48 protein-coding genes and 2 pseudogenes (2 of these 50 running past the window's edge) are annotated in these 57,479 nt (G+C 72.4%); 22 read left to right on the top strand and 28 right to left on the bottom strand.

Annotation, left to right across the window (positions count from 1 at the left end):
• Positions 1-5,725: the 5' portion of a DNRLRE domain-containing protein gene (locus IF11_RS0105905; RefSeq protein ID WP_037727192.1), read on the bottom strand. It extends 509 nt beyond the left edge of the window; 5,725 of the gene's 6,234 nt are visible here — the first part of the coding sequence; its start codon is at positions 5,723-5,725; its stop codon lies beyond the left edge, outside the window.
• A 367-nt stretch (positions 5,726-6,092) separates the two neighbouring features.
• On the opposite strand from IF11_RS0105905, the gene IF11_RS0105900 reads away from it, so the two are divergent.
• Positions 6,093-7,244 (top strand): sensor histidine kinase, encoded by a 1,152-nt coding sequence (locus IF11_RS0105900; protein WP_037727190.1) that lies wholly within the window; start codon positions 6,093-6,095, stop codon positions 7,242-7,244.
• Here the strand turns inward: IF11_RS0105900 and IF11_RS0105895 are convergent.
• A complete protein-coding gene (locus IF11_RS0105895; RefSeq protein ID WP_030350354.1) occupies positions 7,185-7,787 on the bottom strand; it encodes a response regulator transcription factor in 603 nt (200 codons plus the stop codon). The genes IF11_RS0105900 and IF11_RS0105895 overlap by 60 nt on opposite strands.
• Positions 7,788-7,906: 119 nt before the next feature.
• Between IF11_RS0105895 and IF11_RS0105890 the strand changes: the two genes are divergently transcribed.
• The gene (locus tag IF11_RS0105890; protein WP_030350353.1) at positions 7,907-8,362 is read left to right on the top strand and encodes a hypothetical protein; all 456 of its coding nucleotides are present in this window, start codon (positions 7,907-7,909) and stop codon (positions 8,360-8,362) included.
• 30 nt (positions 8,363-8,392) lie between these two features.
• On the opposite strand, the gene IF11_RS40730 is transcribed toward IF11_RS0105890, so the two are convergent.
• A complete protein-coding gene (locus IF11_RS40730; RefSeq protein ID WP_157848409.1) occupies positions 8,393-9,175 on the bottom strand; it encodes an ATP nucleotide 3'-pyrophosphokinase in 783 nt (260 codons plus the stop codon).
• 199 nt (positions 9,176-9,374) lie between these two features.
• On the opposite strand from IF11_RS40730, the gene IF11_RS0105880 reads away from it, so the two are divergent.
• The 4 genes from IF11_RS0105880 (at position 9,375) to IF11_RS0105860 (ending at position 14,484) form a co-directional block, all read left to right on the top strand.
• Positions 9,375-10,220 carry an oxidoreductase gene (locus IF11_RS0105880; protein WP_030350351.1) on the top strand — a complete coding sequence of 282 codons (846 nt, stop codon included), beginning with the start codon at positions 9,375-9,377 and terminating at the stop codon, positions 10,218-10,220.
• Positions 10,221-10,456: 236 nt separating this feature from the next.
• Positions 10,457-11,026, top strand: coding sequence for an exo-alpha-sialidase (locus tag IF11_RS0105870; RefSeq protein ID WP_051745543.1), 570 nt, complete (start codon positions 10,457-10,459; stop codon positions 11,024-11,026).
• A 249-nt stretch (positions 11,027-11,275) separates the two neighbouring features.
• Entirely contained in the window at positions 11,276-12,079 is an 804-nt protein-coding gene (locus tag IF11_RS0105865; protein WP_051745542.1) for an HAD family hydrolase, read from the top strand.
• Positions 12,076-14,484: a glycoside hydrolase family 65 protein gene (locus IF11_RS0105860; RefSeq protein ID WP_030350348.1), complete on the top strand. Its 2,409-nt coding sequence runs from the start codon at positions 12,076-12,078 to the stop codon at positions 14,482-14,484. The genes IF11_RS0105865 and IF11_RS0105860 overlap by 4 nt, the downstream gene beginning before the upstream one ends.
• 51 nt (positions 14,485-14,535) lie before the next feature.
• Here IF11_RS0105860 and IF11_RS0105855 read toward each other — a convergent pair whose 3' ends face one another.
• Positions 14,536-15,579 carry a zinc-binding alcohol dehydrogenase family protein gene (locus tag IF11_RS0105855; RefSeq protein WP_051745541.1) on the bottom strand — a complete coding sequence of 348 codons (1,044 nt, stop codon included), beginning with the start codon at positions 15,577-15,579 and terminating at the stop codon, positions 14,536-14,538.
• 117 nt (positions 15,580-15,696) lie between these two features.
• Between IF11_RS0105855 and IF11_RS0105850 the strand changes: the two genes are divergently transcribed.
• Positions 15,697-16,566, top strand: coding sequence for a COG4705 family protein (locus IF11_RS0105850; protein ID WP_078490489.1), 870 nt, complete (start codon positions 15,697-15,699; stop codon positions 16,564-16,566).
• Here the strand turns inward: IF11_RS0105850 and IF11_RS0105845 are convergent.
• Together IF11_RS0105845 and IF11_RS38530 are read right to left on the bottom strand one after the other, a co-directional pair.
• Complete coding sequence (locus IF11_RS0105845) at positions 16,541-17,962, bottom strand: ATP-binding protein (RefSeq protein WP_051745540.1); 1,422 nt, start codon at positions 17,960-17,962, stop codon at positions 16,541-16,543. The genes IF11_RS0105850 and IF11_RS0105845 overlap by 26 nt on opposite strands.
• A gap of 19 nt (positions 17,963-17,981) precedes the next feature.
• Positions 17,982-18,740 carry a response regulator transcription factor gene (locus IF11_RS38530; protein WP_240627621.1) on the bottom strand — a complete coding sequence of 253 codons (759 nt, stop codon included), beginning with the start codon at positions 18,738-18,740 and terminating at the stop codon, positions 17,982-17,984.
• A 213-nt stretch (positions 18,741-18,953) separates the two neighbouring features.
• Here IF11_RS38530 and IF11_RS0105835 point away from each other — a divergent pair, with 213 nt between their 5' ends.
• Together IF11_RS0105835 and IF11_RS0105830 are read left to right on the top strand one after the other, a co-directional pair.
• Positions 18,954-19,652, top strand: coding sequence for a response regulator transcription factor (locus IF11_RS0105835; protein ID WP_030350343.1), 699 nt, complete (start codon positions 18,954-18,956; stop codon positions 19,650-19,652).
• 39 nt (positions 19,653-19,691) lie between these two features.
• On the top strand, positions 19,692-21,008 hold the full coding sequence (locus IF11_RS0105830; RefSeq protein ID WP_030350342.1) for a sensor histidine kinase: 1,317 nt from the start codon (positions 19,692-19,694) through the stop codon (positions 21,006-21,008).
• Between the two features lie 21 nt (positions 21,009-21,029).
• Here IF11_RS0105830 and IF11_RS36385 read toward each other — a convergent pair whose 3' ends face one another.
• Entirely contained in the window at positions 21,030-21,359 is a 330-nt protein-coding gene (locus tag IF11_RS36385) for a hypothetical protein (protein ID WP_051745538.1), read from the bottom strand.
• A 322-nt stretch (positions 21,360-21,681) separates the two neighbouring features.
• On the opposite strand from IF11_RS36385, the gene IF11_RS36380 reads away from it, so the two are divergent.
• A complete protein-coding gene (locus IF11_RS36380; RefSeq protein ID WP_240627620.1) occupies positions 21,682-22,926 on the top strand; it encodes a sensor histidine kinase in 1,245 nt (414 codons plus the stop codon).
• Positions 22,923-23,579 carry a response regulator gene (locus IF11_RS0105815; RefSeq protein WP_030350339.1) on the top strand — a complete coding sequence of 219 codons (657 nt, stop codon included), beginning with the start codon at positions 22,923-22,925 and terminating at the stop codon, positions 23,577-23,579. The genes IF11_RS36380 and IF11_RS0105815 overlap by 4 nt, the downstream gene beginning before the upstream one ends.
• A gap of 84 nt (positions 23,580-23,663) precedes the next feature.
• On the opposite strand, the gene IF11_RS0105810 is transcribed toward IF11_RS0105815, so the two are convergent.
• The 5 genes from IF11_RS0105810 to bla all read right to left on the bottom strand — a co-directional run bounded on the left by IF11_RS0105810 (position 23,664) and on the right by bla (position 29,458).
• Positions 23,664-26,306 carry an FtsX-like permease family protein gene (locus tag IF11_RS0105810; RefSeq protein ID WP_030350338.1) on the bottom strand — a complete coding sequence of 881 codons (2,643 nt, stop codon included), beginning with the start codon at positions 26,304-26,306 and terminating at the stop codon, positions 23,664-23,666.
• Positions 26,303-27,088: an ABC transporter ATP-binding protein gene (locus tag IF11_RS0105805; RefSeq protein WP_063759127.1), complete on the bottom strand. Its 786-nt coding sequence runs from the start codon at positions 27,086-27,088 to the stop codon at positions 26,303-26,305. The genes IF11_RS0105810 and IF11_RS0105805 overlap by 4 nt, the downstream gene beginning before the upstream one ends.
• Entirely contained in the window at positions 27,085-27,747 is a 663-nt protein-coding gene (locus IF11_RS0105800; protein WP_030350336.1) for an ABC transporter ATP-binding protein, read from the bottom strand. The genes IF11_RS0105805 and IF11_RS0105800 overlap by 4 nt, the downstream gene beginning before the upstream one ends.
• A complete protein-coding gene (locus IF11_RS0105795) occupies positions 27,744-28,352 on the bottom strand; it encodes a hypothetical protein (protein ID WP_030350335.1) in 609 nt (202 codons plus the stop codon). The genes IF11_RS0105800 and IF11_RS0105795 overlap by 4 nt, the downstream gene beginning before the upstream one ends.
• A 158-nt stretch (positions 28,353-28,510) precedes the next feature.
• Positions 28,511-29,458, bottom strand: a complete 948-nt coding sequence (gene bla, locus IF11_RS0105790) for a class A beta-lactamase (RefSeq protein ID WP_030350334.1) — start codon at positions 29,456-29,458, stop codon at positions 28,511-28,513.
• Positions 29,459-29,634: 176 nt separating this feature from the next.
• Between bla and IF11_RS0105785 the strand changes: the two genes are divergently transcribed.
• On the top strand, positions 29,635-30,537 hold the full coding sequence (locus IF11_RS0105785) for a LysR family transcriptional regulator (protein WP_037727106.1): 903 nt from the start codon (positions 29,635-29,637) through the stop codon (positions 30,535-30,537).
• Positions 30,534-31,436, top strand: coding sequence for a serine hydrolase (locus IF11_RS0105780; RefSeq protein ID WP_030350332.1), 903 nt, complete (start codon positions 30,534-30,536; stop codon positions 31,434-31,436). The genes IF11_RS0105785 and IF11_RS0105780 overlap by 4 nt, the downstream gene beginning before the upstream one ends.
• Before the next feature lie 50 nt (positions 31,437-31,486).
• Here IF11_RS0105780 and IF11_RS0105775 read toward each other — a convergent pair whose 3' ends face one another.
• Positions 31,487-32,245 carry a DeoR/GlpR family DNA-binding transcription regulator gene (locus tag IF11_RS0105775; protein ID WP_030350331.1) on the bottom strand — a complete coding sequence of 253 codons (759 nt, stop codon included), beginning with the start codon at positions 32,243-32,245 and terminating at the stop codon, positions 31,487-31,489.
• 89 nt (positions 32,246-32,334) lie between these two features.
• Here IF11_RS0105775 and IF11_RS0105770 point away from each other — a divergent pair, with 89 nt between their 5' ends.
• On the top strand, positions 32,335-33,585 hold the full coding sequence (locus IF11_RS0105770) for an MFS transporter (protein ID WP_030350330.1): 1,251 nt from the start codon (positions 32,335-32,337) through the stop codon (positions 33,583-33,585).
• A gap of 22 nt (positions 33,586-33,607) precedes the next feature.
• Here IF11_RS0105770 and IF11_RS0105765 read toward each other — a convergent pair whose 3' ends face one another.
• Positions 33,608-34,741: a PP2C family protein-serine/threonine phosphatase gene (locus IF11_RS0105765; protein WP_030350329.1), complete on the bottom strand. Its 1,134-nt coding sequence runs from the start codon at positions 34,739-34,741 to the stop codon at positions 33,608-33,610.
• Between the two features lie 316 nt (positions 34,742-35,057).
• Between IF11_RS0105765 and IF11_RS0105760 the strand changes: the two genes are divergently transcribed.
• Positions 35,058-35,597 carry an RICIN domain-containing protein gene (locus IF11_RS0105760; RefSeq protein ID WP_037727104.1) on the top strand — a complete coding sequence of 180 codons (540 nt, stop codon included), beginning with the start codon at positions 35,058-35,060 and terminating at the stop codon, positions 35,595-35,597.
• A gap of 141 nt (positions 35,598-35,738) precedes the next feature.
• Here the strand turns inward: IF11_RS0105760 and IF11_RS0105755 are convergent, their stop codons facing one another.
• From IF11_RS0105755 to IF11_RS0105730, 6 genes are all read right to left on the bottom strand, one after another.
• On the bottom strand, positions 35,739-36,929 hold the full coding sequence (locus tag IF11_RS0105755) for a damage-control phosphatase ARMT1 family protein (RefSeq protein ID WP_030350327.1): 1,191 nt from the start codon (positions 36,927-36,929) through the stop codon (positions 35,739-35,741).
• 102 nt (positions 36,930-37,031) lie between these two features.
• Positions 37,032-37,406: a fluoride efflux transporter CrcB gene (gene crcB, locus IF11_RS0105750; protein WP_030350326.1), complete on the bottom strand. Its 375-nt coding sequence runs from the start codon at positions 37,404-37,406 to the stop codon at positions 37,032-37,034.
• On the bottom strand, positions 37,403-37,750 hold the full coding sequence (locus IF11_RS0105745) for a DUF190 domain-containing protein (protein ID WP_030350325.1): 348 nt from the start codon (positions 37,748-37,750) through the stop codon (positions 37,403-37,405). Before IF11_RS0105745 ends, crcB begins: the two co-directional genes overlap by 4 nt.
• A gap of 19 nt (positions 37,751-37,769) precedes the next feature.
• Positions 37,770-38,255 carry a fluoride efflux transporter FluC gene (locus tag IF11_RS0105740; protein ID WP_030350324.1) on the bottom strand — a complete coding sequence of 162 codons (486 nt, stop codon included), beginning with the start codon at positions 38,253-38,255 and terminating at the stop codon, positions 37,770-37,772.
• Positions 38,256-38,476: 221 nt separating this feature from the next.
• Positions 38,477-38,932, bottom strand: coding sequence for a cyclic nucleotide-binding domain-containing protein (locus IF11_RS0105735; RefSeq protein ID WP_030350323.1), 456 nt, complete (start codon positions 38,930-38,932; stop codon positions 38,477-38,479).
• Positions 38,933-39,047: 115 nt separating this feature from the next.
• Positions 39,048-40,445 (bottom strand): MFS transporter, encoded by a 1,398-nt coding sequence (locus tag IF11_RS0105730; RefSeq protein WP_280521079.1) that lies wholly within the window; start codon positions 40,443-40,445, stop codon positions 39,048-39,050.
• A 251-nt stretch (positions 40,446-40,696) separates the two neighbouring features.
• Between IF11_RS0105730 and IF11_RS0105725 the strand changes: the two genes are divergently transcribed.
• The 4 genes from IF11_RS0105725 to IF11_RS0105710 all read left to right on the top strand — a co-directional run bounded on the left by IF11_RS0105725 (position 40,697) and on the right by IF11_RS0105710 (position 44,436).
• Positions 40,697-41,656: an aldo/keto reductase gene (locus tag IF11_RS0105725; protein WP_051745645.1), complete on the top strand. Its 960-nt coding sequence runs from the start codon at positions 40,697-40,699 to the stop codon at positions 41,654-41,656.
• Positions 41,657-41,787: 131 nt separating this feature from the next.
• Entirely contained in the window at positions 41,788-41,952 is a 165-nt protein-coding gene (locus IF11_RS41215) for a hypothetical protein (RefSeq protein WP_165840635.1), read from the top strand.
• A 10-nt stretch (positions 41,953-41,962) separates the two neighbouring features.
• Positions 41,963-43,279 carry a M14 family zinc carboxypeptidase gene (locus IF11_RS0105715; protein WP_051745535.1) on the top strand — a complete coding sequence of 439 codons (1,317 nt, stop codon included), beginning with the start codon at positions 41,963-41,965 and terminating at the stop codon, positions 43,277-43,279.
• An 89-nt stretch (positions 43,280-43,368) separates the two neighbouring features.
• Positions 43,369-44,436, top strand: coding sequence for a HesA/MoeB/ThiF family protein (locus IF11_RS0105710; protein ID WP_240627619.1), 1,068 nt, complete (start codon positions 43,369-43,371; stop codon positions 44,434-44,436).
• A gap of 27 nt (positions 44,437-44,463) precedes the next feature.
• On the opposite strand, the gene IF11_RS0105705 is transcribed toward IF11_RS0105710, so the two are convergent.
• Positions 44,464-45,183: a nucleotidyltransferase domain-containing protein gene (locus IF11_RS0105705; RefSeq protein WP_030350318.1), complete on the bottom strand. Its 720-nt coding sequence runs from the start codon at positions 45,181-45,183 to the stop codon at positions 44,464-44,466.
• Positions 45,184-45,349: 166 nt separating this feature from the next.
• On the opposite strand from IF11_RS0105705, the gene IF11_RS0105700 reads away from it, so the two are divergent.
• On the top strand, positions 45,350-48,025 hold the full coding sequence (locus tag IF11_RS0105700; protein WP_030350317.1) for an ATP-binding protein: 2,676 nt from the start codon (positions 45,350-45,352) through the stop codon (positions 48,023-48,025).
• 10 nt (positions 48,026-48,035) lie between these two features.
• Here the strand turns inward: IF11_RS0105700 and IF11_RS41900 are convergent.
• Positions 48,036-48,479: pseudogene (locus IF11_RS41900) on the bottom strand (beta-mannosidase); the annotation flags it as partial.
• Positions 48,439-48,819: pseudogene (locus IF11_RS41895) on the bottom strand (IS200/IS605 family accessory protein TnpB-related protein); the annotation flags it as partial. The pseudogenes IF11_RS41895 and IF11_RS41900, both read right to left, overlap by 41 nt.
• A gap of 144 nt (positions 48,820-48,963) precedes the next feature.
• Here IF11_RS41895 and IF11_RS0105695 point away from each other — a divergent pair.
• Positions 48,964-49,749: a pentapeptide repeat-containing protein gene (locus IF11_RS0105695; protein WP_051745643.1), complete on the top strand. Its 786-nt coding sequence runs from the start codon at positions 48,964-48,966 to the stop codon at positions 49,747-49,749.
• Between the two features lie 48 nt (positions 49,750-49,797).
• On the opposite strand, the gene IF11_RS0105690 is transcribed toward IF11_RS0105695, so the two are convergent.
• The 3 genes from IF11_RS0105690 to IF11_RS0105680 all read right to left on the bottom strand — a co-directional run bounded on the left by IF11_RS0105690 (position 49,798) and on the right by IF11_RS0105680 (position 52,932).
• Positions 49,798-51,240 carry a D-alanyl-D-alanine carboxypeptidase gene (locus tag IF11_RS0105690; protein WP_240627618.1) on the bottom strand — a complete coding sequence of 481 codons (1,443 nt, stop codon included), beginning with the start codon at positions 51,238-51,240 and terminating at the stop codon, positions 49,798-49,800.
• 103 nt (positions 51,241-51,343) lie between these two features.
• Positions 51,344-51,952, bottom strand: a complete 609-nt coding sequence (locus IF11_RS0105685; protein ID WP_030350314.1) for a dihydrofolate reductase family protein — start codon at positions 51,950-51,952, stop codon at positions 51,344-51,346.
• On the bottom strand, positions 51,949-52,932 hold the full coding sequence (locus tag IF11_RS0105680) for a helix-turn-helix transcriptional regulator (RefSeq protein WP_063759126.1): 984 nt from the start codon (positions 52,930-52,932) through the stop codon (positions 51,949-51,951). Before IF11_RS0105680 ends, IF11_RS0105685 begins: the two co-directional genes overlap by 4 nt.
• 329 nt (positions 52,933-53,261) lie before the next feature.
• On the opposite strand from IF11_RS0105680, the gene IF11_RS0105675 reads away from it, so the two are divergent.
• Positions 53,262-55,427, top strand: coding sequence for a tetratricopeptide repeat protein (locus IF11_RS0105675; protein ID WP_030350312.1), 2,166 nt, complete (start codon positions 53,262-53,264; stop codon positions 55,425-55,427).
• Here the strand turns inward: IF11_RS0105675 and IF11_RS0105670 are convergent.
• The gene (locus IF11_RS0105670) at positions 55,411-57,249 is read right to left on the bottom strand and encodes a hypothetical protein (RefSeq protein WP_063759125.1); all 1,839 of its coding nucleotides are present in this window, start codon (positions 57,247-57,249) and stop codon (positions 55,411-55,413) included. The two genes, IF11_RS0105675 and IF11_RS0105670, sit on opposite strands and share 17 nt — an antisense overlap.
• Before the next feature lie 104 nt (positions 57,250-57,353).
• Positions 57,354-57,479: the final stretch of a hypothetical protein gene (locus IF11_RS0105665; protein ID WP_030350310.1), read on the bottom strand. Its footprint extends 354 nt past the window's final position; the window shows 126 of its 480 coding nt (coding positions 355-480); its start codon lies off the right edge, out of view; its stop codon occupies positions 57,354-57,356.

The following is a 57,479-nucleotide window of genomic DNA, read 5'->3' as shown; positions in this document are numbered from 1 at the left end:
TGTAGAGCCGTACGCCCATGAGCGTCAGGCCCGTGAGGGTTTCGGCCGAACGCTGTTTGGCGCCCAGCCAGTTGTAGCGGGTGGCCGACTGGCCGGGGCGCGGGTTGCCGTACTCGTCGGCGTCCAGCGCCTCGGGCGCCTTGGCGGTGTCCAGAGGCAGACGCAGGGCCACATCTCCGTGGATGGAGCTGAGCTGGAGCACGGTGTCGCCGGTCCGGCTCGTCGTGGCGGCCAGATCGCCGCTCGCCGAGTCGACGTTACGGGTCAGCGTGCCGGCCGCCGTGTCCTCCACGATCCAGCGCGGGTTGTCGCCGTCGCCGTCGTAGTGGTTGAGCTTGGACCCGCTCTGCGTCCAGGTGCTCCCGCTGCCCGTCTCGGTCTTCCAGGACCGGAACCGCAGCGCGGCGTCCAGCTGCCAGGTCTGCCGCTTGCCGTCCGCCGTCTGCTGGTACGCGAGATCGTTGGCGTAGTAGCCGAGGGTCCCGTGCCCGGGCAGGGCGGTCGTACGGCCGAACGCGTCGTACGTGTACCCCGCGTCGACCAGCCGGTCCGCGCTGTCGTACGTATGGCTGGTGGCGGTGCCGCCGCCGGTCGGGCAGTCGGCGCCGGGGGCGCCGGTGGCGGTGGTCAGGGACTTGCGGTTGGTGCGCGCGTCGAAGGTGTACGCGCGGCGGGTGCAGACCGTGTCCGCCGTGTCCTCGACCGTCGTGAGCCGGCCGGTCGCGTCATAGCGGTAGGTCTGGTCGGACCAGCCGGAGTGCCGGGTGTTCTGGCCGTGCACGGATTCGGCCACGGTGTCCGAGTAGACGATCGTGCCGTCGCTGTCCCGGGTGTACGTACGGTCGACGGCGGACCCGGTGGTGTCCTCGGTCTGCGTGAGCGTGTAGCCGCCGGGCAGCTTCTCGGTGGCGACCGAGCCGTCCGCGTCATAGGTCGCGCGGAACGTGCCCGCCACCGAATCGGTGGTGGACGTGGCGAGACCGCGCGGCTCGGCCGTGTGGTCGTACGCGTACGTGACGGTGGACGGCGAGGTGTCGGTGACCTTCACCTGACGGCCGAGCAGATCGTACTCGGTGGTGGTCCTCCCGCCGTCGGCGTCGGTGTACGCGATCTGGCGGCCGAGCAGGTCGTACGCCTTGGTGACCGTCCCGCCGGTCGGGGAGACCGTCCTGACCGCCGTGCCGGTGGCCGGGTCGTACTCGGTGGTGGTCTCGGGCACCGCCTGGCCCACTCCTCCGGTGACCTTCACCGTGGTGGTGCGGCCCGCGTTGTCGTACGACGTGGTGGTCGTACGGGTCGAGCCGTTCGCGGTGTCGCTGACCTTGGCGGGGTTGGCCCACCAGTCGTACTCGGTGGTGGTCGTCGGCAGCTGGGCCGGATTGGTCCCGCCACCGGTGATCGCGCCACCGGCGGAGAGGGAGCACACCAGATCGGCCCACTCCGGCCGGCCCGCGCAGGCACCGGTGCCGTCGGCCGTCCAGTACGTGGTGACCCTGGTCGCGGCGTCCGTCCCCGTCGCCCCGGGCAGCAGCTCCTTGTGGATGCGGCCCTGCGCGTCGTACTCCGTGGTGGTGGTGAGGGCCAGGCCGCCCGGGTCCTTGATGGTCTTCGTGGGCAGGCCCTTGGCCCAGTCGTACACGGTCTGCGTCGTCCGTGACTCGCCCTGGACCGACGGGTGTTCGCGTACCTGCGCGCCGGTCGTGACCTTCGTGACCTGGTCCTTGACCTTGGCGGTGCCATCGGTCGGGCGGCCCGCGTCGTACTCGTTGACCGTCCAGGAACGGGCGGTCACGGACGTGCCCGCGGCCACCAGCACCGTGCTGCCGGACTTCAGATCGGCGGTCAGATCGACCCGGCGCAGCGGCCCGAACTCCTCCAGCTCGCGCGTCCCGTCCTCGTTGTGGACGGAGCGGGTCGCCAGCAGATCGGCGCGCTCGGCGCTGGTGAGCCGGTCGATCCCGAGACCGGCCTGGGTGGCCCGGTCGTCGGCGGTACGGCCGATCGCGACGGCACGGTTGGCCGCCGACAGTTCGCGGACGGTGTTGCCGAAGCGGTCGAACTCGGTGACGGAGAGATGCCCGCCGGGTGTGGCCGAGTTGACCTGCCGCCCGGAGACGCCCAGATAGTGCACCTCGGCCCGCTTGTAGTCCGCCGCGGTGAGCGCGTCCCCGGAGTGCGAGGACGGTACGGCGTCGGCGGGCAGGACCGCGGTCGCGTCGGTGGGCGCGTCCAGCTGGCCCCACGCCTTCACGTCGCCGGCGCCCATCGCGTACGGCGCCTTCGCGCCGCTCAGCGGCACGTCATAGACGACGCTGGTCGCGGCCTCGCCCTCGACCGTGTCGGCCGTACCCTGCTTCAGCCCGGGACGGGTCGCCTTGAGCAGCATGCCGTCACCGGCGGTCGCCGCGCTGCCCGCCCTGCCGTAGACGAACGTCCAGGGCAGTTCGCCGGGCGGCGTGAGCTGGGTGATCCGGCCCGCGCCGTCGTAGCGGTACTCCGTCTTCAGCGACGGGGTGATCTGCGGGTTCCACGTCTGGCGCAGCCGTCCGTCGCCGTCGTACAGATACATCTGCACGGCCTTGGACGTGGCCGAGGCCGCGCCGGGGACGGTGGACCACTGCCGGATCTCCTTCACCTGGCCGCCGATGTCACCGAACGCGGTGGCGGTGGCGGTGGTGGAGGTCGCGTAGACGAACTCCAGCGCGCGGCAGCCCTTGGTCGCCGGGTCCGCCGTGCAGGCGGCGGCGGTGGCGGCCGAGGTCGGCGCGATGATCCGCCGGGGGCGGGCCAGCTTCTTGCCGTCGACGGTGACGGTCTCGGAGACCACGGTGGTGGTCGAGTTGGCCAGCCCGTCCAGCAGGGTGCTGGAGACCTGCCAGGTGGTGGCCGACGCGTCCGGCTTGGTGAACGCGGTGACCGTGCCCTCGGTGTCGGACAGGGTGAACGAGCCGGTCATGGCGCCCTTGAGGGTCAGCTCCTCCGAGCCGGGCTCCGGGATCCAGCCGGTCTTCGCCGCGTTCGCCGTGAAGTGGATGGCGTCGCCCTCCGACAGCACCACATCGAGCGCGGTGTCGGAGACCCTGCGGATATGGCTGTAGTCGGAGTCCGTGGCCTCGGCGGCCGTGCCGGTCACCCACTCCTTGCCGAAGACCGGTGCCTGGCCCTCCTGCTTAGCGCCCTTGTCGGGGACGCGGGAGGACGCCGTACGGGACACCGACAGCTCGAAGGCGGAGGCGTCCGTGGCCGAGAGGGAGTAGTCGCCCGTCAGCAGATTCACCGAGCCGGGCCCGGCCTCGTCGGTGGCGGCGCCGTCGGCGTTGCGGTCCACGACGACGGTGAGCGGTTCGGTGCTGCCCGCGGCGGAGTTCGGCCCGGTGAAGTCGGCCTTGATCTGGACGGATCCGTCGGGATCGACCGTACCGGCCGCGTTCCACGCCAGCGCGGCGTTCCTGCCGTTGACGAGCGGGACCGGCCAGGCGGTCAGCGGCTGACCGCCGGAGGTGACATCGGCGACCGGGATCCGCTGCCACGGGTCGGCCTCGGAGCGGCGCCACGAGAACGACACGGCGCTGTACTTCGCGCCCTCGGCCTCCGCGGCCAGCGGCAGCCGGCGCGCGGTGCGCTCGCCCTCGGACGGCTGGACGAACCCGCCGGGGCCCGCGTGGAAGACGTACTCGATCGCCTCGGACTTGTTGTCCGCCTTGTCCACGGCCCGCACCTGAAGGGTGTGCGTGCCGTCCTTCGGCGGGGCGACGGAGAGGGCCTTGGCCCCCGACGCGCCACCGGTGGAGACCTTCGTCCAGGTCACCCCGTCGAGCGACCACTCCAGCCAGTTGTGGTCGGTGCCGGCCGGCGGCGTGACGCTGAAGGTGCCCGGCTGCCCCGCGCCCTTGACCCAGCTGTCCGACGGATAGTCGGTCGACGTGATCTTCGTGGGCGCCGAGGGGGCCTTCGTATCGATGGTGAACGTCTTCCAGGCCGACCAGCCCGTGTTGTAGTGCGTACCGTCGTACGGGCTGGTACGGAACTTGTAGGTCTTCCCGTCGCTCAGCACCCCCGCGGGCACGGTCACCGAAGCGGCCTGCCCGGACGGCACGTACTTCGACACCAGCACATTGCCGACCTGCGTGTCGGTGGCGCTGTCGAAGATCTGGAAGGTGCCGTTGACCTTGTCACCATTGGGGTCGACGAACGTGTCACGCAGCGTCGGTGTGACGGTGTTGACGAGATAGGCGCCCCCGTACGAGAAGTACGGCGGTCCCGCCTCCTGCTTGGTGCCGGTGCGCGGCCGGTAGTTGTACGTGACGACCAGTTTCGGCGGATTGGACGCGGCGTTGGCGGAGTTGACCCGCTTCCACTGTCCCGTCACCGTCTCGCTGGACGCGCGCAGCCCCAGGTGCGAGCGGGCCGCCTTGGCCGAGGCCCACTCCTGCGCGAGCGTGGTCACATCGGCGTTGATCCACCCGTCGGGCGCCGAGGTGCACGCCGGGTTGCCCCGGGTCTCGGTGGAGGTCGCCTTCTTCGCGGTCCACGCGGGCTGCGCGGTCCACCGTGACGCGGTCGAGGCCGCGCCGGTGGACCAGACCTCCCAGGGGTACGCCTTGCAGTCGGTGTTGCCCGAGTGGAAGTTCCACAGGCTCAGCTTCGCGTCCATGACCAGCGCGTCCTGGATGGGCGCGGTGTTCCAGGTGATGAAGGAGCGAGCCGTGCGCGGCGTGCCGTCGCCGTTCGTCGTGCCGGGGTTGCCGAGGTCCAGCTCGACATCGGTGGACCAGTCCTTGGTCTCCCCCTGCTGGACGTACGTGTCGAACACGTTGCTCAGCGACGAGGTCGACGGGTCGACCGTGACCGGATACCTCGTCTTCGGATCGGCCAGGAACTCCGCGTCCGGCGTCACCACCAGATCGAGCGACGAGCCCTTCCGTACGGCCTTCATCGCCACCGGCACCCGGCGGGTGTGCTCGCCGGAGACCGGATCGACGGTGGCGTCCCACATCACCGGCGCGGGCATCAGCGCCTGCTTCTTGTTCTTCCTGTCGGTGAACAGCACGCTTCCGTCGGCCTGCTGCTTGGCCGTCAGGCCTTTGGTGATCAGCGGCAGGGTGTACGTGTAACCGCCCGCCGCCGGGCGCCGTTTGATCTCGACGAACTGCTCGAAGCCGGTACGGGTCGCCTCGACCACCACGTCCGCGCCCGGCACGGCGTCGACGTACTCGGCGCGTGCGCCGTCCAGCCGGGGCGCGGGCAGCCCGCCCTTCCACTGGAGGGTGATCCGCTGGTCGCCCTCGCCGAGGGTCACCAGATCGGTGGCCCCGGCGGACTGCGCGGCCTGGAGGGACGCGGCGGGGGTACCGGTCTTCCCGGCCAGCCGCAGGCCGTTGGGGTGGGCCTTGGGCTCGACGCCACCGGAGCCGTCGTCCCGCAGCTCCACATCGACATCGGTCCAGGCGCCGCCGCGCTCGAACCGTACCGGACCCGCCGACAGCTCCGTGGTCAGGCTGCCGTCCTTGTTGGCCCAGGTCGTGGAGGTCTCCGAACGCTCGGAGAGCGCCTCGACCCGATGGCCGGCGAGCTTCGCCGCGACCCGGGCCGAGGGGATGTCGGCGGCTTCCCCGACCGATTCTGCGGCGGGCTTCGGGGCGGTCACCTGGCGGCCGGGGAAGGTGAGCGCCACGGCGTCACCTGTCGCGCCGACCACCAGGGCGGCCTCCGCGGCGAGCAGCATGGCGGTGCCGAGCGCGATACGCGGCAGGGCCCGTCTCCGGCGCCGCGCGGCTCTCGGGGCCGGGTCGGTCTCCTCCCGCAGAGGGGAGGGAACGGCATCAGGTCTCATCGAACGGTATCCCTTGTGAGGAAACAGGAAAGAGCGTTCGATCCGACCACTTCGGTGATCACGAAAAAAGTGAGATCTTCACGGGTTCGCGTACAACCCTCGGGGCGGGTCGGCTGTCAGGCTCATGGCGGAGAGCCCGCCCGGGGCCCTGAGACCGATCGATGACCCATCGCGGACCGATCCGGCGGGAGGGTCCCGCTGGCCGAAGGGAAGGTGGGGCCGGGTGCGGCTCCGGACATGGGTACCCCAGGGCTCCCGCGTGGCATTGATCTCGATGGTGCTGCTGGTGACGGGGTCCCTCGCGCTCCTCGCCGTCGATGTCCTCGCACAGCCCCTCAGCAGACGTTCCCTGATCACCGGTCTGATCCTGCTGATCCTGCTTCCCGCGGTCCTGCTCGGCCAGTACGCGCCGCCGCCCTACCGGCTTCCGTACCGCTGGCGCTGGGTGCTCCTCGGGCTCCAGACGCTCCTGACGTATCTGCCGGTCCTTCTCTTCGAATACAGCTGGCTCAGTCTTCTCGGCTTCCTGGCCGGCGCGGTGCTGCTGACCGTGCCGCGGCCCGCCTCGCTCGTCGTCGCGCTGGCGGTGGTGGCGAGCGGTCCGCTGCTGGTCCACAGCTCCCTGGTCAACACGACGCGCACCGGAACGAGCGTGCTCCTCTCCACCACGATCACGGGCAGCAGTGTGTACGCGGTGGTCCATCTCACCCTGCTCGCGGCCCGCCTCCAGGCGGCCCAGAAGCACACGGCCCGGCTGGCGGAACACCGCGAACGGGCCCGGATCACCCAGGACTTGCACGATCTGCTCGGATCCTCACTCGTCTCCATCGCCCTGCGCAGCGAGACCGCGCTGCGTGACACACCGGAGTCCACGGCGGCGCACCGCGCGCTGCGCGACATCGCGGCGCTGGCCCGCGGCGCGCACGACGAGGTACGGGCTGTGGCGCATGGCCATACGTCGGCCTCGCTGCAGACCGAACTCAGCCATGTGCAGCGGCTGCTGGCGGGCGCGGCCATCACCACCAGGACGACGCTGCCTCCGCAGCCGCGGCTGCCCGCCCCGGTCGGCAACTGCCTGAGCGCGCTGCTCAGGGAGGCCGTCGGGAACGTGCTCCAGCACAGCCGGGCGTCGCAGTGCGAGGTCGTGGTGGAGCAGGACTCCTCATGCGTGCGCCTGAGCGTCACCAACGACGGTGCCCCGGCGGCGACTTCGGACTCGGCGACTTCGGGCTCGGCGCAGCCCCGGGGGGGCACGGGCCTGGCCAGCCTGCGCTTCCGGGTGCTCGCCCTGGGCGGGGCGCTGGAGACGTCGCACACGGGCGAGCACTTCCGGCTCGTGGCCGAACTGCCGCTAGATCCAGCCGTGGCGCTCGGCGATGCGGATGGCGTCCACGAGGGTGCGCGCGCCTAGCTTTCCGGTGGTCGAGGCGAGCCGGTTGCGCACCGTGCCCACCCCGAGGAACAGTTCGGCCGCGATCGCCCGGCTGTCCGCCCCGTCGGCCGCCAGCCGCAGGGTCTCCGCCTCCCGAGCGGTCAACGGACTGACGGCCCCGGACGCGTCCGCGAGCGAACGCGGCTCGATCACCCGCCCGCCCACGGCGACCGTACGTACGGCCTCGGCCAGCCGCTGCGGCGTCACGGACTTCAGCAGATAGCCGGAAGCCCCGGCGTCCAGCGCCCGGCGCACATGCCCCGGCCGGTCCAGGGCCGTCAGCATGAGCATCCGGCAGCGCGGTGCGCGTACGGCCAACTCCCGGGCCAGGCCGAGTCCGTCCATCCCGGGGAGGTCGATGTCCAGGACGGCGACGTCGGGCGCGCACCGCTCCGCGACGGTCAGGGCCTCGGCCGCGTCCGCCGCCTGCCCGGCCACCTCGATGCCGAACTCGCCCGCTAGCAGGGCGACCAGACCGGCGCGGACGACATGCATGTCCTCGACCACAAGAATTTTGATCACACCAAGAATTATGTGCTCCACGCCGGGAGCATGAGCGTGATGAGCATTGGAGCAACAGTTGAACGGATCGTTTACAACGATCAGTTGACATCGACTTGTGTGTCGCTGATCCTGGTCGTATGTCCTCGACTTCCGGTCGGCCCGCCGACCCCTTCACGCCCCCGCACCCTGAGCAGGCGCGCGCGCACCGCGTCCACGCGTCCCTGTTCCGCATCGCCGAGCGGCACGCGGCCACCGACGAGCAGCGCCGCCGACAGGTCCATCCCTCCGTCATCGCGCCGCACGAGGCCATCAGGCTGGTGTCGTTCCTGCTCAGCGGTGCGGCGCAGCCCGACGACGGCGAGCCGGCGGTGGATCACGCCGACATCACCGCCGCACTGAGTCTCATCCCGCTGGCGCGCGGTGAAATGGACGAACTGGAGGCCGGGCTCCTCAAGATGGCCCGGGGCCGCGAGATGACATGGCAGGAGATCGCCTTCGGTCTCGGTCTCGGCACTCCGCAAGCGGCGAGGCAGCGGTACGAACGGCTGGCCGACCGCACCGCTGCCGACACGGACGGAGTGGGGGAGTCTTAGCCCCGCCTCAAGGGCTGAGGGCTACAGACCTCAGGGTGCGGCGAGTTGGGCCGCCCCGGCCGGTACGGGGACGGCGCCGAAGATCTCGTCCATCTGCCGCCGCAGTTCGCGGGCCCGCTCCGGGGAGGTGCCGGGCAGCCGCTGCTCCTCGTAGAGCCGATGGGTGGAGACGGCGGCGTCCCGGCTCTCCGGCGTGTGGAACTGGATCTCGAACCGGTGTTGGCTCGACGACTCGTCCCAGTTGGTGTTGATGCCCTTGTAGCCGGTCTTGCCGCCCCAGGTGTTCTTCCACCGCACCGCGGGACCCTGCCAGGCGGAGACGAACGTGGCGGCGAGGGTGACGCCGTCGGTGTACCGGTCCGTGGGCCACTGGAAGGTGTAGCGCAGGGAGTCACCGATACCGGCCAGGGCCTGGTCGATGTTCTGGCCGGGGTGGTCGACCAGACTGGTGGCCACCTTCCGCTTGAGGGAGTCGGGGGACTTCAGCCGCTGGTCGAAACCGGCCAGTTCGGCGTTGCTGAGCCGGGCGATGTTCCGCAGCCGGGGGCTGATGACCGCCTCGGTCCTGCGGGCCTTGCCCAGGAACTCCTCGACGGCGTTGTTCTCGGCCGGGCTCAGGCTCAGCCCGTCACCCCGCCAGCCCTCATCAAGCTCGGGTGCCGGAGCGGGGGCGGGTACGGGGGCGGCGAGCGGGGCGTTCTTGACCGCCGTACCGCCGGCTGTCGTGGTCACCGCGTGGGCGGCGGTGAGGTTCAGGGTGGCGGCGAGCGCCGTGCCGAGGGCCGCCGCGGCGGCCCTGCGCATCATGGTCATCGGGATGGATCCACCTGTTCGGTGCATGAGGGTGACCGGCGGTCACCGGGGCCCGGTTCAACCCCCGCGCGGGCGGACAGGTCACGGTCGCCCGCTCCGTCGGAGGCGTCCGGTTGTCGGCTGTTCCGGCGCCTCATACGCTCCACATGTCGATGACCGTCGGCCGCCGGCTCTCGGTCGCGGATAAGGAGCCACAGCCATGAGCGTCTGGATGATCACCGGTGCCTCGCGCGGATTCGGCGCGGAGATTGCCCGTACCGCCCTGGCCTCCGGGTACGACGTCGTGGCCACCGCCCGTGATCCGCGGACCGTGGAGTCCCGCTTCCCGGACGCGGGCGACGCCCTGCTCGCGCTTCCCCTGGACGTCACCGACGAGGACCAGGCCCATGCGGCGGTCGCCGCGGCGACGGAGCGGTTCGGCCGTATCGACGTGCTGGTCAACAACGCGGGCCGGGGACTGCTCGGCGCGGTCGAGGAGGTCTCGGACGCGGCGGCCAGGGCGGTGTACGAGACCAATGTGTTCGGCACGCTCAATGTGCTGCGCGCGGTACTGCCCGGGATGCGTGAGCGCCGGTCGGGACACATCGTCAACATGAGCTCGGTCGGCGGCTTCACCGCCTCGCCGGGCTGGGGCGTCTACGCCTCCACGAAGTTCGCCGTCGAGGGTCTGTCCGAGGCGCTGGCGGCCGAGGTCGCGCCGCTCGGCATCAAGGTGACCGTGGTCGAACCGGGCTTCTTCCGTACGGACTTCCTCGACGGCTCCAGCCTCCACACCGAGGCGAACGTGATCCATGACTACGCCGCCACCGCGGGCGGCACCCGGACCGGCGCGTTGGACCGCAACCACGCCCAGCCCGGCGACCCGGCCAAGGCGGCCCGCGTCATCGTCGACCTCGGCGGCAGCGAACGGGCCCCGCTGCGCATCCAGCTGGGAGCGGACAGTGTGGCCCGGGTGGAGGAGAAACTCCGCTTCGCGCACGACGAGTTGGAGACCTGGCGGAAGGTGGCCACGAGCACGGACCACGACGACGTCGCCACCGGCTGAGCCGCCCGCCACCTGCTGAGCCGCCCGCCATCGCGTCGGCCGGGCCCCCGGCCGCGCGTGGCGACCGGGAAGCGTGCTGTTCGTGCCGCTATGTTCCTCGCGGACCCCGCGCACGCACCCGCTCCGGCTACCACACCTTCCGTATCCCGGCCGCGCCCCAGGTACCGGGCGGAGCGCTGCTCGCGTTCGCCGAGGGGCGGCGCGATTCGGCCGCGGACGACGGCGACATCGATCTGGTGCTCCGGCGCTCGCTGGACGGAGGGTGCACCTGGCAACCGCTCCATGTCGTCGCCGACGCAGGCAGGGACACCGTCGGCAACCCCGCGCCGGTGATCGATCCGTCCAGCGGGGATGTGGTGCTCGTGACCTGCCGGACGATCGGTGGCGCGACCAAACGGCAGGTGGTGGCGGGCGCGGTCGCCGGATCCGTCCGCCGGGTGTACGTACAGCGCAGCACGGACGGCGGCCTGACCCTCTCCGTCCCGTTCCGGCCTCAGCCACTGATCGAGGGGCCCGTGGTGGAGGGCAGTGTGCTCCAGGTCCGTGGCCTGACGGGGTACGAACCGCTGCTGTACTCCGGTCCTTCGGACGCCATGGAGCGGCTCCGGATGCAGGTGCGGGCCAGCGGCGACGGCGGGCGGTCATGGCGACCGGTGTGGACGGTGTCGCCGGAGCGGGCCGGCTATTCGGACCTGGTGCAGACCGGCGCGGGGACGGTCGGCCTGCTGTACGAGACAGGACAGCGGACCTCTCACGACACCATCCGCTTCACCCGGCTCCCCCGGGTCTGGAGGCTCGTACCGTAGGACTCGGCCCTCACAGTGAGGCGAGCGGCTCGGCCTCGTAGGCCCGGCGCAGCAGCTCCACGAAGGACGGCGCCTCAACCATTCCGTACGGTGGGCCTGATCCGTACGGGAATCAGCGGGCCGGGGGAGAGACCAACGATTTCCGGGCCGCGCTCTTCGCCCGCCCCGCCGTGCCCGTGACCGTCAGCCGTGGTGCCATGGGTCCATGGGCCACCTCCTCGAACGGATCGGGCACGAACGGACCGGGCCATGACCGCCGCGCCGGTCCTGGCGCCGTGTCTGCGCTCCGTACGCGCCGTGGTCCTCGACACCGACGGGGTCATCACCGACTCCGCCGGAGTGCACGCCGCGGCCTGGAAGGGCGCGTTCGACGCGTGTCTGTCCGCCGCGGGCATTCGAGAGCCCTTCGACCCGGTGGACGACTACCGCCGCCATGTCGACGGCAAGTCCCGCGAGGACGGCGCGGTGGCGTTCCTGAAGGCGCGCGGACTCGACCTGCCGCTCGGCGATCCCGGCGACGGACCGGGAACGGCGACCGTCCGGGCCGTCGAGGCACGCAAGGAGCAGCTGTTCAACCGGCACCTGCGCGAGCACGGCGTCGACGTCTGGCCGGGGGCCGTACGTCTGCTCCACGCGCTGACCGCCGAGCACGTGCCGTGCGCCGCCGTCTCGGCGTCCCGGCACGCGACCGAACTGCTGACGGCGGCCGGAGTGCTCGGTCTGCTGCGGACCGTGGTGGACGGCAACGAGGCGCACCGGCTACGGCTGCCCGGCAAGCCCGACCCGGCGCTCTTCCTGGAGGCCGCACGCCGTCTCGGGTTCCCGCCCCGGGATACGGCCGTCGTGGAAGACGCGCTGCCCGGTGTCGAGGCCGGCCGGCGCGGCGGGTTCGGTCTGGTGATCGGCGTCGACCGGACGGCCGGCCCGACGAGCGCGGCCGAGCTGCGCGGGCACGGCGCCGATGTGGTGGTCGCCGACCCCGGGGAGCTGCTGATCGAGGAAGAACGCCGGGGCAGCGTGAACAGGAGAAGTGTGAACGGGAGAAGCGGGTGACCACACGCGCCTGGACCTGGACCTACGAGGGCTACGACCCCGGAGCTGAGCGGCTGCGCGAGGCGCTCTGCACGCTGGGCAACGGCTACTTCGGCACCCGCGGCGCCGCGTCGGAGACGTCCGAGGGACCGGCGCACTACCCCGGCACCTACGCGGCGGGCGTCTACAACCGACTGATCTCCACCGTGGCGGGCCGTCAGGTCGAGAACGAGGACATGGTCAATCTGCCCAACTGGCTTCCGCTGCGCTACCGCGTACGCCCCGAAGGAGCCGCACCGGGACCGTGGCTCTCCCCCGACGGCCCCCACCTCCTCACCCACCGGCAGAGCCTGGACCTGCGGCACGGCACCCTGACCCGCTGGTCGGTGTACGAGGACGACGCCGGGCGGCGGCTGCGCGTGGAGCAGTGCCGGCTGGTGCACATGGGCGAGCCGCATCTCGCGGCGCAGCGCACCTCGTTCACCGCCGAGGGCTGGGCCGGGACAGTGGAGGTGGAGTCGGGTCTCGACGGCGATGTGCGCAACGCGGGAGTGGAGCGGTACGGCGATCTCGCGAACCGGCATCTGACCCATCTGCGCACCGGCGCGGAGCGCGACGACACCGTGGTGTGGCTGCGGTGCCGCACCGTCAACTCCGACATCCGGATCGCGCTGGCCGCGCGTACCCGCGTCACCGACCGCCCTGCCCACCCGCCCCATGCCCGGCTCACCGTCGGACAGGCCGTCCAGACCCTCACGATCCCCGTCGGGCGCGACGAGACGGTGGCCGTCGACAAGACGGTCGCGCTGTACACCTCCCGTGACCCGGCGATCAGCGGCCCGCAGACCACCGCCGTCCAGGAGGTACGGCGGGCCGCCGACTTCCCCCGGCTGCTGGCCTCGCACCACCGCGCCTGGGAGCGCATCTGGCGGGAGGCGGCGCTGGACGTGCCCGGCGAGGCGGGCCGGATCCTCCGGCTGCACCTCTTCCATGTACTCCAGACGCTCTCCCCGCACACGGCCGGGCTGGACGTCGGCGTACCGGCCAGAGGGCTGCACGGCGAGGCGTACCGCGGGCATGTCTTCTGGGACGAGCTGTTCGTCCTGCCGTTCCTCAACCTGCACTTCCCGGAGGTCTCCCGCTCCCTGCTCGGCTACCGCCACCGGCGGCTGCCCGCGGCGATCCACGCGGCGCGGAGCGTGGGCCGGCGGGGCGCGATGTACCCCTGGCAGAGCGGCAGCGACGGGCGCGAGGAGACCCAGGAACTGCATCTCAACCCGCGCTCGGGCCGCTGGCTGCCCGACCACTCCCGGTTGCAGCACCATGTCGGCTCGGCGGTGGCGTACAACGTCTGGCAGTACTGCCAGGCCAGTGGCGACACGGAGTTCCTGCACACCGACGGCGCGGAGACGCTGCTCCAGATCGCGCGGTTCTGGGCGAGCAGCGCGGTCTGGGACCCGGCGCTGGAGCGATACCGCATCCGCGGTGTCGTCGGTCCCGACGAGTACCACGACGGCTACCCGGACGCCACGGTCCCGGGGCTGGACGACAACGCCTATACGAACGTCACCGCCGCGTGGGTACTGACCCGGGCCCTCGAACTCTGCCGGACCCTGCCCCTCTCGCACCGCCACCAGCTCTTCGACCGTATCCGGCTCGCGCCGTCGGAACAGGACGGCTGGGACGATATCGCCCACCGGCTCCATGTGCCGTACCACGCGGGGGTCATCAGCCAGTTCGCCGGATACGGGGACCTCGCCGAACTCGACTGGGAGGGGTACCGGAAGCGGTACGGCGACATCCGGCGGCTGGACCGGATCCTGGAGGCGGAGGGCGACACGGCCAACCGCTACCAGGCGTCCAAGCAGGCCGATGTGCTGATGCTCGGCTATCTCTTCTCGCCCCGGGAACTCGCCGGACTCTTCCGGCAGCTCGGTCACAGCCTTGACGACGACTCCTGGCGGGCCACCGTCGACTACTACCTCGCCCGCACCAGCCACGGGTCCACGCTCAGCTCCCTCGTCCACGCGTGGGTGCTGGCCCGGGTGCGCCGTGAGGACGCGTGGGCCTTCGCCGAGGAGGCGCTCGCCGGGGACGTGGCCGACGTTCAGGGCGGCACCACGGCGGAGGGCATCCATCTCGGCGCGATGGCGGGCACCCTGGACTTCGTACAGCGCGGGCTGACCGGTCTGGAGACGCGGGACAACGCGCTGTGGCTGGATCCGGCGCCGCTGCCCCAGCTGTCGAAGTTCGGGGTCGGCATCCGCTACCGCAGTCACTGGGACGTGGATCTGCGCATCCGCGCCCAGCGGGTACGGATCGCCGTACCGGACGGGACCGACGGTCCGGTACGTGTGGTGCTCGACGGGGTCGAATCCGTCATCGCCCCCGGCACCACGCGCCGGCTCGAACTGCCCGGTGTGTGAGTCGGCCGGATACCCGGGTCAGTCGGGTACGCGCGTCAGTGGGTACGCGCCTCAGTCGGGTACGAGCACCGCGGCGCCGTTCACCCGGTCGGCCGCGAGGTCGGCGAGCGCCCGGTCGGCCTGGCTCAGCGGATAGCGGCTGACGCTGACGCGGATGCCGATGCGGTCGGCCAGGGCGAGGAAGTCGTACCCGTCCTGGCGGGTGTTGGAGGTGACGCTGCGCAGATTCCGCTCCTGGAAGAGATGGCGCTCGTAGTTCAGCACGGGAATGTCGGAGAGATGGATTCCGGCGATCGAGAGCGTGCCCGACCGGTCCAGGGCCTCCAGCGCCACCGGCACCAGATCACCCACCGGCGCGAACAGGATCGCCGAGTCCAGCGGCTCCGGCGGCCGGTCCCGGTCGTCGCCCGCCGAGGAGGCGCCCAGCTCCATGGCGAGTTCACGTGCCCGCACCGACCGGGTCAGCACATGGACCGTGGCGCCCTCGGCCAGCGCCACCTGCGCGGCCAGATGGGCGGAGGCGCCGAAACCGTAGATCCCCAGACGCCCGCCGCGCGGCAGCGCGCTGCGGCGCAGCGAACGGTAGCCGATGATCCCGGCGCACAGGAGCGGCGCGAGCAGCGCGGCGTCCTGGTTCTCCGGCAGCGGGTAGGCGAACGCCTCGGGGACAATGGCCAGTTCGGCGAAGCCGCCGTCCGCGTCCCATCCCGTGTAGAGGGACCGGGGGCAGAGGTTCTCCTGTCCCGCCCGGCAGTAGCGGCAGGTCCCGCAGGTGCCGCGCAGCCACGCCCCGCCGGCCCGGTCGCCGGTACGGAACCGCGTCACGTCCTTGCCGACGGCGCTCACCCGGCCGACGATCTCATGGCCGGGGATGCTCGCCGGGCGGTGCGGGGTGAGATCGCCCTCGGTCAGATGCAGATCCGTACGGCAGACACCGCACGCCTCCACCCGCAGCAGCAGTTTGCCGGGGCCGGGGACGGGCACGCGGCGGCTGACCCGGACCAGCGGCCGTCCGGTGCTGATCGGTCCTGGGGTCTCGACGGCCCAGCCGCCGTAGGTCTCCGTGGCGGGCGCGGCGGACGCGGGAACAGCCATAACCCCAGCCTGCGTCGGGCGCCGACGCGCGGCAAGCGGGCACCGCCCCGACGTGCTCAGGAAGCGGTCGGAAAGTGGTCAGGAAGCGTTCAGGTACGGACTGCCAGCCTCCCGTGCATGACAACCAACAAGCACGCGGCGGGAGCGGCGCCGCGAAGCCGCGAGATGTGGAACAAAGTCCCCGAAGTCACCCTGTACTTCTGGGTCATCAAGATCCTCTGCACCACCGTGGGCGAGACCGCGGCCGACCTGCTCAACGCCAATCTGGGCCTGGGCCTGACCAACACCTCGTATGTGATGGGGGCGCTGCTGGCCGTCGCGCTCTTCTTCCAGTTCCGGGCGCGCGCCTATGTGCCGTCCCTGTACTGGCTGTCCGTCGTCCTGATCAGCGTCGTCGGGACGCTGGTCAGCGACAACCTCACCGACAACCTGGGCGTCCCGCTGGAGACGACCACCTGGATGTTCGCCCTGGCGCTGGCCGTGACGTTCGTCGCCTGGTACGCGAGCGAGCGGTCGCTGTCCATCCACACCATCCACACCCGGCGGAGGGAAGCCTTCTACTGGCTGGCGATCCTCTTCACCTTCGCGCTCGGCACCTCGGCGGGCGATCTCGCGGCCGAGCGCCTCGGCCTGGGCTACTGGGTGTCCGCCGTGCTGTTCGCGGTGCTGATCGCCGCGGTCGCCTTCGCCCGCTTCACACTCGACTTCCACGCCGTCTGGTCGTTCTGGATCGCGTACGTCCTCACCCGGCCGCTCGGTGCCTCGCTCGGCGACTATCTCTCCCAGGCGCGCGCGGACGGCGGGCTCGGCCTCGGGACGGTCGGTACGAGCCTGCTCTTCCTCGCCGTCATCCTCGGGCTGGTCGTCTATCTCACCCGCAGCAAGAGGGATGTGGCACCGCTCGGGAGTGACGGCGACAGCGGCGGAAGGAGCGGCTTCGGGGAGCACGCACGCGACCGGTTCAGCCTGCCGGAAGACGTACGGTAAACCGCGCTCCGGGGCCGGTTCCGGGCGTGGAGCCGGCCCCGGCCCCGGCGGTGTCCAGCGTGATGTCGCCGCCCGCGGCACGGGCCAGCCGGCGGGCGAGCGCCAGGCCCAGACCCGCGCCGTCGTGTCCGTCGCCGGGAGCGGCGCGGCGGCCCGGTTCGAAGAGCCAGGGCACGAACGACTCCGGCACCCCCGGTCCGTCGTCGACGACACTCACCTCGACCGCCCCCGGCACCGCCGCGCACTCGATCACGACGGAGCGCACGGCATAGCGCCGGGCGTTGTCCAGGAGCGGCATCAGGATGCGCTCGGCCACGGCCTCCGAGACACCGGCCGTCGCCGGGGCGCCACGGACCAGCACCGGCGGCGAGTCCGGATGATCCGTGGCCGTACGCTCCGCGAGCGCCCGCGCCAGATCGAGCGGCCGGCAGCGGCCCGGGACCTGCGAGCCCCGGGTGCGGGCCTCGGAGAGCAGGCTCTCGCAGATCTGCCGCATGGTGGCCGCGGCGCTCGCGATCGCCTCGTGCGAGACCCGCTGCTCCGCGGCGTCGCGCGGGCGCTTGACCAGCCACTCCGTCTCCGCCGTGATCCGCGCCAGCGGGGTGCGCAGCTCATGGGAGAGCTCGGCGCTCTGCTGCTGCTCATGGCGCAGGACCGCCGCGAGCCGGTCGAGCAGCTCATCGAGACTGGCCGCGAACGAGGCGAGTTCCGCCGGGCGGCCCTCGGTGCCGAAGCGCCGGGCGGTGCCCTCCTCGCTCCACAGGGCGGCCTGCGCGCTCATTTGACCCACGGGCCGCAGCGCCCGGCGTACGGCCAGCCGCGTCAGCAGATAGACCGTTCCCAGCAGCAGCACCGCGAGCACGACCGACGCCGTCAGGGCCGAGTCGGCCGTACTGCGGTACGGATCGAGGCCGACGGAGGTGACGACCGTACCCACCTGCTCGCGACCGTCGGCGTCCTTGACCGGCAGGGCGTACAGCCGGGTGTCGCTCGGGTCGCTGACCTCGGCGAACGTGTCGGCCTGCCCGGCCAGCCGGTCGGCGCGTTGTTGCAGGGCCGCCGGTACGCCGGGCGGCTTCTCGATCGCGTGCCGCCCCTGATAGATCCACACCCCGGCGTCGAGGGCCTGGTCCTCCGACGGCTCGTGGATCACGAAACGGCCGTCGGGCCGGGGCTCGATCGTGGCGGCGACCGCCTCGGCCCGGGTCCGCAGGACATCGTCCGCCTGCGCGTGCAGTCTGCCGTTCAGGGCCAGGTTGAACGCGGAGGTCAGGACGGCGACCCACAGCGCGCTGGTGATCAGGGCGACCAGGGCGAGCCGGCCCCGCAGGGTGCGGGGAGACAGGAATCCCCGCAGGAATGCGCGCAGGCGCCGCGCGGTGGTCCGTACGCTCATCCGCGTCCGCCGGGCCTTCTCATGCGGTGCTGTCCGTGTTCGCCGCGGTTCCCGTGCTTGCGGCGGTACCCGTGCTTGCCGCGCTTTCCGTGCTTTCCGAGGGCTCCGTGCTTTCCGCGAAGCGGTAGCCGATGCCCCGTACGGTGCTGATGCCGTGCGAGGCACCGGCCTCGCGCAGCTTGCGCCGCAGCCGGGTCAGATACTGGTCCAGGGTGTTCTCGCTGACCTGGGCGCCCTCCGGCCAGCCGGCCCGCAGCAGAGCCCGGCGGCGCACCGCCGTGCCGGGAGCGGCCATGAGACTGGCCAGCAGCCGGAACTCGGTCGGTGTCAGGGACACGGCGGCGTCGCCCGCGGTCAGCTCGTGCCGTACCGGATCCAGCCGCAGCCCGCCCGTGTCGATCGACGGGTCCCGCCCGGCCCGGCGCAGGGCGGCGCGGATACGCGCCGCCAGTTCGGCCAGGTGAAAGGGTTTGGCGAGATAGTCGTCCCCGCCGGAGGAGAACCCGGACAGCCGGTCGGTGAGCTGGTCGCGCGCGGTGAGGAACACCACAGGCGCGGTGACTCCGGCGGCGCGCATGGCCTGGCAGACATCGCGGCCGTCGGAGTCGGGCAGACCGATGTCCAGCACCACGGCGTCCACCCGGGCATCGACGCGGCGCAGCGCGCCGACGCCGTCGGCCGCGGTCACGACCTCGAAGTCCTCGTCGCGCAGACCTCGGGCGAGTACATCGCGCAGGCCGTGGTCGTCCTCGACGACCAGGACACGGTGGGTGGTCACCGGGCCAGTATTACCCGGACGCCACCGGGCGGGCGTATGCCTGCCCTGGGGCCGCCCCGGCGCGGACCACGCGTTCAGGTGGCGTTCAGGTTCGCGGGTCCACCATCGTCGCCGGGGCGCAGGGGCCCCGTAAGCGCGGCAAAGACTGGGCGGGGCTCGTCGGGCTCGGCGGGGCTCGTCGCTCCCTCCCCCGGACACGAGGCAGTGGGTGACATGGCGGCACGCATCGTGGTCGTCGAGGACGACCCGGCCATCGGAACCGGGCTGATCGGCACCCTCCGCGTACTGGGCCATGACACCCGGTGGTGCCCCGACGGCGGATCCGCGCTGGAGAGCGTCGCGCGACGGCCCGCCGAACTGCTCCTCATCGACCTCGGGCTGCCCGATATCGACGGGTTCGCACTCTGCCGTCAGCTGCGCGAGCGCGCGCCGGACGCGGTCCTCGTCGTGCTGACCGCCCGTACCGCCGAGATGGACGTCATCCAGGCCCTGGAGTGCGGCGCCGACGACTACCTCACCAAGCCGTTCCGGCTCGCCGAACTCCAGGCGCGCGTGTCGGCCCATCTGCGCCGCGCCGCGCCCGGCGGACACGAAGGGCCTGCGCGGATCAGGCTGGGGCCGCTGGTGATCGACAGATCGGCACGGCGCTGTACCACCGCCGCACGGGGCGAAGTGCCGCTCAGGCCCAGGGAGTTCGACCTGCTGGTACGCCTCGCGCTCGGCGCGGGGCAGGCGGTGAGCCGCGAGGAGCTGATGAGCGATGTATGGGACGAGAACTGGTTCGGCCCCACGAAGACCCTCGATGTGCATGTGGCCGCGCTGCGCCGGAAGCTGGGCGACCTCGTACGGATCACGACGCTGCGGCAGTTCGGCTACCGGCTCGAACCACCCGGTCCTCCGGTCGGTCCGTGATGCTCCCGGGCGGCACGCCGTAGCGGGAAGGAGCGGGCCGTGCGGCGTCGCATCCTGAGGGCGACCGTGGTGGCGGTGGTGTGCGCGGTGCTGCTGTTCGCCGTACCGCTGGGCATCGTGGTGCTACGGCTCTACCAGCAGGACGAGGTACGCGAGTTGCAGCAGCTCGGCGAACAGGTCGCGGTGAGCCTGCCCGCGCGGCCCGTACAGCCACCTGGTTCCGACCCGGTCGAGCTGCCCCGCGCCGAGCGCGGCACCCGTATCGCGGTCTACGACCCCGGGGCGCGGCGCGTCCTCGGCGACGGTCCCCGGGCGGGCGACGGGCCGGTGCGCGAGGCCGCACGGGGCCGGGCCTCCTCGCAGCGCCTGAACGACAGCCTGGTGGTGGCGGTCCCCGTCGGAGGCGCGGAGCGGGTACGGGCCATGGTCCGGGTCAGCGCCCCCGCCTCGCAGCCGCTCCGCAGGACCGCGCTGACCTGGAGCGGCATGCTGGCGCTCGCCGGGCTCGCGGTCGGTACGGGAGTGGTCCTCGCGCTCCGCTCCAGCAGACGCCTGGCGCGTCCGCTGGAGGCGCTGGCCGGTACGGCGCGCCGGATGGAGGGCGGAGACCTCGGGGCGCGGGCCGAGCCGTCCGGGATACCGGAGACCGACGCGGTCGCGAGCGCCCTGGCCCGCACGGCGGGACGGGTCGATCAGCTCCTCCAGCGCGAACGGTCCTTCAGCGCCGATGTGTCGCACCAGCTGCGCACCGCGCTGACGGGGGTACGTCTCGATCTTGAGACGTCGTTGGCAGCGGGCGACGGCGGCGACCCGCGCGAGGCGATGACCTCCGCGCTGGAGCGGCTCGGATCGATGGAGACGACCCTGGCCGATCTGCTCATCCTGGCGCGCGACGCCCCCGAGCGGGCCACGCTGGACCTCGCGCCGCTCCTCGACGATGTCGCGCGCCGCTGGCACGGCGAGCTGGCCGCCCAGGGCCGGCGGCTGCGGGTCCTGGCGGAGGACGACCTGCCCGAGGGCGCCGGGTCGGGCCGCGCGGCCCGGCAGATCCTGGATGTCCTGCTGGCCAACGCGTGCGGCCACGGCCGGGGGACCGTGACCGTACGCGTCCGGGACACAGGCGGTGTGCTCGCCCTCGATGTGGAGGACGAGGGGCCGGGGATCGCCGACGACCGGCCGCTCTTCGAGCGCCGCCCGGAGGACGCCACGGGCCATGGCATCGGCCTCGCGCTCGCCCGTTCGCTGGCCGAGGCGGAGGGCGGCCGACTCTTCGTCTCCCGTCCGCGCCCGCACCCCCGCTTCACCTGGCTGATCGCCGCGCCTCCGGCCGATGGCGCGTCTCCGGCCGACGGATAGGCGGCGTACACGGCGTACCGGTCAGCGGTCAGCCGTCGTCGCGGGCGCGCTCAGCTGCCAGACGCGCGCCGGGGGCACATTGCTCCGGACAGTGCGGCAGTCGACGGCATGCGCCCGCTGGAAGGAGTCGAGCACATGCACGACCCCGCTGTGCCGCGCCAGGCTCCGGGAGCTGCCGAACACCGCACGCAGCCGCGTGGTGCCGCGGTAGCCGAAGTACGTCAGACGGCCCCCGGGCCTGAGCGCGGTCAGATAGCGCGCGAGCAGGTCGGCCACGGCGCGGGGCCGCCCGGTACGGTCCGCCAGCGGCGCGGCGAGCGCCTGGGTGAGCGGGCGCCCGCTGGGCGTCACGGCGCCGGTCGTACGGAACGTCCGCAGTGTCTCGGCGAAGAACAGCCCCCCGGTCGGCGAGCCGCCGGGCCGGGGTACGCCGGACCCGCGCGCCGGCGGCCGGGGGTATGCCGGTGTGTGAGGTACCGGACGGTGAGCCGCCGGACCGTGAGGTGCGGACCAGCGGGGTACGGGGCGGTGGAAGAGCCATACGAGCGACGCCAGGGAGCGGCAGGCACCGGGGAATCGGCTGTTGTGCGACGGCGGTGTCCGACGAAAGTCGGGGGTCGCGATGTCCGTCCGGCGGGGGTACGCCGCGTACCCGCGTCTCTAGGATGACGGGGTGAAATCCGAGCCCGGACGCAGAATGCCGCTGTGGGTGGAGGCACCGTCGGCGGTGGCGCTCGCCCTGATGTCCGTACTGGAGGGCTACCGGTCGGCCGGTGACACGCTCGCGGATCCCGCGCCGTATGTGGCGGTGATCGCCTCGTTCGCGGCCCTCGGCCGCCACCGGTATCCCCGTGCGGCGGCGGGCGTGGCGCTCGCGTCGGCGGCCCTGGGCGCCCTGCTGCCGCTGCTGGTGACGCTGTACCACTTCTCCTCGCGCGGCAGGCTGCGCGAGGTGTGGGTGTTTCTGGGGATCGTCCTGACCGCCGGGCTGCCATGGCTCGCCGTCGCGCTGACCCGGGGGCAGCCGCTCTCCGGAGGGCGGCTGAGCAACTGGACCAACGCGAGCTTCGGCAATTCCGTGCTCATCGGTCTCGCGCTGGCGCTCGGCATGTGGCTGGGCAGCAGGCGCCGGTTGCTGGAGGCCCTGACGGACCAGGTGGAACAGCTGCGGGTGGAGCGCGAACTCCGCGCGGAACAGGCGAGACTGGCCGAACGGTCGCGCATCGCCCGCGAGATGCACGATGTCCTCGCCCACCGGCTGAGCCTGCTGATGCTGCACGCCGGGGTGCTCCAGCTGCGCGGGGAGGGGATGCCCCCGGCCACCGTGGAACGGATCGCCCTGCTGCGGAGCACGGCCGGGCAGGCGCTGGACGATCTGCGCGAGGTGCTCGGGGCGATGCGCTCCGAGGACCGGCCCGCCGGGACGGCCGGTGCTGCCGGAGCGCATGGGGCGGCCGTGGCGGCCCCGGCGCTCCAGGATCTGGCCGAACTGCTCGGCGAGGCACGCGCCGCCGGACAGCTGATCGAGTCGACGGTGTCCGGCGATGCGGGCAGCACCTCCACCTCCCACCGCCTGGCGGTGCACCGGCTCGTACGGGAAGCCCTGACCAACGCGCGCAAGCACGCGTACGCGGCGCCGGTCGCCGTGCGTGTGCATTACGGGCCGCCCGCCACGACGGTCGAGGTGGTCAACGGGCCCGCCGGGGAAGCCTTCCCCACGTCCGGAGGCCCTGAGGAACTGGGTGGCGCACGGACACCCGGTGGGTACGGTCTGATCGGTCTGGCGGAGCGCGTCGCGGCGCTGGGCGGTCATCTGCACGCGGGTGCCACCGGGGGCGGCTGGCGGCTCGCCGCCCGGCTGCCCGTGGCCTCCCTCGACCTTTCCACGGCGGCCGCGTCACGAGAGGCCGCATCGTGATCAACGTCCTGGTGGCGGACGACGACGCCCTGGTGCGGCTCGGTCTTGTCGATCTGCTGACCACCGACCCGGAACTGACCGTCGTCGGTGAGGCGGCGGACGGGCTGGCCGCCGTCGAGCAGGCGGGCCGGCACCGCGTCGACATCGCGCTGGTCGACATACGGATGCCGCGTATGGACGGTATCGCGGCGACCCGGCGGCTGCGCGCGCTCCCGGCCCCGCCGCGGGTGATCACCCTGACCACCTTCGACCTGGACGAGTACGTCTACGACGCGCTCGCCGCGGGCGCGGACGGCTTTCTGCTCAAGGACACCGATCCGCTGGAGATCATCCGCGCGGTCCATGTGGTCGCGGCCGGCCAGGGCATGCTGCACCCCGCCGCGGCCCGTCGGCTGATCGACCGTTACCACCACGCCGAACGGCCCGCGGCGCTGGCGGCGCGCGCCAAGCTCACCCGGCTGACACCGCGCGAGACGGACGTTCTGGCGCGGCTCGCGCTGGGCTGCTCCAACGCGGAGATCGCGACGGCGCTCGGGATGCGCGAGAGCACCGTCAAGGCGCACATCAGCCGGATCCTGACGGCACTCGACGCCGGAAACCGCGTCCAGGCAGCCCTGCTGGCCAGGGACGCCGGGCTCGGGACCCCCGGTTGACCCCCGGTTGAGCTCTGACGTGACGACATGACCGGGGGCCGCGGACGGCGCGTCGCCGCCCGCGGCCCCCGGGGTACTGGCCCCTCACAGCTCCCGTAGCTCGGTGAGCGGAGGGCGCCGCGCGTGACGTACGGCCGCCCAGGCCGCCGCCGCCAGCGCGGCCACCGTGACAGCGGCCGTCGCCAGCAGATACGCCCAGGGAACGGCGACCTGCGACGGCGGCGGATCGAAGACCCCGGAGAGCACCTTCACCAGCATCTGCGACAGCGACCACCCCAGGACCGCGCCGCAGGCGCCGCCCGCCACGGCGACCAGGGCCGCCTCGCTCCACACGAACCCCGACAGCTGACGGCCCCTGGCCCCCAGCACCGACGCCAGGGCCAGTGTGCGCCGCCGCTCGGCGAGCCCGAGCGCCAGGACCAGACCGCCCGCCGCCGCCGCGATCACCAGCGCGAAGCCCAGCTCGACCCGGGTCAGCCCGGCGAGATCGACGGCCGTCAGGCTGGAGCCGATGACCGTACGTGACGACGGCAGATCCGTGACATGCGCGTTCGGTCCGAGCAGGGTCCTGGCCCGCGCCGCGACGGACTGCTGGGCCGTGCCGCCCGTGTCGACCAGCAGGGTTCCGACGGCCGCGCTGCCCGTCGTACGGGCGATGTACGAGGAGTTGGCGACCAGGAAGCTGTCCTTTGGCGCGGTCGGGAACTCCTTGACGACACCGGCGAAATGGAACGGGATCGTCCGGGGCCCGCCCGTTCGCGCGTCCGTCAGCCGCAGCCGGACCTGATCCCCGGGACGGAGCTGGAAATCGTGCGCGGTCTCCGCGCTCACCAGCAGCGCGTCGGGCCGCCGCGCGAGCCGGTCCATCAAGCCGCTCGCGGTGCCGCCGGAGAAGTAGGCGTCCTGCAAACGCCCGGCCGACACGATGCTCTTCGGCTGGACCCCGTACAGGTCCTGGAGATCGGCGCCGACGTACGCGAACCGGTGCTGGACCGGTTCCACATGCTGTACGCCGGGCACCCCGGCCAGCTTCGCCGCGTCCGCGGTCCCGGTGGCGCCGTTCGTCGAGGTGGTGACCGTGACATCGGCGCCATTGGTCAACACCGCGTCCACCTCGGCCTGTTGACGGTAGGTGGAGTTGAACACGGCGGTCGACGCGGCGAACGCGCAGGCCAGGGCCAGCAGGACGACGGAGCGCAGCACGGCGCCGCGCTGCCGCGAGACACCGGCCGCGACCGTCCCCGCCAGCGCCCCCGCCGCGGGCCGGAACAGCCGCTGGAGCAGCGGCCTTCCGCGCCGCAGCAGCAGATCGGCCAGCAGCCAGGCCAGCACCGCGCCGCCCGCCCACAGCAGGGCCGGTCCCGCGAAGGCCCAGTAGTCCACGGAGAGGGACGCGGTGCCCTCGGGTGCGAGGACCAGGGCGTACGTGGTCGTACTGGTCGCGCGGAAGACCGCCAGCGAGCCGGCCAGGAGGACGGCGGCCATCGCCCACCACGCGGGGTGCGGCGCCGGGCGGCGCGCCACCGCCGTACGGCCGGACGCGACGGTCGCGCGGCGTGCGTCGTAGCGCGCGGGCAGCAGTACGGTCGCGCCCGCCACCCCGAACCCCACGGCCGACGCGGCGAGGGCCCAGGACAGGGGCACCCCGGCGGTGTGGAGCGCAACGCGGCCCACCAGCGCGGCCAGCGCCAGCCCGCCCGCCGTCCCCGCCACGGCGACGACGACGGCCTCCACCGCCGCGAGCCCGACGAGCTGCCGTACCGTCGCGCCCCTGGTCCGCAGCAGCGCCTGCTCCTTGCGCCGCCTGCCCGCGCCGGCCTGGGCGACCGCCCAGGTCAGGGCCGCCGCCAGTACGGAGCCGGGTACGCCGAGGAAGAGGAAGAGCAGCTGCGCGTACAGGGCGTCGGCGCGGGCGGCGTCCAGCACGGCGCCCAGATTGTCACCGACCAGCCCGGCCCCGGCGAGCCGTACCTCCGCGTTGTGCGCGCTGCCGGTGGCCGCGGTGTACGCGGCGGCCGGGTCGGGCGGCAGGCCGTGGCCGCGCAGGGTATGGATCTGCGTCCGTACCAGGTCGGGCCGCGGGACCGCGAGCGGATCGAAGACGGTGTGCCAGGTCCGCTGGGGGAGCAGCACGATGTTGTCCGGCGGGGCCGACGGCTGGGACTGCGGCGGAGCGCCGACCTTCTGGAACAGGGAGTCGGCGAGCGGGAGTTCCACGACACCGTCCACCCGCAGCCGTACGGCGGGCAGTCCGGCGCGCTTGACCGCGATGGTGTCGCCGGGAGCCGCGTGCAGGTTGGCGGCGGTCTGCTGGGCGAGCAGCACGCCTTGGCCGTGTCCCGCGAGGACGCGGATCTCGCCGGGGAAGGTGCGTGCGTAGTCGGCGGGCAGCCCGAGCACGGACCCGGGACCGGTGGTCTGGAGGGTGCCTCCCGTCCGCGCCTCCAGGCCGCTCGTGCCCGCGTAGCCGACCGGCAGCGCGGCCTTCGTACCGTCAAGTCCGCGCACGGTGGACAGCACCGCGTTCGGATCGGCGCCGTCGGCCACCTGCACCTGCCAGTCCACGGACACCGTCCGTACCGACTGGGAGGTCATGGTGGCGCGGGTCTGGGAGAGGAAGCCGCCGAGCAGGGACAGCAGCGCGACGGCCACCATGACGCCCGACGCGGTGGCGAGGAGCCGGCCGCCGCGTACCCGCAGCAGCCCGGAGAGCCACATTCCGATCATCGTGCCTCACGCTCCTGACGTTCCCCGGCCCGGCGTTTCCCGGCCAGGCGCTCTTCGGCCCGGTCTTCCTCGGCCCGGTCTTCCTCGGCCGTGCCGTCCGGGAGCACCAGGCGCCCGTCGGCCATGGACCAGCGGGTGGGCAGCGCGTCGGCCACCCGCATGTCGTGTGTGCTGACCAGCACGGCCGCGCCGAGCGTGGCGGCGGCCGCGAGCAGCACCCCCATCACCTGTCCGGCGCTCTCCCGGTCCAGCTGCCCGGTCGGCTCGTCCGCGAGGATCAGCCGCGGCCGGCGCGCCAGCACCCGGGCCACCGCGACCCGTTGGGCCTGGCCCGCCGACAGTTCGTCCGGCAGTTTCGACGCCAGCGCTTCGAGCCCCAGCTCCTCCAGCGCCGCGAAGGCGCGCGCGTCCGCCTCGGCCTGCGCCACACCGTCGATGCGCAGCGGCAGGGCGACGTTCTCCACCGCCGTGAGCGGCGGCAGCAGACTCGGACCCTGGAAGACGACACCGATATGCCGGGGGAGGGACCCCTCGGGCAGACCGGGATGCGCGACCCGGCCGGCCGTCGGCCGGTCCAGACCCGCCATCAGATGCAGCAGCGTCGACTTGCCCGAGCCGGAGGGCCCGACCACGGCGATCCCGGCGCCCGCGGTGACCGCGCAGCTCGCGCCGTGCACGGCGACCACCGCGCCGGGGCCCGTACCGTACGTACGCGCCGCGTCCGTGCAGACGACCAGCTGCTCTCCGCCGGGCGTTACCGTCTCTGTCCCGTTCGCCGTCATGCCACCCACCGTCCGTCCCGCAGCCGCAGCACCCGGTCGGCGACGGCGGCCACCTCCCGCGAGTGGGTGACGACCACCATGGACGTCCCCGTGGCGGCCCGTTCACGCAGCAGCGTGAGAATCCGCCGCTCGGTCTCCGCGTCGACCTCGCCGGTGGGCTCGTCCGCGAGGACGACGGCCGGATCGTTGGCCAGAGCCACGGCCAGACCGGCGCGCGCGGCCTCCCCGCCGGACAGCTGCCGGGGCAGCGCGCCCGCACGTCGGTCGATCCCCATCTGCCGCAGCAGGTCCTGTCCCCGGCCGCGGTCCGGTACGTGCGAGAGCCGCTGGACGAGCCGTACGTTGTCGGCGACGGTGAGGTGGTCCAGCAGATTGCCGGACTGGAACAGCACTCCGATGTGTTGTGCCCGGATGCGGCTGCGCAGATGTTCCCGCTGGTGGGACAGCGGCCGGCCGGCCACGCGCACCATGCCGCCGTCGGGTTCGTCCAGCCCGGCCAGACAGCTCAGCAGCGTCGTCTTGCCCGAGCCGGAAGGCCCGGTCACCGCGACGATCTCGCCCTTCGCCACCTCCAGCCCGACGCCCTGGAGCGCGAACGTCTCCTCCTCGCCCGCCCGGAAGAACCGGTACAGGGAGTCCGCGCTGAGCGAGGCGGTCATCGCGTCCACCGGAAGGAGTCCGTGACGGTACGCCAGGGGTCCACGTTGTCCGCTCCCACGGCGCCGGACAGGGTCAGGACGACCTGGGTGCCGTTCTTCCAGAAGACATACCGCTCCACGTCCTGCTGGACGCTCTTGCCGGTCACCCCGTCGGGGGCCGAGTCCGCGCGGTACGTGGCGAGTACGGCGTCGCCGCCCTGCCGCTTCACCGTGCTGACCTTGCCCACCTTCACGTTCTTCGCGGACCGTTCGACGGCGGGGAGGTCGACCGAGCGCACGGACTGAGCGGTCGGCGCCTGGGCGGCCGGCGACGGCTCGACGCGGACGCTGTTGAACTTGTCGCTGAAGACCGTGGCCCGCCCGGCGGCCTGGCGCGCCCAGCCCTCGGGCACCTTCACGGAGAACCCGCCGCCCGACGGTGACCAGGCCACGTACACCTGGTTGTCGGGGATGTCGCCCGCCGGATTCGACTCGGGCGCCGGGGCAGCCGCCGACGAGGAGGATGACGAACCGGAACCGGCTCCGGAGCCGGAGGAGGTGGAACACGCCACGGCTCCGGTCAGGACCATCAGACCGGTCAGCGCGGCGGACAAGGTACGACGCATGGTGACACCTCTGCGCAGGGATCGGAACGAGCCGGCCGGAATACCGCCTCTTCCCCGACGCTAGAAACGCCGTGCCCAGCGCCCGCCCCTCAGCCGGTTAGCGCGCGGTTAACGTCTGGGCCGTGTTCCCCGTACCGCACCGCCGGCGCGTGTCTTCGCTACGACAGCGCGTCGGCGACCACGGAGGCCGCTTCCGCGATCAGTTCGTCGTCGTGTTCGGCGTCCTTGTCGGGGCGGTTCGACATGATCGCCATGACGATGGGGGCGCTGTCGGGGGGCCACACCACGGCGATGTCGTTGCGGGCGCCGTGGTAGCTGCCGGTCCCGGTCTTGTCGCCGACCACCCAGCCCTTGGGCACTCCGGCCCTGATGAGCGCGTCCCCGGTGGTGTTGGTCCGCAGCCACTCGGTGAGCTGGGCGCGTTCGGCCTTGCCGAGGACGTCTCCGAGAACGAACGCGCGCAGATCCTCGACCAGCGCCCGCGGTGTGCTCGTGTCCCGCGTGTCGCCCGGGACCCATCGGCTGAGTTCGGGCTCGCGGCGTTCCATCAGGGTGACGTCGTCGCCGATCTCCCTGAGTACGGCTTCGAGCCCCTTGGGCCCGCCGAGTGCGTGGTCGAACAGCAGGTTCGCCGCGGTGTTGTCGCTGAAGCGGACGGTGGCGTCACACAGCTCCTTCAGGGTCATCCCGGTCTCGACGTGCTTCTCGGTCACGGGAGAGTTGGCGATCAGATCGTCCTTGGAGTACGTGATCACCCGGTCCATCCCGCTCAGTGAGTACTTCCGCAGCACGGCGCCGGCGGCCAGCGCCTTGAAGGTGGAGGCGTAGGGGAACCGCTCGCCGTCGTTGTACGCCACCTCGCGCCCGGTGCCGGTGTCGACGGCGTAGACGCCCAGCCGCGCGTCGAACTTGCGCTCAAGCTCATGCAACCCGCCGGCGAACGGCTTCGTCGCCGCGCTCGACTGTGTCGTCGTGGCGGACGCGGACGCTGGGGCGGACGGAGACGACGAGGCCGCGGACTCGCCTTGGCCGCAGGCCACGAGCGGGACAAGGGCGAGTGTGGCGAGCGCACCGAGAACGGCGCGCCGGGCACGGCTGTGCTGCATGGTCCAAACCTCCGGGGGCACCCCGCACGCGGGGCGCATGGGGGATGGGGTGACACGGCCCCATCCCGGTACGTGGTGGTGGTCATCAGTGCCGGGACCACCCTCACCTCCGGGTTGCCATGCGGTCCAATACGTTCATGCGCTGTTCCATGCCGATCTGGCATAGAGTGCGGGCTGTGGATCTGGTGGGAGCGTGTCGCGCGTTCGTCAGCGTCAGCGAGCACGGAAGTTTCACCGTCGGAGCGGCCGAGGCCCGGATGTCCCAGTCGGTGGCCAGCCGTCGCGTCGCCGCCCTGGAGGAACGCTTCGGTGAGCAGCTGTTCGAGCGCACATCGCGGCGGGCCGTCCTGACCCCCTTCGGCCGGGACATGCTCCCGGCGGCCAGACAGCTCGTACAGACCGCCGAGGTGCTGCTGAACGAGGCAGCGGCCGTCAAACGCAAACCCTGGCGGCTCGCGGTGCCCGGCATCTGCTCCACGGCCGGTCTCGCCCGTCTCGTCGCCGAGGCGCGGGGGCACGGTGTCACGCTCGATCTCCGCGTCGCGGCGCCGGCGGAGCGCAGGGAACTCATCCACGCCCAGCAGGTGCGTGCAGCCGTGCTCGCGGTGCCCGCGGACGAGGCGACGTGGTCCGTTCCGCTCGGGCTCGCCGGTGCCCAGGATCCCGGCATCAAGCGCGTGTACGTCGAGACGCTGCGGATGGGGCGGGCCTCGCCCCGCCCGGCCCGCCGTATCTGGATCCAGCCGGAGGACGATGTGCCGCACATCCGTGACCCGCTGACGCGTCTGCGCGACGCGGTGGGTCTGCGGCCCGCCCAGCTCGTCGCCGCGGCCGACCTGACGACCGCCGCGGCGGAAGTCCTCTGCACCCGCGACGTGTTGCTGTGTTCCCCCGCACAGGCCGGGGAACTCGCCCTGAACTGGCGGCCCATCGGGGAGATCACCCTCAGCCGGGGGTTCGCCCTCGCCGCCGCCGCGGACGGCAATCCACAGCACATCGAAGCGCGGCTGGGCGACGCCCTCGCCCGCCTCCTCGGCGCGGACACCCGGGCGGGCACCTCGGGAGGGGCGGCGGCATGAACACCGAGGCACTGCTCGGCGACATGCGCCGGCAGCTGCGCGAAGGCGGTCTGCACGGCTGCCTGCTCGTGCGGGATCTGCATACGGGAGAAGAGCTGGGGATCGACCCGGACACGCAACTGCCCGCCGCCTCCCTGGTCAAGGTCCCGCTCGCGCTGGCGACGGCGGAACGCATCCGACGGGGCGAGCTCGACGGGGCGACGATGCTCGACGTACAACCCGGGCGGATCACCACACCCGGCCCCACCGGGCTGAGCCGATTCCGCCACCCCACCCGGATCGCGATCGACGACCTGCTCTATCTGAGCACCTGCGTGAGTGACGGAACGGCCGCCGACGCGCTGTTCGACCTCACCCCGCCCGCCCAGGTCGCCGACATCCTCCACGAGCTCGGCCTCCGCGGCCTCACCGTCCGGCACGGCATGCTCGAACTGTCCGACACTCCCGCGGAACGCTTCGACGCCGCCGAGGCCCATCTCGCCCACGCCCTCGCCATCGACGCAGGCACCAGCGGCCGGGGACACCGGGTGCCGCAGCTCGACACCACCCGCGCGAACACCGGCAGCGCACGCGCCTATGTCGAACTGCTCCAGGCCCTGTGGACACCTTCGGCGATCCACCCCGAAGCGGCCGAGCGCGTGCGCGGTCTCATGACCCACAACGTGCTGCGGCACCGGCTCACCCCGGACTTCAGCTCCGACGCCACCACCTGGTCCTCCAAGACCGGCACCCTGCTCAATCTCCGCCATGAGATCGGTGTGGTCGAGCACTCCGACGGCCAGGCCTTCGCCATCGCCGTCCTCACCGAGTCACTCGTCCCGGCCAGTACCCAACCCGGCGCCGACGCCCTCATGGCGCACGTCGCCCGCGGCCTGCGCGATCACCTCAGGCAGCTCTAGGGTGTCCGGGCCGAGATCCGGCGGCGGGGGTCCTCACCTGCTCCTGGCGCTCATACCGTCCGTACGACCACGCCGGCCGCGGCCATCGCGCCGGTCTCCTCCTCCGGGGCCCCCTCGTCCGTCACGATGGCGTCGAGCGCGGAGACCGGCGCGACGAAGGCGAGCGCCGTACGGGAGAACTTGGCGGACTCCGCCACGGCGATCACCCGGCGGGCGGAGGCGATCGCGGCGCGCTTGACCGCGGCGTCGGCCAGGTCGTACGCGGTCAGACCGTCCCTGGAGTTGAGCCCGCAGCAGCCGAGGACGGCGGTGTCGAAGCGCAGCGCGGCGAGGGACGCCTCGGTGAGCGGGCCGGTCAACGCCAGCTCACCCGGGCGCGGTTCACCGCCGGGCAGCAGCAGTTTCAGCTGGGGGGCGCTGGTCAGCGCGTTCGCGGCGTGCAGCGAGAGCGGCATGACGGTCAGCCTGCGGTGCTCCAGGGCGCGTGCGACCTCCAGACAGGTCGTGCCGCTGTCGATGAGCACCGACTCCCCGTCGGCGATCAGTCCGGCGACGGCGGTGGCGATGCGCCGCTTCGTCTCCGTCTCCTCGCGCGCCCGGAGCGCGAAGGGCGGCTCCTCGCCCCGCAGCAGCAGGCTTCTGGCACCGCCGCGGTAGCGCTCCAGCACTCCCTGGGCGCCCAGGGCCTCCAGATCGCGGCGGATGGTCATCTCCGACGCTCCGGTGAGCTCCGCCAGTTCGGCCACGCTCAGCTGCCCGGCCTCACGCACGGCATCGGTGATCCGCCTCAGTCGCTCTGTGCTCGCCATAGCGCACATTGAACACGTTCGGCGATCGTTGGGCAATCTTTCGAACGCAATTTGTGTTTGCTATGTTCGCTCGCATGGAGAGATCACGCATGGAGAGATCACTGCGCGCCGCCCGGATCGCCACCTTCGGCTTCTTCACCCTCAATGGGTTCGTGATGGGCATGTGGGTCGTCCACATCCCGACGGTGGAGCACCGCGTGGGGATCAGCCATGCCGTGCTCGGCTGGCTTCTGCTGCTGCTCGGCGGTGGCGCGTTCGCGGGAATGCAGCTGGTCGGGCCGCTCACCGACCGCCTCGGCGCGCGCAAGGTGGTGCCCGCCAGCGCGGCGCTGTGCAGCGCCGCGCTGATCCTGCCCGGACTCGCCACCGAGGCATGGACGCTGGCCGTGGCCCTGCTGGTGTTCGGCTTCGGCAACGGCTGTCTGGACGTCAGCATGAACACCCATGCCGTCCAGGTCGAACGCGGTTACGAACGGCCCGTCATGTCCGCCTTCCACGCCTTCTTCTCGGTCGGCGGGGTGCTGGCCGCGCTGGTCGGTGCCCGGACGCTCAGCTGGAACTGGAGCGCGGCGCTGACCCTCACCTCGGTCAGTGTCTTCGGGCTGGCCGTCACCGTACTCTTCACCCCCGCCCTGCTGCGGCCCGAGCCCGCGGGCGCCCCGGAGGCCACGACCGACGAGGCCGGCGCCGGGCGGCAGCCGTCCCCGGCGGACCAGCCGGCCCCGCGCGGGAAGACGCCCTCGCGCATCTGGGCGCTGGCCGCCCTCGCCTTCATGCTGATGCTCTGTGAGGGCGTCGCCAACGACTGGAGCGTGCTCGGTCTGCGGGAAGTCCTCGGCGCGCCCGCCGCCACCGCCGCCCTCGCCTACGGCGCGTTCTCCACCGCCATGACGATCGGACGGCTGCTCACCGACCGGGTGGCCGCGCGCTTCGGCCCGGTCGCGATCGTCCGTTACGGCACATCCCTGGCGGCGCTCGGGCTGACGGCCGTCGCGCTCTCCCCCTGGATTCCCCTCGCCCTGGTCGGCTGGACGGTCTTCGGTATCGGGCTGTCCGGCTCCGTACCCCAGCTCTTCAGCGCCGCGGGCCACGCGGACCAGGGGAGCGCCGGAGCGAATGTCTCCCGCGTCGCCGGTCTCGGCTATCTGGGCATGCTCGCCGGGCCCGCGATCATCGGGCCCATGACCCACTTCCTCCCACTGAACCTCACCTTCTTCCTGCCCGTGGCCTTCTGCGTGATCGCGGCGTGCGCGGCCCGGATCCTGCGGACGGCATCCACGACGGCGGCGGTCGCTTCGGCCGGGCCCGTGCACGAGAGGGCGGACAACCAGCCGGCCTGACCGCGCTCGACGCCGGGCGGCATCACACGGCCGGGGACCGGTCCGAGGCAGGGGCGCGGCACAGCGCGAGAACGGCGATGTCGTCCTGCTGGTGCCCGGCGGAGAAGGCGCGGGAATCCGCGTGGAGGAAGCGCGCGAGCCGGGTCGGTGGCAGCCCCGCCTCCTCGGCGAGACGCTTCTCCAGCGGGAAGAACGTGCCGTCGGGGGCGCGCGTCTCGGTCAGACCGTCCGTGCAGAGCAGCAGCGTGGTACCGAAGGGGAAGTCGAACCGGCCCACGGTGCGGGGCGCGGGCGCCAGCGAGCCGAGGCCGAGCGGGAGATCGGCCTCATCGAGGAGTACGGAGACGGTCGCGCCGGGTCCGACGAGATACGGCCGGGGGTGTCCGCAACTGATGGCCCGCACCGTCGGGCTGTCGTCGATACAGAGGACCAGCGCGGTGACGAACCGTTCCGGCTCATCGGCCTCGGCGGCGATGGCGTTGTGCCGTACGACGGCCTCCTCCAGGGCGTCCACGAGCCCGGAGAGCGTCGGCTCGCGGTACGCCGCCTCGCGAAACGCGCCGATCACGGCGAAGGCCGTGCCTATGGCGGGCAGCCCCTTGCCCTGGACGTCACCGATCAGCACGCGGGTGCCATAGGGCGAGGCCGCCAGGTCGTAGATGTCGCCGCCGACGAGTTTGTCCTCCTGGAGCGGCTCGTACACACCGTCCATCAGTACCTGGTCGGTGAGCAGCGGAAGCGGCCGGAGGATGCTCCGCTGCATGGCCGTGGCGGTCGATCGCAGCCGCAGCATCTCGCTCTCGTGCCGGATCCGGTACCGGCAGCCCAGCACGCTCAGCACGCCGAAGACCACGGTGAGCGTGAGCGCCACGATGTCGTCGCTCCGGTTCGGCGCGGGACGGTAGACGAGGGACAGCGCCATGACGGCGGCGGACCAGCACGCGGTGAACACGGTCTGCCGGACGGTGGTGAAGGCGGCCGCGAACGCGGGGAGAAAGACGACCAGACCGATCAGGCGTACGCCGGTGCCGGTCAGCAGGCCGAGCACGAGGATCAGCGCGGTCAGCCCCACGACCCACAGGAGTACGGCGCCGGTCGACGGCCAGCGTGCCCGGGGGCGGTCCGGATCCGCAGGCTCGTCGGCCCTGGTGGCCACACCGCGCTCCCTTCACCGTCGGGCTCTCTTCCCACCTTCGGCCCGTGCCCCCGGGCGCGCGAGCGGCAAGGAGCACACGTGTGATCGCGGTGTGGTCACCTTCCCGGCCCGTGAGATGAACTCCCTGACGTGGCCATCCCAATGCCCGTTCGGATTGGGGCGGTTGGGACGGATGTATACGGTCACTTCACCCGTCCGGCCCACGCCCGGCACCCGAAGAGGTGGTTTGACGTTGCCGCCCCTCTTCCGCGGCGATGGCATCCGGCAGTCTCCTCCCGGGCCGGACAGTCCGGCCCGAATCGTGTCAGGAGAAGCAATGTCGGCATACAAGCTGAACTGGGCCGCCGCAGCAGCCGCCCTCGTGGGGACGATGCTTGTCGCGTCGATGACGCCCACCGCGTCGGCGCAGCCCGATACGGACAGAGCGGTCACCGTGAAGAAGCTCAGCCTGCGCCTGGCCTCCAACCCCAGCCAGGTCGCCAACGTCAAGGGCGGCGGCAGCGCGAACGGGACGCCGGTCATCCAGTGGCCCTGGTCCGGCACCCCGAACGAGCGCTGGGAGGCCACGGCCAAGGGCGGCGGCTACTACCAGTTCGCCTCGCTGGAAAGCGGAAAGTGCCTGAACGTCAAGGGCGGTGGGAACGCCAATGGCACCGAGGTCATCCAGTGGACCTGCGGCAACGACGCCAACGCGCTGTGGAAGTTCGTGCCGAAGGGCATCGGCTACGAGCTGGTCGTCAAGTCCAGCCAGAAGTGCCTGAACGTCAGGGGCGGAGTCGGCAAGGGGAACGCCCTGATCCAGTACACCTGTACCGGCGTCGCCAACGACATCTGGCTGCCCGTCTGGGAACACTGAGGGCCATCCCGCGCCGTACCGGCCCGGCACGCTGACGAGCAACGGGACGCTCGTCGCGGCTGACCCCGGGATCGGCCTCCAGGAGGGCCGCCGACACCGTCGGCGGCCCTCTCGCGCTACAAGAGAAGGGCAGCGAAAGCCTCAGCGCCGGGCCTGGACGAGCCCGTGCGTGCCGCTGGTACGCCACGGCTTTCCGCTCGCTTCCAGGCCATCCAGTACGTGGGCGTCGAGGCCGACGATCACATCGGACTTGAGGGTGCGCAGCGCGGCCACGGGTCCGGGGAAGTACGCGGTACGGCCGGCGAACGACGACGTCGGCGCCCAGTACCGATCACCCACGAGACGACGGTAGTTGAGGTCACCCTTCAGAATCGTCACGGTGGCTCCCGCGAGGTCCTGGCGCAGATCGTCGGGCATCGCGCTGTACGGCAGCGGCGCCCGGAAGAAGCCGTGCGCGCGCACCGCGAGCCGTCCGGCCGCCATGGCGGACCAGAGCCGCTTGCCGATCTCGGCCGCGTATCCGGATGCCGCCCCGAGCCGCCGCAGACTGTCGATGACGTCCGTCATCGTCGCGTCGGAGACGTAGTACGGATACGGCTTGACGTGCAGGACGGCGCGGGAGGCGCGCTCGGTGTGGAGCAGATGGTCGAGCAGTACGAGATCGGGGATGAGTTCCCGGCCGGCGTTGTCGGCGATCAGATGCACCGTACTGGCCGCGCCCACGGGCAGCAGCGACCACAGCAGAGGGCCGTCGTCCGCGACGAGACGCGGGTCCGTACCCCCGTCGGTGGGGGCGGCGCCCGAGGCGATCCGGAAGCTGAGGTCGGCGCGGTTGCCCCAGAGAGAGGCGTGCGCCAGCGCGAGCGCCTGCTCGTCGGCGGAGCGGCCGGCGAGCCCGTCGAGGGCGGCGAGTTCGTCGTCCACCGCCGTGCCGCGCAGCTCGGCGTCCTTGAAGGGGGCGAAGGGGTCGACGCCCCGCCAGGGGCCGTCCGTGAAGTGGCCCATGGCGTCGAGGAGTACGCGGTAGAAGTAGCTCTCGGACCACAGGAACGGTACGTCGAACCAGGACCGGCCGAACCAGGAACCCCCGGCGGAGTCACGTCCCCAGATCTCCCACTGGGCGCGGTCGTGCGCGTCCGGGGCGAGCGGCTCGATCACCCCGTCGGTGACCGAGCGCAGCAGGGCGTCGAGCGCCCGGTGCTGGACGGGGGTGCAGGGAAAGGCGTCGCGTACCTGCTGGATGAGCGCCGGATGGCGGTCGGTCAGCACTCCCCGGGCGAAAGAGCCGGGCTCATTGCCCAGGATCACGGGTGCGTCGTCTGCTGCGGGCATCGCTTTCACGTACTCCTCGCTCGGCCGTCCGGCGCGGTCCCGTCGAGCCGCTGCCGTCGTCGGCCGTCCCGGGGACCACCACCGCACCGTACCGGTGGCGGCTCATGCCCACAGCGCCCCCGCGAGGGCGACCCCGGCGAAGGCCGCGCCCAGCCCGGCCACCACGCTGCCGAGGACATTAGCGGCGGCGTACAGCTTCGCGCCGTCCTCGGCGAGCCGCAGCGTCTCGTAGCTGAAGGTCGAATACGTCGTCAGCGCGCCGCACAGGCCGGTGCCGAGGAACAGCTGCGTGCGCGAGGACGCGGCCCCGGCGGCGACCGCGCCGGTCAGCAGCCCGAGGACCAGACAGCCCACGATGTTGACGGCGAACGTCCCCCACGGGAAGACGGTGTCGTGTCTGCGCTGCACGCTCCGGTCCGTCAGGAAGCGCAGCGGGGCGCCGATGGCCGCCCCGGCCACGACCAGCAGCCAGTTCACCGCGCCTCCCGCCGGCCGGCATGGCGGACGACCTCGCAGCTCTCCAGCGTGACCAGCCCCTCGCGCACCAGCTCGTCCAGCCGCGGGAGGAAGTCCCGGATCTTCTCCTCGGTGTCCACGATCACGATCGCGACCGGCAGGTCCTCGCTCAGCGACAGCAGCCGCTGCGTATGGATCAGCGAGGACGCGCCGAACCCCTCGATCCCGCGGAACACGCTCGCGCCCGCCAGCCCCGCCTGGTGCGCACGGTGCACGATCTCCGTATAGAGGGGTCTGTGGTGCCACACATCGGATTCGCCGATGAGGACCGTCAGCCGCAGGGCGCTGCCCATCAGCCCGTTCATGTCTGCCTCCACAGCCCGTTCATGTATGCCTCCACGCGACTACGCGGCGCGTCACCCACACCGCACTCCACACCGAGGCGAGAGCCGCCACCAGCGTCAGTCCCAGATACGCCATGCCCGTAGCGGGCCGCCCGGAGCCCACCAGGAGCCGGATGTCCACCGCGTAGGTGGAGAAGGTGGTGAACCCGCCCAGCACGCCGGTCCCGAAGAACGGCCTCACCAGCCGGTGCGCGGCCCACACATCGCTGATCACCACCATGAAGACGCCGATCAGCGCGCACCCGACCACGTTCACGGTCAGCGTCGTCCATGGAAAGGAGCCGGAAGCGCTGGGCCACAGCAGGGACGCCCCGTAGCGGGCCGACGCACCGAGCGACCCGCCGAGCGATACGACGGCCACCACCGGCCAGAGCGCCCTCGCCCGCGCACGCCGCACACCGGCCGTGGACGGACGGGAATCGGGTTCGACGGGCTCGTTCACCACTCGGGGCCGCGGGCTTCCCATGGGCATACGTCTCCTACTCGCCGGGCGCCCGTACGCGGGCGCGCTCCTTCGCAAGTAGGGACCGTTGGCGGCATATGTCACCGCGGTTCGGGTACGGCGGGCCCCACCGCCGCGTGGTCGCCCGCCGGGGCCACCACTGACCCCAGGCTAGCGGCACGGCTCGGGCGGCGCCGACCCGGGCGCTGCGGAGGGTCCGGGCCGTGCGCGGGTCCGGTGGCGGCTCACAGCCCGGGACCGCCGTGGCGCATGTACTGGTCGATCAGTTTCGTACGCGCCACCTCAAGACGGCGGGCCAGGATCTCCGCGACGGAGCGGGTCAGCGCGTAGCCGAGCGCCGGATCGTCGTCGCACAGGGCCCGTACCGCGTGTCCGTCGAACTCCAGGGTGCGCACCGGACTGAACGCCTCCGCCCCGAAGTGCCAGCGGTGCGGGGGGAACAGCCAGGACCAGCCGAGGAGATCCCCGACACCGAGCGTCTCGACCATGATCCGCCGGCGGCCGGGTACGTACATGTCCAGGGATACGGCGCCCGAGCGGATCACCCAGAACCGGTCCGCCGGATCGCCCTCCTCGAAGATCCTGGTGTCCTGGGGGAAGGAGACATAGCGGGCCTGTCGCATCAGGAGCTCGCTGTGGCCGGTGGGAAGCACCGTCAACAAACGCGTCGCGGGAGCCATGGTGGGGTACCTCCTTGCCGAACCGCGTGACCGGGCCGGACGGGACATACGGCGCATACGGCCATATGTCAGATGGTATCCCCACTGTGTGACCTGCTCGGAAGCGCTGGTTCCGTCAGTTCCCGCTCCCGCGCGTCCGGGGCGCCGCGCGGCCGGACGCCAGCGCGCCGGCGCCGAGGACGGAGAGCAGCATCCAGCCGGCGGCGTAGAGGAACCCGGCGGTGGGGGAGACGGCGGTGTACAGGACGCCGACGACCACGGTGGCCACCACGTCCCCCACCGCCTGTACGGCGCCCAGCAGCCCGAATCCGCTGCCGCGCAGCCGGTCGGGCAGCAGCTGGGCGACGAGCGCCGACTCCGCGGTCTCCGCGCAGCCGATACCGGCCCCGGCGAGGCTGAAGAAGATCAGCAGCACCCACCAGGAGTGGAACCCCACAGCAAAACCGGCGTACGCCAGCACATAGAGGGCCGAGCCGGTGGCGAACACGACGCGCGGTCCCGCCCGGTCGATCCAGTGGCCGCCGGCGTACGCGACGGCCGCGCCGACGGCGTTGTGCGCCGCGTAGACCAGGATGGCCAGCGACGCCGCCTCGGTGGCGGAACGGCCGTCCGTGTGCAGCAGCTGGGTGGCCCGCAGGATCAGCAGGGTGACGGCGAGATTGCCGAACTCGAACAGCAGGACCGGCAGCAGGGGCCGGAGCAGCCCGGCACCCCGCAGCCCGGCGAAACGCAGCCTGATCGGCTCGCGGGAACCGTCGGCGTGACGGCGGCGGGCCTCGCGGGCGGCGATGGTGATGGTGACGGCGGCGAGGATGCCCGGAAGGAACGCGAACCAGATCGCGGGCCGGATGCCCAGCCAGGCCACCAGACCGGCGGCGGCCAGCGGGCCGGCCACCGCTCCCAGGTTGTCCCCGGCGCGTTCCAGACCGTACGCCCGGCCGAAGGCGCGCGGCGGCGCCAGGGACGCGAGCAGGGCGTCCTTCGACGGCGAACGCAGCCCCCGGGACGTCCAGGCGACGGCGCGCAGGACACCGACCTGCCACACCGCCGTGGCGAGGCCGATGGCCCCGGTCGCGACGGCCGTACCGAGATAGCCGCCGGTGGCCATCCGGCGGCGTCGGCGCGGGTCATTGGCCAGGGGGCCGCCGGCGAGCTTGCTGACGCCGGTGAGCGCGTCGCTGACGCCCTCGATCACCCCGAGCGAGGCGGCGGAGCCGTGCAGGACGCCGGTCACGAAGCTGGGGAGGACGGCGGTGGCGATCTCATGACCGGCGTCGGAGAGGAAGCTGGTCACTCCGACGCTGCCCACACCGGTGGTCAGCCACTTGTCGTCCGGTCCGGGTCCGACGGGCGCACCGGGCGCACCGGACTTGCCGGGGCCACCGGGGCCACCGGGGCCACCGGGGCCACCGGGGCCACCGGGGCCACCGGGGCCGCCAGGGTCACCGGGGCCACCGGGCGTTCCTGGAGGGGGCGGCGGGTGCGCGGGCGGTGGTTCGGGATCTTCGGGCACGCGTCCGTCCTCCTCCGTCGGCCCCGGCGCTCACCGATGATGCCACCGCTCGTGACGGATCCGGCACGGACAGCGCCGGGCCGCCCGGAATCCCGTACCCCGGCCGAGTCCGGCCCCTCCGGGCTGCGCGATCATACGGAGACGTCGTGACCTCGGCCACGCCGTGACCCCGATCTTCGCCGCGCACACGAAAGCAGGAGAGTTCGTTGAAGCAGCCTCCCTATCTCGCCGCCGCCGACCGCTACGACGGCATGCGCTTCACGCGCTGCGGTCACAGCGGGGTACGGCTGCCGCAGGTCTCCCTCGGCCTGTGGCACAACTTCGGCGGCACCGCGCCGCTGGAGAACCAGCGCGCCGTGCTGCGCCGCGCCTTCGACCGGGGCGTCACCCACTTCGACCTCGCCAACAACTACGGCCCGCCCTACGGCAGCGCGGAGGAGAACTTCGGCACGCTCTACGCGCAGGACTTCCGCCCCTACCGCGACGAGCTGTTCCTCTCCACCAAGGCGGGCTACGACATGTGGCCGGGGCCGTACGGCGAGTTCGGCTCGCGCAAGCATCTGCTGGCGAGCCTGGACCAGTCACTGACCCGGATGCGCGTCGACCACGTCGATCTCTTCTACTCCCACCGGTACGAACCCGACACTCCGCTGGAGGAGACGGTGGGCGCGCTGGACTCGGCCGTTCGGCAGGGCAAGGCGCTGTACGCCGGGCTGTCCAACTACCCGCCCGAGCAGATGGAGCAGGCCGCCGGGATACTCAAGGACCTCGGCACCCCGCTGCTGATCAACCAGCACCCGTACAACCTCCTGGACCGCGGCATCGAGCACAACGGCCTGATCGCCGCCTCCGCCGAAGTGGGCGCCGGAGTGATCGCCTTCTCGCCGCTGGCCCAGGGGCAGTTGACGGACCGTTACCTCAATGGGGTGCCCGCCGACTCGCGGATGGCCGTGGGCCACTTCCTCACGCGTGACGCGCTCAGCGAGCGGAAGCTGACCTTGCTGCACGCGCTCAACAAGCTCGCGGGCGAGCGCGGGCAGACCCTGGCGCAGCTGGCGCTCACCTGGGTCCTGCGCGACCCCCGCGTCACCTCCGTCCTCATCGGCGCCAGCAGCGTCGGGCAACTGGACCAGAACCTCGAAGTACTGAACGCGAACGCGCTCGAAGAACCGGAACTGGCCGCGATCGACGCCCTGTTGACAGACCTGTGACGGACCTGCTGCCGGGGCCCGCTGACAGACGGTGAGATATCCACCGGACACCTTCTTCCGGCACGTATCCGCATATCACATTCCACATCATCCCAGGTGTTGACGTGGTCCAATCCGTGACGGACCATCACATGAGGGTGCCCGACGGTGAGTTGGGCACCGTGGTGTCGAAGGAGCGGTCCATGGGGAAAATGGCCAAGAGCGACAGCGCATCACGTCCCAAGCCGACCACCATCACGATCCGACGTCTCGACCGGCGAGAGACCACGGGCGACAGCAACTCGACCGGTTCCTGAACGGGACGCCGTGCCGGCTCGCTATCTCACCGTCGACGAACTGACCTCTCGCGCCCGGGGCCTGGCCGCGGCGCACCCGGACCGCGCCGTCCTGCGGCGTATCGGTTACTCACGGGCCGGGGAGCCGATACGGCTGCTGTCCATAGGGCGGGGGAGCCGGCACGCACTGGTGGTCGCGGGGCCGCATGCCAATGAACCGGTCGGCGGCATGACGGCCCTGCGACTGGCCCGGTATCTCGCCCGGCCCGACCGGCCGGGCCGGGCCATGGACACGACCTGGCACTTCGTTCTCTGTCTCGACCCCGACGGAGCCCGCCGCAACGAGCGATGGCTCAAGGGGCCGATGACCTTCGCCCAGCACTACCGCCACTTCTTCCGCCCCGGCTTCGCGGAACAGCCCGAGTGGCTGCCCACGGAGCCCGGGGCGGAACCGATGCCCGAGACCCGGGCTCTCCTCGGCCTCCAGGACGAACTGCGGCCCTACCTCCAGTGCTCGTTGCACGGTGTGGACGTGGGCGGCAGCTTCGTCCAGCTGACCCGGCGGCTGCCCGGCCTGCCGGAACGGCTCGGCCGGTCCGCCGCCGATCTGCGGATACCGGTGGAGCTGGGACCGTACGACGCCTTCTTCTGGCCGAGCCCGGGGCCGGGCGTCTATGACATGCCTCGGCCCCAGGAGACGGATCAGTTCCACTCACTGCCGGCCGCCACCGCCACCTCCACCTGGTTCCATCCGCATGCGTACGGCACCGTCACCGCGGTCGTCGAGGCGCCGATGTGGGGGGTCGAGGAGGTCGGTGACACCTCGGCCCACCCCGACCCGCCCGGCGCTCTGGAGATCATCAGCAATTCGCTCCGGCAGGACGCGCTGTTCCTCGCCGGCCTGCTGGAGCGGGTACGGCCGGGCCTGCCCGCCACCGTGGGGCCGCTGCTCGCACCGGTCGACGAGTACCTCGCCATCTGCGGCGGGCTGGCGGACGAATGGGCTCCGGAAGCGGCCCTCCGCGAGACGGGCGGACTGCCGCCGCTGAACCGGGCGCGGATCATGGCGCTGCGGATCGCCGCCCGGCGGCTCATCGTCCGCACGGCGGGGCTGCTGCACCAGATGCTCGCCGCCGGTCACGACACCGATGGAGCGGAGGGCGCGGAAGTGACCGGCGTACGCGCCTCCCTGGACCTGTTCCTCACCCGGCGCTGTGACGCGTTCGAAGCGGACTGCCGTGCCCGCTGGATCCCGGTCCACGACCAGGTGGAGCATCAGTTCAGAATCGTGCTGGCCGCCTCCGAGCTGGCCGCCCGGTTCAGGGAGCCGAGGGCGGTACGGGCGTGACAGCGGACCGGTGCCCGCCGCCGGTGTCCGGCTTACGGCGCCCCCGCGTCAAGCCCGAACACCGGGCCTACCGCACCGTGGACGGGAACGTGCGGATCGGCAGCGTGGTGTACGGGATCGGGGCCGAGGTCGCCGACCCCGACGGCTGGATCTGGACGCTGACCGAGGCGCTCGACGGGACCCGCGGCCAGGCCGAGTCGGTCGACGCGGTCCTCGCCCGGCACCCGGGCGTCGAACCGGGCGCGGTCGTCCAGGCGATCACCGAGCTGTACGAGGCCGGGTTCCTGGAGGACGCCGAGGCGGAGCCGCCGGACACTCTCACCGACGAGGACCGCGTACGGTACAGCCGCGGGGTGACGCTGTTGCGGTGGATGGATCTGTCACCGCACGCGAGTGCCTGGGAGTTACAGGCCCGGCTGCGCTCGGCCCGTGTCCTGCTGCTCGGACTCGGCGGTACGGGCGGCTTCGCGGCCCAGGGGCTGGTCGCGTCGGGCGTCGGCCGGATGCACTGCGTGGACGGCGATGTCGTGGAGCTGTCCAATCTCAACCGGCAGCCCCTCTACCACGAGAGCGACATCGGCCGGTCCAAGGCCACCGCCGCCGACGCGGCCCTGCGGGCGGTCAACTCGCGGGTGGCACTGACCACGGAACACCGCGCGGTCCGCGGCCCCGACGACATCGCCGCGCTGCTCGCACCGGGCTACGATCTGCTGCTGCTCTGCGCCGACCGGCCGCCGGAAATCCGCCGCTGGACCAACCGCGTCTGTCTGGACGCCGGAATCCCCTGGCTCGACGCCGGCTACCGCGGACCGCTCGTCACCGTCGGGGTCCACGCGCCCGGCCGGGGGGCGTGCTGGGAGTGCCACCGCGCGGGCGAGGTCGACCGCCGCGATCTGCGGCTCGCCGCAGGACAGGACGAGGAGGCCGCCTCGCCCCGGATGGAGTGGAACCCCGTCAACGCCGTGACCGCGGGCCTCTCCGGCCATCTCCTCGTCCACGCGGCGATCGCGCTGCTCACGGGCGTACCGGAGATGGAACCGGGCTTCCGCTTCGGCCTCAATCTGATGGCGCTCTCCGAACCCGTGGAGGAACGGTACGAGCGCAGACCGGACTGCCCGGCCTGCGGTACGCCGGGCGGGGTACGACGCCCGGCCTGAAGCGCACATCCTCCGGCGGACACGTGTTCAGCGCCGTGCGACGCCCTGCCGCCGGTAGCCCGCCCACAGCCGCCCGCCCGCCGGCGCCAACGCCTCGTCCGCCAGCGCGGCCAGGGCGTCCGTATCCCCGTCGAGTGCCGAGCCCACCGCCGCGGCCAGCCGCTCCGGCAGCCCGGGCCGGACCTCGGCCAGCCGTCGCGACAGCCACTTCCCGCCGCCCAGCCATGCCCCCTCGGCGAGGAGAACGAACTCGGCGGTGCGGCGGGCCACTTCGGTGACGATGAAGAGCCGCTCGCCCGGATCGCCGCAGCCGGCGAGATCGTCCAGAAGATCCGTCAGGGGATAGCGCCGGTCGTCCAGTTCGGCCGCCGTCACCCTCGGCGGCCCCGCCGCCACCAGGCGCCGCGCGTACCCCTGGAGCCCGGCACCCGCGCCGTCGCGGTCCACCAGGAGCGTTCCCGCCGCGCACATGAAGAGCAGGGGCGAGCGCCGTTCAAGGATCTCGCGCTCCACAAAGCCTTCCCAGCTGTCCCGGGTGTGGACGAAGAGTTCGGCCGGCCACCCCGCGAACCGCAGGGACTCGCGGTACGGGTCGGCGCCGTCCGCGAGCAGGACGACCACGTCCAGGTCGGAGAAGGCCGTACGCCGCGCGGTGAGCACGCTGCCGCAGAGAAGGGCGGCGCGGGCCCGTGGGTGCCGCTCGGTCACCAATGCCCGTGCCGCCAGGACCGGATCCGTGATCTCCATGGCGCCACCCTCCCAGCCGGCCCGGACCTCACGCCGCCGAATTTCGTTACTCCTTGAACCGCTCTCGCGCAGTCGAACAGCCGAATTCGTGCTGATTCGGGTCCACTCGGGGCGCTCCGGGGCTACCCTCAACACTTGAACTGCGCACTGTTCGAGAAAGCGAGGGATGCCGGTGTACCGGCCGGATGACTCGGTCACCCTCCCGCTGCTGGAGCGTGAACCCGAACTCGCCGCGGCGGCCAACGCCGTGGACGCACTGTGCGGAAGCAAGCGTTCCGGCGGGCTGCTCGTCTACCGGGGCGCCGCCGGGCTCGGTAAGACGGCGTTGCTCTCCGAGGTGCGCCGACTCGCCACCGGGCGCTGTGCGGTGTGGTCCGCACGCGGCGGCGAGACCGTCACCTCCGTCCCCTTCCATGTCGTACGGCAACTGCTCCAGCCCGCGCTGACCGCCGCCGAACCGGCGTCCGAACCGGTCGACGGCCTCGCGGACGCGCGGGAACTGCTCGGTGACCGCTACGAGATCGTCGGCCCGGCCCTCGGCATAGCGCCACCGGGCGAACAGCACGCCGATCCGCAGGGCGTCAGGGACGGTCTGGACGCCCTGGTCGAGCGGCTCGCCGCGGTCCATGGGCCGCTCGTCCTTCTCGTGGACGACGGGCAGTGGGCCGACCTGGAGACCCTCGCCTGGCTCGCCTCCTTCGCCGAGCGCCCGGCCGGCGGGCCGCCCGTCCTCATCGTCGTCGCGTACCGCACCGAAGAGGCCATCGGCGAGACCGAATGGTTTCTTCAGAAGATCGGAGTGGCGGCGAAGCTGCTGGTCACGCTCAGCGAGCTGACCTCCGACGCCACGGCCGAGCTGGCCCGCGCCGCCCTCGGCGAGCACGCGGACGATCCGTTCTGCCGTGAGGTCTGGGCGGTGACCGGCGGCAACGCGTACGAGACCGTCGAACTGCTCGCCAAGGTGCGGGACAGCGGTCTCAACCCCGTCGAGGACTTCGCCGGCGAACTGCGCGCCCTGGGCGCTTCGGCACGCGGCACCGGCCTCATCGCCCGGCTGGAGGAACTGGGCACGGCCACCACCCGATTCGCCTGGGCCGCCGCCGTTCTGGGCACCGACATCTCACTCGATCTGGCGATCACACTGTCGGGTATGAGCCAGGAAGCGGCCGCCGAGTGCGCGGAACGGCTGCGGGCCGCGCGCATCCTCGTGGGCACGGACCCACTGGAGTTCGTCCACCCGCTGATCGCGGGCGCCGTCTACCGGGCGATCCCGCCGGGTGTGCGCACCGCGATGCACGGACTCGCCGCCTGGGCGGTCTCCCGCAGCGGCCGGGGATCGGCGGCAGCCGCCCCGCATCTCCTCGAAGTGCACCCGGACGGCGACCCCGAACTGGTCGAGCAGCTGCGCGAAGCCGCCGCCGAACATCTCGCGGTGGGAGCGCCGGACGCCGCCCGGCGCTGCCTCGAACGCGCCCTGACGGAACCGCCGTTGGAGTCCGTACGGCCACAGGTGCTGTACGAGCTGGGCTGCGCCACACTGCTCACCTCACCGGCCACCACCGTCGGACATCTGCGCGCCGCCCTCGACACCCCGCAGCTGGACGAAGGTCTGCGCGTGGATGTGGTGTTCCGGCTCGCCCAGGCGCTGACACACAACAACCAGACCGGTGACGCCGCGCATGTGGTGGCCACCGAGGTCGCGCGCACCGAAGAGGGACCCGACAGGATGCGGCTCCAGGGCGCCCACTTCCTGTGGGAAGGCGTCCAGGCCATCGAGGAGAACGGCCCCGAGCGCTCCCGTCGGCTCGCCCGGCTGGCGGACGGGCTCACCGGACGTGACAACACCGAACGCGTCCTGCTGATGCTGCGCGCGTTCGACGGTACGGCCCGGGGCGAGAGCGCCGAGGAGAACGTCCAGATCGGTGAACGCGCCCTGATCGACGGACGGTTGGCGCCCGGAGTCGGCTGGGCCGACACGGCGTGGGGCTTCGAACCACCGGCGCTGCTCGGTCTCTCGTACGCCTTCGCCGACCGGCTCGACCGCGCGGAGAGCCTTTTCCAGGAAGGGCTGCGGGCCTTCGAGATCTCCGGCTGGAGCGGTGGCCATCTGGCCTTCGCCCATGCCCTCGTCGGCTACGGACATCGCAGACGCGGCCGGCTCGTGGACGCCGAGGCGTATCTGCGCGAGAGCCTGCGGCTGGCCGACCGGGTCGGCAACGGTCTGCCGATGCACTGGGACGCGGCGTGCATGCTGATCGACACGCTGCTCGCACGCGGCCATGTCGACAAGGCGCTGGAGGCGGCCGAGCGCCATGCGTTCGCCCCGCCGTACTCCTCCTCGATCGTCATCCCCGACGCGCCGTGCGTCCGGGGCCGGCTGCTGCTCGCCCTCGGCCGTACGAAGGAAGCCGTCGCCGAACTGGAAGCGGCCGGGCAGGCGTTGACCGCCCGTGGCCGTCACAACATCGTCATGGCTCCCTGGGCGTTGGACCTCGCGCGTGCGGTCGCCGACGACGATCCGCGCCGTGCGGCCCATCTCGCCTCGTACGCCAGGGACCGGGCGGAACGCTTCGGCACGCACACCGCCATCGGGGTCGCGCTGTGCTGCGCCGCGTCCCTGAAGGAGGGCGCGGAGAAGGTCGAGCTGCTGGCGCAGGCCGTCGCTCATCTGGAGGCGTCGCCCTCCGCGTACGAACTGGCCGTCGCCCGGGTGGAGTACGGCATCGCCGCCGGGTTCCCGGCCGAGCTGGCCTGTGGGCTCGAACTGGCCGAGAGCTGTGGCGCGGACGGTCTGGCGGAACGGGCGCGCAGGGCGATGGAGGCCCGCCCGGCGCCCCGCTGACGGGCACCTCCGCCCGGCGCTCCAGGTCCCGCCGGGTGCGGGTGGTCAACTGGCGTGTGGCGGGCAGCAGATACAGCGGACCGTCCATGGGCAGACCGTCGGCCTCCCGCGCGAACGCGACCGGCAGATCCGCGCCGCGCGCCGCCACATACCCCTGATGCGGCGAGCTGAAGATGAGCGACCGGTCGGCGGGCCGGCTGTACGGGTAGCCGCGCTCCAGGAAGGCGGGCACCACAAGCGCCGTCGGCGCGTCCGTACACCGGCAGCGGGCGAAGTCGACCCGTCGCAACACCTCGGTGAAGGCGGCCAGTTCACGCAGTGGTTCCTTCGGGCGACCGGCGCTGTCCGTGATGCCGAAGTGCATCTCGAAGGGGTGGTGGTCGTACGGCGACCGGTCCCGGAGATGGTCGTAGCCACCGCTCCTCGGTGAGCTGCGCCGTATCCAGGTGGTGGCGGGTGTTCGCCAGCCGTTTACCGCCGCGTACGACCCGCACCCGCCCGGACCGCCAGTCCGACACCGCCCTGTCCCGGCGCGCCTCCAGCACCGTCAGGCGGCGGGACTTGGCGTGCCACTCCCGCCGGGAGCGGTACCCGCCCGGAGCCCGCTTCGTACCCTTCTCACCCACCGGCAGCGACAACCGATGCCGCACCACCGCGATCCCCGCCTCCAGGCTCCGGATGTGCGCAGCCAGACCCCGGCGGGCCAGCGCCCACTGATCATGCGTGGCCTTCGTGATCGCCCCCGCCCACCGCGACGACGACCGACCCGTCAACGCCCGCTTACGCACCGCCCACCGCGTCGGCGCCGGACGGTACGCTCCGTCGGGCGACCGTCGCCCAGCAGGTACAGGAGACCGGAACCCTTGTCAGAGCAGCCCGACCCCTCAGACTCCTCCCTCCGCCAGGGGGCTCACGGCCCCGGGCCTTCCGGCCTCGATCTGCGGGCCGACTGCGCGAACTGCTTCGGGCTCTGCTGCGTCGCGCTGACCTTCTCGGTCTCGGCGGACTTCCCGGTCGACAAGGACGCCGGAGAGCCCTGCCGCCACCTGCGGACCGACTTCCGCTGCGGTGTGCACAGCACCCTGAGGGAGCGGGGCTTCCAGGGGTGCACGGTCTACGACTGCTTCGGCGCGGGCCAGAAGGTCTCGCAGCTCACCTTCGGCGGACGGGACTGGCGGCAGGCCCCGGAGACCGCGGAGCGCATGTTCGCCGCGCTTCCCGTGATGCGGCAGCTCCAGGAACTGCTGTGGTATCTCGACGAGGCCCTGGCGCTTGAGCCCGCCCGTACGCTCCACGACGCGCTCCGCCGCGCCCTGGACGAGACCGAGCGCCTCACCCGGAGCGACCCCGAGACCCTGCTCGCACTGGACGTGGCGGCGCGCCGCGCGGCCGTCAACACCCTGCTGCTGCGCACGAGCGAGCTGGTGCGGGCCCAGGTCCGGGGCAAGCGGAAGAACCGCAGGGGCGCCGACCTCTTCGGCGCGAAGCTCAAGGGCGCTGACCTGCGCGGCGCCGATCTGCGCGGGGCGTATCTGATCGCCGCCGATCTGCGGGGGGCCGATCTGCGCCTGGCCGATCTGATCGGGGCCGACCTGAGGGACGCGGATCTGCGGGGCGCCGATCTGACCGGCAGCATCTTCCTCGTCCAGACCCAGGTCAACGCGGCGAAGGGGGACGCGGCGACCAGACTCCCGCCGTCACTCACGCGCCCCGCGCACTGGTAGGCGCCCCCCTCACAGGGCGGATGTCCAACTCCCCGCCGGGCACCGCGCTCAGTGGATGATCTCTTCCTCCTCCGGCCGCCGCCTGCCGGAGCGCCGTACGACGAAGAGTCCGACGGCCGCGAGACAGGCGGAGCTGACGAAGGCCGCGGGCACCAGATAGCCGGACCCGGAACCGCCGTCCGCCGCCCGCGTCACGCTCACCGACCGCGCCCCCGGCGCCGCCCCCGCCACCTTCGCCATGGGACTCGACCCCGGACCCGCCGGCGCCGGCGAGGTCGGGGGCATCGGCGGGACGGGCGGCGGAGGCGGCTTGAGCGTGCCCACCGGGACGACGCGCTTCCCGGCGGTGAAGCCCCAGTCCAGCAGCTCCCTGGCCTCCTCGTACACCGCGTGGACGCCGCCCCACTGCGGGTTCATCACGGTCGCCACCAGCGTGCGCCCGCCGCGCTTGGCCGCCGCGATCAGGGTGTAGCCGGCGTCGGAGGTGAAGCCGTTCTTGACACCGATCAGCCCCGGATAGGGCTCGACCCCGTCCTCGCCGCTCAGCAGCCGGTTGGTGTTGACGATGCCGCCTTCGCCGGGGAACTCGGCGTCGACGGTCGAGCTGTACCGTACGAACTCCGGTGACGCCAGGCCCGTACGGGCGAAGACCGACAGGTCGTACGCCGACGACACCTGACCGGGCGCGTCATAGCCGTCCGGGGACACGACGTGGGTGTCCAGCGCGCCCAGCTGCTTGGCCTTCTTCCGCATCTGAGCGACCGTCGAATCCCAGCCGCCGTTCATCGCGGAGAGCGCGCGCACCGCGTCATTGCCGGAGCTGAGGAACACGCCCCGCCACAGATCGGCCACTTCGTACGACTCGCCGCCGACGATTCCCACCGTGCTGCTGCCGGGGCCGATGTCGTCCAGCTCCTCCTCTTTGACGGTGTGCCGGGAGTGTTCGGCCAGACGCGGCAGCGCGGTGAGGGCGAAGAGCGTCTTCAGGGTGGAGGCCGGAGGCAGTTTGAGGTGCGCGTCGCGCGCGGCGAGGACCTCGCCCGTACCGGCGTCCGCGACCAGCCAGGACAGCGCCGACAGTTCAGGCGGCGCGGGCGCGCCGGGCTTGGGCCGCGCGTGCGTACCCGGCCGGTACAGCAGCGCGCGGTCGATATCGGCTTCCGGCGCGCTCGCGGGGCCATGAGCGCCGGCGGCCGGTCCGTGCGCGGCGGAGACGGATCGGGGGGAGCCATGAGGTCCGGGGGAGCCATGAGCGCGGGGCGAGGCAGAGGATCCATGAGCGCCGGGGGAGCCGGGAGATCCGGCTGAGCCATGGACGCCGGGGGAGCCGGCGACCGCGGGGGCGCGGGGCAGGCCCGGAGCCCGTACGGCCGGATCGCTGCGGGAGTCCGCGGCGGCCGGCGGGGACGGCGGCAGAAGGACCAGCAGGCCGGTGGCGGCGAGAGCCATCGTGCCGGAGAGCGCGGAGCGCGTCACGGATCTGTTGATCATTCCGCCACGGTAGGAACGGACCGCGTCCCGCGCCCCTCACGTGAGCCGACCGGATGTATCACTGTCCGGTCGCCCCTTTCAGGTTTCGGCCGGTGCGCGCCCGTCATGGATAGCGGACCCGATAGCGCAAATGGGTGACGTCGATGCCCTGGGCCATCGACAGCGGCCCCTCCAGCTCCACCGGGACGTTCTTCAGCTGGTCGAAGAACGGCGTCCCGGCACCGAGCAGCACCGGCACGAGATCGATCCACACCTCGTCGAGCAGCCGCGCGTCCAGGCACTGCCGTGCGATCGTGCCGCCGTTGACGGTGACCGTCCTGCCGGGCCCCGCGAGCTCCTTGGCCCGTTCCACGGCGCTCTCGATACCGTCCGTGACGAAGGTGAAGGGCGCGTCCTCGTACGGCCAGTCCTCCGGCACGCGGTGCGTGAGCACGACCACCGGGCACCCGATCGGGTGATTTCCCTCCCAGCCCGAGGTGAGATCGAAGAGCCGCCGGCCGACGACCAGCGCGCCGGTGCGCTCGACCGTGCCGCGCCAGGCCTCCACGCTCACCGGGGACATGGTGAAGGTGAGGTCGCCGCGGGTGGTCGGCACGCGCACCGTGCCGTTGCTGTACCACCTGAACAGCTTGTCGAAGCCCGTCTCCTCCGGGCCCGCGATATAGCCGTCCAGCGACATGCTGGCGCCGGTGCAGACCTTGTTCGTCCTCATCGGTCGGCGGGCTCCGGCGCGGCGGCGGCACTGGAATCAGGCCCGGGGACAGGACCGGGGCCGGGACCGGGACCGGGGTCGGAGCCGGGACCGGGACCGGGACCGGGGCCGGGGCCAGGGGCTTGGCCCGTCACCTCGGCCATCTCTGTCATCTCCGTGCCGATCACATCGAGCAGCCTGAGCTTGTCGGCGGCGTCCGTGCCCGGGGCGGCGGAGTACGCGGCGATACGGAGATCGCAGCCCGGCACGGTGAGGGTGTCGCAGTCCACGATCACCGGTCCGACATCCGGGTGATGAATGGTCCTGGTGCCGGTGTCGTGGGAGTCGGTGATACGGGAGTTCCACAGCACCGCGAACCGGCTGCTGACCCGCCGCAGCTCCCCGATGAGGAAGCGCAGCCGTACATCGGTGGGGTAGTGGACCGTCGCGGACCGGAGATCGGCGACGAGCGCCGCCTCGAACCGCGCCTCCTGCTCCACGGTCTGGCTGACCCTGCTGGGCCGGCCCGTGAAGTGCAGCCAGGCGGCGTTGCGGCCCCGCCCGGGGACCGCCGCAGGATCCCCGAGCAGCGCGGCCCAGAGCGGGTTCCAGGTGATCAGATTCCAGGCGGCGTCATGGACCCCCACCGGGGTCCCGGGGAGCCGTCCGAGCAGCCGCCGCACACTGGGCGGGACATGGTCCGAGACCCGTCCGAGGGCGGGCGGTGACTGCCCGGCGAGCAGGAAGAGATGTCTGCGCTCGTCGTCGGAGAGCCGCAGGGCACGGGCCAGCGAGGTGAGGACCTGGACCGAGGGAGAGGTCGCCCGCCCCTCTTCCAGCCGGACGAGATAGTCCACGGACAGACCGGTCAGCTGGGCCAGCTCCTCATGCCGCAGTCCGGCCGCCCGGCCGGGCTCGCCCGCGGGCAGCCCGGCCTCGGCCGGTGCGATCCGGTCACGCCAGCGGTGCAGGGCCGTGCCCAGCTCTCCGTGTCGGGTCATGGGGTCAGTATCAGCGCGTACGGCGGCAACCGCCTGATAACGCCCGGTACCTCCGCCGGGAGCGCCCCCGGCACCCCCTCCGGAACCGCTTTCCCGGAGGGCTTCCACCGCCCCTCCCCCGACATCCGGCCGACCGGTCACCCTTTCCCCGAACGTCCCCTTCGGCAACAGGGGTTGCGAGTAGTCGCCAACGCCACCCGTACCGCCGTGATCGCGATTACGGTTGATCCGGAACGTGGCGCGCGGCCTCCGCGGGGTGCGTCGCCAGGGACCGGGAGACCGGAGGACCGGGCCTGGGGGATCGGAGAACGGGGAATGGGGGAGCGGGCATGCTGGAGCCCATGTCACTGGCGGCGATCGCCGCGGTGCTGAGCGCCGTGGGCGCGGGAATGGCCAATGAGGCCGGGAAGTGGGCCTGGGAGTCGGCCGGTGGTCTGGTGCGCCGCATCGTCGGCCAGCAGGTGACGGCGCCCGCGGGCCCGGACGAGCTGGCGGCCGTGGCCGAGCGAATCCACGCGGCGGTACGGACCGATCCCGCGCTCGCCCGCGCCTGGGAGGCGTTCGCCCGTACCGCCCCCGGCCCGGGGAGGGCCGACGCCGTGCCGGCGCTGCCCGCCTCCATACGGTTCTTCACGGACCGTCAGGGACCGATGAAGCTTCTGGAGCGCGAGGCGTCGCGCACGGCGGACGGCCGGCCACGCGTCGCGCTGATCCACGGTCCCGAGGGCATCGGCACCAGCGCGCTCGCCATCCACTGGGGGTGCCGGGAAGCGGAGCGCCTTTTCCCGGGCGGACAGCTGTACGCGGATCTGCGCGGTGCCTCCGCGAGCACCGCGCTGGACGCGTCCACGGCGCTGCGGAGCCTGCTCGTCCAGCTGGGGATGGCGCGGGACGAGATTCCGCCGGCCGCGGCGGACCGGCGTGAGTGGTTCCGGCGCGCTGTCGCGACCCGGCGTCTGCTCGTCGTGCTGGACCACGCCCAGTCGGCGGCGCAGGTCAGGCCCCTGCTGACGGCCGCGCCTGAGGTGTTCACGGTCGTGGTCGCACCGAGGCCGCTGCCCGGTCTGGACGCGCTGCGGATCCCCGTCGGGCCGCTCACTGACAAGGACGCGCGTCGGCTGCTCACCGACCTCACGGACCGGGAGACGGTGGCGGCGGCCCGCGCCGTACTGCCGCGGGTGCTGGAGCGGTGCGGTGGTTCGCCGTACGCGCTGCGGGCGGCGGCGCCACAGCTGGCCGAGCCGAATGGGCCGTCCGGCACGGACCCCGGCCCGAACCGGCAGGAGGAGGAGCCCACCGTGTCCGACAGCGGTCCCGTCCGTACCGCCGTCGAGGGTTCGTACCGTGAGCTGGAGCCCGCCGCCGCCAAGGTCTACCGGCTGATGTCACTGCGCGAGTGGCCCGCGTTCGGCCCGGCCGCCGTCGCGGCCACCGTCTCCCTGCCGGAGGCCGAAGCCGCCCGTATCCTCGGCGAACTCGTCGACCGCGGGCTGCTGGAGTCCGTGGACACCGACCGCTACCGCTACCGCCCCGTGGTCCGCGGCCATGCCGAGGAGACCGCCGTCCGCGTGGACGGCATTCCGGGGTACTCCACGGCGGTCCAGCGAACGGTGGACTGGTATCTGCGCTTCGCCGTACGGGCCAGGCTCGCCGCCCTGCCGGGAGGCTGGGGCATCGGCCCGCTCTACGAGGAGCTGGCGGGCAGCCCCGGCCCGTACGTCAACGAGGGCGAGGCGCTTTCCGCGCTGGCGGCCGAGCTGGGCAATCTGGTCCAAGCGGTGTACGCGGCCGAGGAGTTCGGCCGGCCGGACGTGGTCTACCAGCTGTGCCAGGCCCTCTGGCCGCTCCAGCTGAAGGCGGGGTACCACGACGAACTGCTCCCCGCGCTGCGGGCGGGCGCGCGCGTCGCCGACGCCCATGATCCCGGCTCCCGGATGGCCGGGCGGACGCATCTGCTGCTGGCGCTGGATCTGATGGAGCTACGGCGCTACGAGGAGGCCGAGCCCGAACTGGCCGCCGCCGCACGGGCCGAGGAGCGGTCCGGGCATCTGCGCGGACACGCTTCCGCCGTGGAGTCGCTGGGGCTGCTGCGGCTCAGGCAGTGGCGCTTCCAGGAGGCGTACGACCGCTTCGACGAGGCGGGGGCGATCCTCGACGGCATCGGCGCGGGGGACGAGGGCGAGCGTGATCTGCCCCGCGCCCGTGCCCTGTTGGACCGGCATCGAGGCCGGGCCCTGCGCGGTCTCGGCCGCTACGCCGAGGCCCATGAGCGGCTGGATATCGCGCTGGTGTTCTTCCGTGACACCGCCCGGGAGGCGTACAACACGGCCAGGACGCTCACCGACCTCGCCGAGACCTATCTCGCCGAGGGGGACCCGCAGAGCGCGCTGCCGCTGATCGATGAGGCGGCAGCCGCGCTCGACGCGGAGAAGGCCGCCCACCATCTCGCGCATCTGCGGGCGCTGCGCGAGCGCTGCCTCAGCGCGGGGGAGTGAGAGGGGAGTCGGAGCCACCCGGACCACCCAGGTGGTCCGGTGTGACCGGTGTGACCGACACCTGGTGCGAGCCACCGCCGCCGGTGCGTACGGTCATCCCGCCCGCCGCCAGCTCCTCCCACGCCTTGCCCGCGGCCAGCCAGGCGTGCAGGGCGGAGACATACGCGGCGGGGTCGGCGGCGGCGGACGCGCCGGAGAGCCGCAGCAGTATGCCGGCCCGCGTACGGACCGTACAGCTGCCGCGATCGGTGACCAGCGCCGCCAGCGCACAGTAGGGATGGCGGGCCAGTACCTCCGCCGTCCACTCCTCCGGGGTGCCGTACCGGGGATCGTCCACCGTGCCGTACCGGAAGATCACATCGGCGAGCGCGCGTCTGTCCGGGTCCAGGGTGTCTTCGTGCACGGCCGTATGCGCGTCCCCGTCACCCGCCGGCTCCGACCGGGGATCCGCGTACCGGCTCACCTCGATCTCACCGGTCCCGAGCAGTCGGGTCACCACCCGCATCGGGGCTGTCCGCGTCACCCGCTCGTACGGAGGGAGCGGCAGCGGGTCCAGCAGGGCGGGCTCCTCGGGCTCAGGTATGCCGATGAGCCGGTAGAAGTGGCGGCGCAGCAGCGTCGCGGCCTGCCCGGGAGCCGAGGAGACCAGCTCGGCGGGGCCGGGGACTGTCTCCGGCTGCCGCCGTCCCGCTCCGTCGAGCAGTGCGTCCAGCTGGACCCGCAGCGGGGCGTACGGCGAGAGCCGGGGAGCCTGCCGTACGAACGCGGCCACCGGCGACCGCGCGTCGAGTCCGTCCGGCGAGGCCGCGCCCATCAGCACGGGGGTGCCGAGCGCCGCCGCGTAGTAGCTGACCGAGCCGGCGTCCCCGATGACCACATCGGCCGCGATGAGTGCCTGGCGCCATCCCTCCAGCGGATCCACCAGCGCCAGCCCGCCCCGCCGGGCCCGGTCCAGCCAGACGCGGATCTGGCCGGGCCCGTGACCGTGCCAGATATTGGGGTGGAGCACGGCCGCCGGCCGGTATTCGTCGGCGGGTAGTTCGGCGGTGAGCCGCGGCAGCAGCGACGGCAGTATGTCCTCGCCGCCGTCCCCGAAGAGAGAGTCGGGGTTCCAGGTCGAGTTCAGCAGGACGAGCCGCTGTCCCGGCCGTACGTCGAGGGCCCGGCGAAAGCGCTCGCGATAGGGGAGGGCCGCCAGTATCCGGTCGAAACACGGGTCGCCGGCGAGTACGGCGGTGGGCACCGCCTCGGGGCACGCGGCACGCAGCCGCTCCAGCTGTTCGGGGTGGGAGAGGACCAGCGCGTCGGCGACGGGGGAGCCATCGGCGAGAAGCCAGTCAGGGGAGAGCCCGAAGACGGGCGGCGGCCCGGCATCGGGCGTACGGCCCCGCGCTTCGGGCGAAGGGCATCCGGTGTCCGGTGTCCGGTGTCCGGTGTCCGGTGTTGCCAGCCTCTTATTGTAGCCAACGCCATGGGAGAGAACGGTCAACTTCCTTGAAAGTGCGTGAAGTTGACCGCCGAAGCTGGCCGAGATCGCCAGCTCCACCGGGAGTTCGAGCGCCTGCTCCCACGGCAGTACCGGTATGCCGGTCTCCGCCAGCAGTTCGGCCACCCCGGCCCGGAACGGCGACGAACCGGTCCAGGTGGCGAGCAGCTGTACCCGCAGATCGTCACGGAACAGCGGCAGGACATCCAGCAGTCGGGTCGCCGAGGTCACGTTGTGCACGACGAACAGGACGAGCTTGCACCGTCCCCGGGTCGTCCATCGCGCCGAGTCGGCCCCCACCGGCACCCGGACCCAGCCGGCCCGCCCCTCGCCCACCGCCCGTCCTCCCCTGTTCCGCTCTGCTGTCCGCAGCCGCCCATTCCGACCCGCCACGATAACCACCCGGCAGGCGCCCCTGAGTCACGGAAGGGCGCGCCGGCTCAACGAGCGTGCTGGCGGCCGCGATAGGTGGACCAGTCCTTGGGCGGATACGTGGCCTGCGGGGCGGCGAGACAGATGTCGATCTCCGTCGCGATGTCGCGCTCGAAGAACCCGCCGATGTCCCT

Origin of the sequence: Streptomyces scopuliridis RB72, from assembly GCF_000718095.1 — a bacterium.
In the GTDB taxonomy this organism is placed as follows: Bacteria; Actinomycetota; Actinomycetes; order Streptomycetales; family Streptomycetaceae; genus Streptomyces; species Streptomyces scopuliridis.
Note: the sequence above shows the minus strand (reverse complement) of the source record. Positions and strands in the feature narration are given on the sequence as shown.

Bases quoted from the DNA above. Each gene is read 5' to 3' on its own strand.
- IF11_RS0105890 (WP_030350353.1), top strand. From the start codon at position 7,907: ATGTCCTCGACTTCCGGTCGGCCCGCCGACCCCTTCACGCCCCCGCAC.
- IF11_RS40730 (WP_157848409.1), bottom strand. From the start codon at position 9,175: ATGACCATGATGCGCAGGGCCGCCGCGGCGGCCCTCGGCACGGCGCTC.
- IF11_RS0105880 (WP_030350351.1), top strand. From the start codon at position 9,375: ATGAGCGTCTGGATGATCACCGGTGCCTCGCGCGGATTCGGCGCGGAG.
- IF11_RS0105865 (WP_051745542.1), top strand. From the start codon at position 11,276: ATGACCGCCGCGCCGGTCCTGGCGCCGTGTCTGCGCTCCGTACGCGCC.
- IF11_RS0105855 (WP_051745541.1), bottom strand. From the start codon at position 15,579: ATGGCTGTTCCCGCGTCCGCCGCGCCCGCCACGGAGACCTACGGCGGC.
- IF11_RS0105850 (WP_078490489.1), top strand. From the start codon at position 15,697: ATGACAACCAACAAGCACGCGGCGGGAGCGGCGCCGCGAAGCCGCGAG.
- IF11_RS0105845 (WP_051745540.1), bottom strand. From the start codon at position 17,962: ATGAGCGTACGGACCACCGCGCGGCGCCTGCGCGCATTCCTGCGGGGA.
- IF11_RS0105835 (WP_030350343.1), top strand. From the start codon at position 18,954: ATGGCGGCACGCATCGTGGTCGTCGAGGACGACCCGGCCATCGGAACC.
- IF11_RS0105810 (WP_030350338.1), bottom strand. From the start codon at position 26,306: ATGATCGGAATGTGGCTCTCCGGGCTGCTGCGGGTACGCGGCGGCCGG.
- IF11_RS0105805 (WP_063759127.1), bottom strand. From the start codon at position 27,088: ATGACGGCGAACGGGACAGAGACGGTAACGCCCGGCGGAGAGCAGCTG.
- IF11_RS0105800 (WP_030350336.1), bottom strand. From the start codon at position 27,747: ATGACCGCCTCGCTCAGCGCGGACTCCCTGTACCGGTTCTTCCGGGCG.
- IF11_RS0105795 (WP_030350335.1), bottom strand. From the start codon at position 28,352: ATGCGTCGTACCTTGTCCGCCGCGCTGACCGGTCTGATGGTCCTGACC.
- bla (WP_030350334.1), bottom strand. From the start codon at position 29,458: ATGCAGCACAGCCGTGCCCGGCGCGCCGTTCTCGGTGCGCTCGCCACA.
- IF11_RS0105780 (WP_030350332.1), top strand. From the start codon at position 30,534: ATGAACACCGAGGCACTGCTCGGCGACATGCGCCGGCAGCTGCGCGAA.
- IF11_RS0105775 (WP_030350331.1), bottom strand. From the start codon at position 32,245: ATGGCGAGCACAGAGCGACTGAGGCGGATCACCGATGCCGTGCGTGAG.
- IF11_RS0105770 (WP_030350330.1), top strand. From the start codon at position 32,335: ATGGAGAGATCACTGCGCGCCGCCCGGATCGCCACCTTCGGCTTCTTC.
- IF11_RS0105760 (WP_037727104.1), top strand. From the start codon at position 35,058: ATGTCGGCATACAAGCTGAACTGGGCCGCCGCAGCAGCCGCCCTCGTG.
- IF11_RS0105755 (WP_030350327.1), bottom strand. From the start codon at position 36,929: ATGCCCGCAGCAGACGACGCACCCGTGATCCTGGGCAATGAGCCCGGC.
- IF11_RS0105745 (WP_030350325.1), bottom strand. From the start codon at position 37,750: ATGAACGGGCTGATGGGCAGCGCCCTGCGGCTGACGGTCCTCATCGGC.
- IF11_RS0105740 (WP_030350324.1), bottom strand. From the start codon at position 38,255: ATGGGAAGCCCGCGGCCCCGAGTGGTGAACGAGCCCGTCGAACCCGAT.
- IF11_RS0105735 (WP_030350323.1), bottom strand. From the start codon at position 38,932: ATGGCTCCCGCGACGCGTTTGTTGACGGTGCTTCCCACCGGCCACAGC.
- IF11_RS0105725 (WP_051745645.1), top strand. From the start codon at position 40,697: ATGCGCTTCACGCGCTGCGGTCACAGCGGGGTACGGCTGCCGCAGGTC.
- IF11_RS41215 (WP_165840635.1), top strand. From the start codon at position 41,788: ATGAGGGTGCCCGACGGTGAGTTGGGCACCGTGGTGTCGAAGGAGCGG.
- IF11_RS0105705 (WP_030350318.1), bottom strand. From the start codon at position 45,183: ATGGAGATCACGGATCCGGTCCTGGCGGCACGGGCATTGGTGACCGAG.
- IF11_RS0105700 (WP_030350317.1), top strand. From the start codon at position 45,350: ATGCCGGTGTACCGGCCGGATGACTCGGTCACCCTCCCGCTGCTGGAG.
- IF11_RS0105690 (WP_240627618.1), bottom strand. From the start codon at position 51,240: ATGATCAACAGATCCGTGACGCGCTCCGCGCTCTCCGGCACGATGGCT.
- IF11_RS0105685 (WP_030350314.1), bottom strand. From the start codon at position 51,952: ATGAGGACGAACAAGGTCTGCACCGGCGCCAGCATGTCGCTGGACGGC.
- IF11_RS0105680 (WP_063759126.1), bottom strand. From the start codon at position 52,932: ATGACCCGACACGGAGAGCTGGGCACGGCCCTGCACCGCTGGCGTGAC.
- IF11_RS0105675 (WP_030350312.1), top strand. From the start codon at position 53,262: ATGCTGGAGCCCATGTCACTGGCGGCGATCGCCGCGGTGCTGAGCGCC.